At 49.1% G+C, this 57,671-nt stretch carries 44 protein-coding genes and 3 pseudogenes (1 of these 47 only partly in view); 26 read left to right on the plus strand and 21 right to left on the minus strand.

Annotated features, from left to right (window positions below; genetic code table 11):
* On the plus strand, positions 1-2,206 hold the 3' portion of the coding sequence (locus ACM1PF_RS12390; RefSeq protein WP_416674885.1) for a WD40 domain-containing protein. It extends 1,748 nt beyond the left edge of the window; the window shows 2,206 of its 3,954 coding nt (coding positions 1,749-3,954); its start codon lies beyond the left edge, outside the window; its stop codon occupies positions 2,204-2,206.
* A 7-nt stretch (positions 2,207-2,213) separates the two neighbouring features.
* Here the strand turns inward: ACM1PF_RS12390 and ACM1PF_RS12395 are convergent, their stop codons facing one another.
* The 9 genes from ACM1PF_RS12395 to mgtE all read right to left on the minus strand — a co-directional run bounded on the left by ACM1PF_RS12395 (position 2,214) and on the right by mgtE (position 17,958).
* Positions 2,214-4,871, minus strand: coding sequence for a GAF domain-containing protein (locus ACM1PF_RS12395; RefSeq protein WP_416674886.1), 2,658 nt, complete (start codon positions 4,869-4,871; stop codon positions 2,214-2,216).
* Positions 4,872-5,123: 252 nt separating this feature from the next.
* Entirely contained in the window at positions 5,124-5,435 is a 312-nt protein-coding gene (locus tag ACM1PF_RS12400) for a hypothetical protein (RefSeq protein WP_416674888.1), read from the minus strand.
* Positions 5,436-6,186: 751 nt separating this feature from the next.
* Complete coding sequence (locus ACM1PF_RS12405; RefSeq protein ID WP_416674890.1) at positions 6,187-7,365, minus strand: hybrid sensor histidine kinase/response regulator; 1,179 nt, start codon at positions 7,363-7,365, stop codon at positions 6,187-6,189.
* A gap of 34 nt (positions 7,366-7,399) precedes the next feature.
* Complete coding sequence (locus tag ACM1PF_RS12410; protein WP_416674892.1) at positions 7,400-7,780, minus strand: response regulator; 381 nt, start codon at positions 7,778-7,780, stop codon at positions 7,400-7,402.
* A 37-nt stretch (positions 7,781-7,817) separates the two neighbouring features.
* The gene (locus ACM1PF_RS12415; RefSeq protein WP_416674894.1) at positions 7,818-10,667 is read right to left on the minus strand and encodes a response regulator; all 2,850 of its coding nucleotides are present in this window, start codon (positions 10,665-10,667) and stop codon (positions 7,818-7,820) included.
* A gap of 1,103 nt (positions 10,668-11,770) precedes the next feature.
* Entirely contained in the window at positions 11,771-12,823 is a 1,053-nt protein-coding gene (locus ACM1PF_RS12420; protein ID WP_416674896.1) for a sensor histidine kinase, read from the minus strand.
* A complete protein-coding gene (locus ACM1PF_RS12425; RefSeq protein WP_416674897.1) occupies positions 12,820-15,516 on the minus strand; it encodes a PAS domain S-box protein in 2,697 nt (898 codons plus the stop codon). The genes ACM1PF_RS12420 and ACM1PF_RS12425 overlap by 4 nt, the downstream gene beginning before the upstream one ends.
* Positions 15,517-15,608: 92 nt before the next feature.
* A complete protein-coding gene (locus ACM1PF_RS12430) occupies positions 15,609-16,562 on the minus strand; it encodes a cobalamin-binding protein (RefSeq protein ID WP_416674898.1) in 954 nt (317 codons plus the stop codon).
* 37 nt (positions 16,563-16,599) lie between these two features.
* Positions 16,600-17,958, minus strand: coding sequence for a magnesium transporter (mgtE, locus tag ACM1PF_RS12435; protein WP_416676637.1), 1,359 nt, complete (start codon positions 17,956-17,958; stop codon positions 16,600-16,602).
* Between the two features lie 460 nt (positions 17,959-18,418).
* Here mgtE and ACM1PF_RS12440 point away from each other — a divergent pair, with 460 nt between their 5' ends.
* Positions 18,419-19,300, plus strand: coding sequence for a CPBP family intramembrane glutamic endopeptidase (locus ACM1PF_RS12440; protein WP_416674900.1), 882 nt, complete (start codon positions 18,419-18,421; stop codon positions 19,298-19,300).
* Here the strand turns inward: ACM1PF_RS12440 and ACM1PF_RS12445 are convergent.
* Positions 19,290-20,774 carry a carotenoid oxygenase family protein gene (locus tag ACM1PF_RS12445; protein WP_416674901.1) on the minus strand — a complete coding sequence of 495 codons (1,485 nt, stop codon included), beginning with the start codon at positions 20,772-20,774 and terminating at the stop codon, positions 19,290-19,292. The two genes, ACM1PF_RS12440 and ACM1PF_RS12445, sit on opposite strands and share 11 nt — an antisense overlap.
* 477 nt (positions 20,775-21,251) lie before the next feature.
* Positions 21,252-21,497: a hypothetical protein gene (locus tag ACM1PF_RS12450; RefSeq protein WP_416674903.1), complete on the minus strand. Its 246-nt coding sequence runs from the start codon at positions 21,495-21,497 to the stop codon at positions 21,252-21,254.
* 254 nt (positions 21,498-21,751) lie between these two features.
* Here ACM1PF_RS12450 and ACM1PF_RS12455 point away from each other — a divergent pair, with 254 nt between their 5' ends.
* Positions 21,752-21,946: a hypothetical protein gene (locus ACM1PF_RS12455; protein WP_416674905.1), complete on the plus strand. Its 195-nt coding sequence runs from the start codon at positions 21,752-21,754 to the stop codon at positions 21,944-21,946.
* 23 nt (positions 21,947-21,969) lie between these two features.
* Here ACM1PF_RS12455 and ACM1PF_RS12460 read toward each other — a convergent pair.
* The 5 genes and pseudogenes from ACM1PF_RS12460 to ACM1PF_RS12480 all read right to left on the minus strand — a co-directional run.
* Positions 21,970-22,143 (minus strand): annotated as a pseudogene (locus tag ACM1PF_RS12460) (type II toxin-antitoxin system VapC family toxin); the annotation flags it as partial.
* Positions 22,144-22,263: 120 nt separating this feature from the next.
* A complete protein-coding gene (locus ACM1PF_RS12465) occupies positions 22,264-22,533 on the minus strand; it encodes a hypothetical protein (protein ID WP_416674906.1) in 270 nt (89 codons plus the stop codon).
* Positions 22,534-22,731: 198 nt separating this feature from the next.
* Entirely contained in the window at positions 22,732-23,559 is an 828-nt protein-coding gene (locus ACM1PF_RS12470) for an Rpn family recombination-promoting nuclease/putative transposase (RefSeq protein ID WP_416674908.1), read from the minus strand.
* A gap of 69 nt (positions 23,560-23,628) precedes the next feature.
* Positions 23,629-25,416, minus strand: coding sequence for a pyruvate kinase (pyk, locus tag ACM1PF_RS12475; protein ID WP_416674910.1), 1,788 nt, complete (start codon positions 25,414-25,416; stop codon positions 23,629-23,631).
* Between the two features lie 291 nt (positions 25,417-25,707).
* A complete protein-coding gene (locus ACM1PF_RS12480; RefSeq protein WP_416674912.1) occupies positions 25,708-26,412 on the minus strand; it encodes a COP23 domain-containing protein in 705 nt (234 codons plus the stop codon).
* 733 nt (positions 26,413-27,145) lie between these two features.
* Between ACM1PF_RS12480 and ACM1PF_RS12485 the strand changes: the two genes are divergently transcribed.
* Together ACM1PF_RS12485 and fumC are read left to right on the plus strand one after the other, a co-directional pair.
* A complete protein-coding gene (locus tag ACM1PF_RS12485) occupies positions 27,146-27,745 on the plus strand; it encodes a hypothetical protein (RefSeq protein ID WP_416674913.1) in 600 nt (199 codons plus the stop codon).
* Between the two features lie 131 nt (positions 27,746-27,876).
* Entirely contained in the window at positions 27,877-29,274 is a 1,398-nt protein-coding gene (gene fumC, locus ACM1PF_RS12490; RefSeq protein WP_416674915.1) for a class II fumarate hydratase, read from the plus strand.
* A 5-nt stretch (positions 29,275-29,279) separates the two neighbouring features.
* Here fumC and ACM1PF_RS12495 read toward each other — a convergent pair whose 3' ends face one another.
* Both ACM1PF_RS12495 and ACM1PF_RS12500 read right to left on the minus strand, forming a co-directional pair.
* Complete coding sequence (locus ACM1PF_RS12495) at positions 29,280-29,606, minus strand: AzlD domain-containing protein (protein WP_416674917.1); 327 nt, start codon at positions 29,604-29,606, stop codon at positions 29,280-29,282.
* Positions 29,607-29,670: 64 nt separating this feature from the next.
* A complete protein-coding gene (locus ACM1PF_RS12500; RefSeq protein ID WP_416674919.1) occupies positions 29,671-30,390 on the minus strand; it encodes an AzlC family ABC transporter permease in 720 nt (239 codons plus the stop codon).
* A gap of 329 nt (positions 30,391-30,719) precedes the next feature.
* On the opposite strand from ACM1PF_RS12500, the gene ACM1PF_RS12505 reads away from it, so the two are divergent.
* Positions 30,720-31,634: a mechanosensitive ion channel family protein gene (locus ACM1PF_RS12505; protein ID WP_416674921.1), complete on the plus strand. Its 915-nt coding sequence runs from the start codon at positions 30,720-30,722 to the stop codon at positions 31,632-31,634.
* Positions 31,635-31,688: 54 nt separating this feature from the next.
* A pseudogene (locus ACM1PF_RS12510) lies at positions 31,689-32,126 on the plus strand (DUF29 domain-containing protein).
* Between the two features lie 3 nt (positions 32,127-32,129).
* Here the strand turns inward: ACM1PF_RS12510 and ACM1PF_RS12515 are convergent.
* Together ACM1PF_RS12515 and ACM1PF_RS12520 are read right to left on the minus strand one after the other, a co-directional pair.
* Positions 32,130-32,975: an AraC family transcriptional regulator gene (locus tag ACM1PF_RS12515; protein WP_416674922.1), complete on the minus strand. Its 846-nt coding sequence runs from the start codon at positions 32,973-32,975 to the stop codon at positions 32,130-32,132.
* Positions 32,976-33,072: 97 nt separating this feature from the next.
* Positions 33,073-33,306, minus strand: coding sequence for a hypothetical protein (locus ACM1PF_RS12520; RefSeq protein WP_416674924.1), 234 nt, complete (start codon positions 33,304-33,306; stop codon positions 33,073-33,075).
* A gap of 132 nt (positions 33,307-33,438) precedes the next feature.
* On the opposite strand from ACM1PF_RS12520, the gene ACM1PF_RS12525 reads away from it, so the two are divergent.
* From ACM1PF_RS12525 to ACM1PF_RS12590, 14 genes are all read left to right on the plus strand, one after another.
* Positions 33,439-35,490 carry an ATP-binding protein gene (locus ACM1PF_RS12525; RefSeq protein WP_416674925.1) on the plus strand — a complete coding sequence of 684 codons (2,052 nt, stop codon included), beginning with the start codon at positions 33,439-33,441 and terminating at the stop codon, positions 35,488-35,490.
* 1,165 nt (positions 35,491-36,655) lie between these two features.
* Positions 36,656-39,883, plus strand: a complete 3,228-nt coding sequence (locus tag ACM1PF_RS12530) for an ABC transporter transmembrane domain-containing protein (protein ID WP_416674926.1) — start codon at positions 36,656-36,658, stop codon at positions 39,881-39,883.
* A gap of 1,093 nt (positions 39,884-40,976) precedes the next feature.
* Positions 40,977-42,560, plus strand: a complete 1,584-nt coding sequence (locus ACM1PF_RS12535) for an HlyD family efflux transporter periplasmic adaptor subunit (protein ID WP_416674927.1) — start codon at positions 40,977-40,979, stop codon at positions 42,558-42,560.
* Between the two features lie 116 nt (positions 42,561-42,676).
* Positions 42,677-43,051 carry a HetP family heterocyst commitment protein gene (locus tag ACM1PF_RS12540; RefSeq protein ID WP_416674929.1) on the plus strand — a complete coding sequence of 125 codons (375 nt, stop codon included), beginning with the start codon at positions 42,677-42,679 and terminating at the stop codon, positions 43,049-43,051.
* A gap of 41 nt (positions 43,052-43,092) precedes the next feature.
* Positions 43,093-43,470 carry a hypothetical protein gene (locus ACM1PF_RS12545; protein WP_416674930.1) on the plus strand — a complete coding sequence of 126 codons (378 nt, stop codon included), beginning with the start codon at positions 43,093-43,095 and terminating at the stop codon, positions 43,468-43,470.
* Positions 43,471-43,573: 103 nt separating this feature from the next.
* Complete coding sequence (locus ACM1PF_RS12550) at positions 43,574-43,894, plus strand: hypothetical protein (protein WP_416674932.1); 321 nt, start codon at positions 43,574-43,576, stop codon at positions 43,892-43,894.
* Positions 43,895-44,391: 497 nt separating this feature from the next.
* Entirely contained in the window at positions 44,392-44,697 is a 306-nt protein-coding gene (locus ACM1PF_RS12555) for a hypothetical protein (RefSeq protein WP_416674934.1), read from the plus strand.
* Between the two features lie 407 nt (positions 44,698-45,104).
* The gene (locus tag ACM1PF_RS12560; RefSeq protein WP_416674935.1) at positions 45,105-45,392 is read left to right on the plus strand and encodes a hypothetical protein; all 288 of its coding nucleotides are present in this window, start codon (positions 45,105-45,107) and stop codon (positions 45,390-45,392) included.
* A 755-nt stretch (positions 45,393-46,147) separates the two neighbouring features.
* Entirely contained in the window at positions 46,148-46,882 is a 735-nt protein-coding gene (locus ACM1PF_RS12565; RefSeq protein ID WP_416674936.1) for a peptidylprolyl isomerase, read from the plus strand.
* Between the two features lie 78 nt (positions 46,883-46,960).
* Positions 46,961-47,185: a hypothetical protein gene (locus ACM1PF_RS12570; RefSeq protein ID WP_416674937.1), complete on the plus strand. Its 225-nt coding sequence runs from the start codon at positions 46,961-46,963 to the stop codon at positions 47,183-47,185.
* Positions 47,186-47,376: 191 nt separating this feature from the next.
* Entirely contained in the window at positions 47,377-48,183 is an 807-nt protein-coding gene (locus ACM1PF_RS12575; RefSeq protein WP_416674939.1) for a DUF3891 family protein, read from the plus strand.
* Between the two features lie 164 nt (positions 48,184-48,347).
* Complete coding sequence (locus ACM1PF_RS12580; RefSeq protein ID WP_416674940.1) at positions 48,348-49,967, plus strand: alpha-amylase family protein; 1,620 nt, start codon at positions 48,348-48,350, stop codon at positions 49,965-49,967.
* Positions 49,968-50,212: 245 nt separating this feature from the next.
* The gene (locus ACM1PF_RS12585) at positions 50,213-51,214 is read left to right on the plus strand and encodes a TIGR03885 family FMN-dependent LLM class oxidoreductase (RefSeq protein WP_416674942.1); all 1,002 of its coding nucleotides are present in this window, start codon (positions 50,213-50,215) and stop codon (positions 51,212-51,214) included.
* A gap of 130 nt (positions 51,215-51,344) precedes the next feature.
* On the plus strand, positions 51,345-51,698 hold the full coding sequence (locus ACM1PF_RS12590) for a hypothetical protein (RefSeq protein WP_416674944.1): 354 nt from the start codon (positions 51,345-51,347) through the stop codon (positions 51,696-51,698).
* Positions 51,699-52,029: 331 nt separating this feature from the next.
* Here the strand turns inward: ACM1PF_RS12590 and ACM1PF_RS12595 are convergent.
* Positions 52,030-53,057: pseudogene (locus ACM1PF_RS12595) on the minus strand (IS5 family transposase).
* A 422-nt stretch (positions 53,058-53,479) separates the two neighbouring features.
* Between ACM1PF_RS12595 and ACM1PF_RS12600 the strand changes: the two are divergent.
* The 5 genes from ACM1PF_RS12600 (at position 53,480) to ACM1PF_RS12620 (ending at position 57,452) form a co-directional block, all read left to right on the plus strand.
* Positions 53,480-55,765 (plus strand): patatin-like phospholipase family protein, encoded by a 2,286-nt coding sequence (locus ACM1PF_RS12600; protein ID WP_416674946.1) that lies wholly within the window; start codon positions 53,480-53,482, stop codon positions 55,763-55,765.
* Positions 55,766-55,909: 144 nt separating this feature from the next.
* On the plus strand, positions 55,910-56,146 hold the full coding sequence (locus ACM1PF_RS12605) for a hypothetical protein (RefSeq protein ID WP_416674948.1): 237 nt from the start codon (positions 55,910-55,912) through the stop codon (positions 56,144-56,146).
* A 315-nt stretch (positions 56,147-56,461) separates the two neighbouring features.
* Entirely contained in the window at positions 56,462-56,647 is a 186-nt protein-coding gene (locus ACM1PF_RS12610; RefSeq protein WP_416674950.1) for a hypothetical protein, read from the plus strand.
* Positions 56,648-56,707: 60 nt separating this feature from the next.
* The gene (locus ACM1PF_RS12615; RefSeq protein WP_416674951.1) at positions 56,708-57,004 is read left to right on the plus strand and encodes a hypothetical protein; all 297 of its coding nucleotides are present in this window, start codon (positions 56,708-56,710) and stop codon (positions 57,002-57,004) included.
* Positions 57,005-57,017: 13 nt separating this feature from the next.
* Positions 57,018-57,452 (plus strand): pyridoxamine 5'-phosphate oxidase family protein, encoded by a 435-nt coding sequence (locus ACM1PF_RS12620; protein ID WP_416674953.1) that lies wholly within the window; start codon positions 57,018-57,020, stop codon positions 57,450-57,452.
* The last annotated feature ends 219 nt before the right edge of the window (positions 57,453-57,671 follow it).

Here is a 57,671-nt window from a genome sequence, read left to right on the forward strand (position 1 = left end):
TGCGCTCAAGATTGGATATGCTGCTGGAAATGTGATCAACCTGCTACGTCGGCTCAAGCAGGCAACCCCTGATCGAGGGTTCAGTGCTCTGGAGGGCTATAACTTTGCCAATCTCGATTTGCGGCAGGCTTGCTTGCAAAACACCAGTCTGCGCCGAGTCAATTGTCGCAATGCAGAGTTGAGCACTGCTGTATTTACAGAACCGATCGCAGACATCCTATCGGTTTGCTGTGATGCCAAAGCGCAGTGGTTTGCGGTGGGAGATATGGAGGGAAAAATCCACGTCTGGAAGTTTGTTCCCCACTCTAAACTGGTGGTGAAATATCGCAGTTGGCAGGGGCACGATAGCTGGGTGCGTACGGTGGCCTTTGATCCCAAAAGCCAGATGTTGGTGAGCGGCAGTAACGATCGAACTGTAAAGCTCTGGGATGTCCATACCGGGCAATGCCTACGCACCTTATCCAGCAAGGACTGGGTTCGAACTGCGCAGTTTAGCCCGGATGGTCGTTTGTTTGCGATCGGCAGTGATGATTATTCCGTACAGTTATGGAGTGTCTCACTGGATGATCAGCCTTTTACCCTGACGAATGATTCCCATCTGGATCGGGTGCGAACGGTGGCCTTCAGCCCCAATGGAAAACTTCTGGCCAGTAGTGGAGATGATCAGACGATTATTCTCTGGGATGTGGCTCAACGCAGAAGTATTCAGCGATTGGAAGGTCACACGGATCGAGTCCGATCGCTATCCTTCAGTCCGGATAGTCAATGGTTAGCCAGCGGTAGTGATGATCGGACGGTGTTACTTTGGAAGCTTGATCACCTCACGACGGGGCAAATTTCTGAGCCGGAATTTGTATCCGAATCCGAACTAAAGCCGGAACAGAAATATACCGAACATACCGATCGCGTTCGGGCGGTGATCTTTAGTCCCGATGGCAAGCTCCTGGTCAGTGGCGGAGACGATTGCACGATTTGGATCCGCGATCGACAACAAAAATCGACCCTGCGGCTGGGGGGAGATTCTCCTAAGCGAATGGGACGGGTTCAATCCCTTGCCTTCAAGCCCAACAGCCGAATTCTAATTAGCGGTCATGATAACCAGATCTTGAAATTGTGGAATCTCAGTCGCTCTGGTTCAGTTAATGTTCCAGTGAAAAAGTTGCAAGGCTTTACCAATGGCATTCAAGCCTTAAAATTTACTGCTCCCAATCTTTTGATCAGTGGATGTGATGATCATCGGATTCAAATTTGGGACATTAATCAATCCAATCCACCCACCCAACTGGTAGGACATACCGGACGAATTACTACCCTGGCATTGGGACAATACGGCCCCAACCATCTACCTGTTCTGGCCAGCGGCAGTGATGATTGCACCGTGAAACTTTGGGATCTGCGATCGGGTCATTGCCTCCAGACCTTTTCCTATACCACTCACTGGATCCGCACCGTTGCGTTCAACTGGACGGGCAAAATCCTGGCGATCGCCGGAGATGATCAATGCATTCACCTGTGGGACATCGATCGACCCACCATCGCCCCTCGAACGCTGCGCGGACACAAACATTGGATTCGCTCGATCGCTTTTAGCCCCAATCCTGACATTCCTCTGTTGGCCAGTGGTGGAGATGATCAGGTGGTGATGGTATGGAATGCTCATACAGGGGAATGGTTGCGTTCCCTGGATAAGCATCAGCATCGGATTCGATCGGTGGTCTTTAGTCCAGACGGAACCCTGCTAGCGAGTGGCAGTGATGCTGCTGTGATCAAAATTTGGGATGTCCAGCGGGGAGAAGATATTCAAATCCTGCAAACGGACTCCGACGATGGAGACAATGCCTGCGGAATTAAATCGATCGCCTTTAGCCCCGATGGTTCCCTGCTGGCCTGCGGTAATGAGGCTGGCATAGTGCGATTGTGGGATTTGGCGACCTGGGAGTACCAGATCCTAGCCGACGTGAACCTGGGCAACCGATCGCACCAACGGGGGGTGCATGCAGTCACCTTTAGCCCGGATGGACAAACGATCGCCAGCAGCGACCGGGATGGAGAAATCAAACTCTGGCAGGTGGCCACAGGGGCATGGCAAAGAACGCTGAAGACCGATCGACTCTGCACGGATATGGATATTACCGGAGCAAGAGGACTATCGGATGTCCAACGGGCAACCCTACTGGAACTGGGAGCGGTCGATCGAGCACCTTGAGCCCATCTCAATCAACGTGAAACATACCCACGGAGACTTCAAGTTCCCGGGCCACATCAATGGCGTGTTGCAGGGAAGCCGCTACCTTCCGCGAAGCGTTCGCGTTTTGCTCTGTCACCTGGGCAATACCCTGAATCCGGTTGGTCACCGTTTGGGACGTTTGGGTTTGAGAAATGGTGGCTTCAGTGATCGATCGAAGCAGTTCATCAATATGATGGGAAACCGCTGAAATTTGATTCAGGCTGCGCTTGGCATCTTCAACTAAATGGGTTCCCTCCACAACTTTGTGGGTGCTGCGCTCCATGGCGGCCACAACTTCGCTGGTTTCAAGCTGAATCGATCGAATCATGTCTTCAATTTCTCGTGTTGCTGCCGCTGATTGTGCTGCCAGTTTGCCGATCTCCTCTGCGACGGATGCAAATCCCTGTCCCTCTTCCCCCGCCCGGGCCGCTTCAATCCCAGCATTGATAGACAGCAGGTTCGTCTGAAGGGCAATTTGCTCAATCAGCGATACCGCCTTGGAAATTTCCTGCGACGATTCGCCCAACCGTTTCACCTTTTTCGCCGTTTCACCAATCACATCTCGCTGACTCAAGATGTTCTGCACCGCCCGATCGACGGCTGTTTTGCCCACTTCTGAAGTCTTGGAGGCTTGTTCTGCCACCTCTGAAGCGGTCTGGGCACTTTTGGCAACTGAATCGATCGAGGTAATGACCTGCTGAATTGAATCCAGCGTTAGGTGAATTTCCTCAGCCTGCATCAGTGCAGTATCCGACAGTTGACGAATGGACTCCCGGTTATCGCTGATGGAATTGCTGACCTTGAAAACAGAAGCTTTTACATTCACAACAATCTGCTGCAAGCTTTCAACAATGGAATTGAAAAAGTCTGCAACGGTACCCAGATCGGTGCTGGTGACTTCTGCACGTACAGTTAAATCCCCCCGTGCGGCCCCTTCTACATCATCCAAAAGGGCGATCAGTTGGTTTTGCAAGCTTTCCCGCTGCGCTCGCTGCTCCTCCGCCAAAAGTTTGGCCTGCTGAACGGCTAATTTCCGTTGTTCCATCAGATCAGCCCGTTCCAGGGCAAGCCCCACCTGCGCTGCCGCCTGCGAGAAAAAGGAAATTTCCTGAGCTTCCCATTCCCGGACTCCAGAACATTGATGGGCAATCAGCAATCCCAGGAGCCGACTTCCCTGCTTAATGGGGGCAACTAAATTTGCCTGCACGTTAAAGGGTTCAAGTTGTCTGAGGTGACATTCCGTCAGTCCAGCAGCGTAGATGTTAGACGTAGCTTGCACTCGTCCAGCCCGATATTTGTCTACGTAGTTTTCAGCGAAGCAGGGGTCATAAATGGTAGCACCCAGGGCTTTGGGATAGGCTGCTGCGACAGATTCAGCAACGATCGTCCCTTTCCACTCAGCATCAAATTGATAAATTATCACCCGATCGGCTCCCAGGGCGAGTCGGATTTTTGTAACGGGCAGTTTAGCAAAGACAGACTCTAGTGTATCTGCCTGCGCCATTTCCAGGGTGATATCCTTGAGCACCTGCGATTGTCTGGTTTCCTTTTCCCTGGACTGGAGTAGGGAGAGGCGATCGAGAATGGCTCCTAATTGAATTGCCAACTGCTTAAGGATATTAATTTCTGTTGTTTCCCAGGAATGGGTTTGGGTGCAGTCATGGGCAATCAGCAGACCAAACAACTGGCCTTCATTCAAGATGGGAACGACCAGATTGGCCTTAATTTTCAGGCGTTCCATCAGTTCCCGATGCTTGGGATGCAATCCGGCATTCATCACATCTGAGGTGAACCAGACGCGATTGTGCCTGTAGGCTTCTAGTAAATCCTCAGGAATACAGGGATCCTGGATCGCTTCATTCAACGTACGAGGTAGTCCGGCTGCAACCGCTTCGTTGGCGATGTATCCACTCCAGTCTGGTTTGAAGCGATAAACTACAACACGATCGACTCCAAGGATATGACGCACCTGTTCTAATGCTTTTTTAAAGACGATTTTGACATCCTGCTCATCAACAATGCGAGCACTGGTCACTTCTGCAATTAATTGAGTGTATTGAGTAATAATGTCCTGTTCGTTTTGCAATCTTTTATTTTGTCTGCTGAGGGTATTAATGGACTGCACGATCGTATTAATATCGGTAGTATTTGTTTCAGGTAACGTAACCATATCCAGCGTTCCAGATGCTACCTTTTCAGCAATAATTGATAATTCGCGCAGGGGTTCAGCCATGCGACGAGATCGCATCCACGACATCGCCACAGCGGCAGAACCTAAGGACAGCAAGGCTAAAACCGAGAGAAACTGAAAGTGGTTATCTGATTCGTTTGTGCCAGCGGTGGCCAGCGTAACAGGTTGATTGACAGGAGAAAAACCCGTAGACGCACTAGTAAAAAAGGGTTGGGCGATCGGCTCAACCTCGAGAACGGGTTGGATAAAATGGTCTGCGATCGTTTGAGGAGAGGTTTGAGCCGACTGAACCGAAGGTTGATGAGTGTCCAATGCTGGAGGATGGAACGGTTGGGCGGAGGAAGCCTCGGCGGTAAGGGGCAGGAAAAGGGTAGATAAAGCGGCCCACCGCAAGGAATAGGCTGGATCAAGAGAGCAGTGCTGAACCCGATCTCGGTTATTTTCGGAAGTCATACCTGATACCTGACAAAACGACTCAAACACAAATTGCACCAATGACAACTATCTGATGGACAAACCGCATGAACTAAAAGCTATACGAAGGACAGATAATTTAAAAACTTGATTAACGAACGATAAAACATACAAATGATGAACTGGATTGTCACGAGCTTTGCAATCCCACTCTGCACAAGCAACGAACTCTATAAACTACAAACGGTATGAGTAATGAACCGTATAAATTACTAAACAGCGATAATAAATTTATTCTGAAGCCAGGACGCGCCAACAAACCGATCGCGCTGCCTTAGAAGCCTCTCCACAGAGAAGAGACAGTCCAGTAACGCCACCCACCGCTCTGCCTGCAATTGCCAGTTCCGTTGTGACATATTGCACGCAGGCTTCAAAATCCTCTAGAGAATCAGGTCGTGCGTCTGGATGCTCCTCTTTCCAGGTCTGAGCAATGAACAGGGCGAGTTTTTCAAACTCCTGGCTCAGATGAAGGGACTGTAGTGTTCGACTGGGCGATCGATCCGGATTGAGCCGATGGGGATTGGTAGGCTGTGAGTTGTTCAAGACCATACTTAACGAAATAGCGATTTGCAGTTGGAAGTATGAACTGCACCCTATGCGGCAATGCACAACCTGGAGATTAACACTGGAAATGAACAGAAGCTGAGGTGTATCCAATAGAGTCAGCTAGAGCCAGCTAGAGCCAATTAGATCCAATAGGCTGAATTAACTGGCAAAGTTTTTCTTTGAAGCAACTGACTGCTGGAATGGAACGCTCCAAGATGTTCATGGAACCCAACGGAGAGATCCAACACCAGATTGCGCTCTGTCAGGTGATCCAGTTCCTTAGGAACGCAAATTAAATAACTCCGATTTTTTCTGTACGGGCGCACAGCAGTGCGCCCCTTCTGGAGATTAAATTTTCGATTTCATTTGATCCGCGTTCCTTAGGAGAGCAGACTTAACTTGATTTTCGCAGGGTAGAAGCAGGACTATCCTTTATCAGCAAAAGGTATCGTTTCAAACACAGTGTCAGTTAACCAGCAAATGGATAAATACGCATCAGAACCAACGATGCACCCTGGAAATCCTACAAAGCCCAAACAAAACTCCATCAAAATTAGTTTTGCATTGGAGCAGTATGCTTTGGGTATTGATAATACGCTTTCTATAGCTAGGATAAAAACAAACTGTGCAAATCTCGGGTAAAGGTTAAGAAAGGTAAAGTATTAGCTTAGTTTGATCAATACCGTACAGATCAAAGCAACTTGCTGCATCGAATTTTGCTTCATCCTTGACGAAATAGCCCTACCGATCAGTCAACTGGAGGCTGGGAAGCAGCAGCAGGTAGAGATTGAGGGAGTCTGACGGTAAAAGTGGTTCCAGACCCAGGTTCACTGTCCACAAAAATTTCTCCCTGGTGAATCTCAACGCACTTTTTCGCTGCGGCTAGCCCTAACCCTCTGCCCTGAATATCTCCCACGTTGTGGCAACGATAGAACATATCAAACACATGGGGCAGGTTGCTCGCTGGAATACCAATTCCCCGATCGTGTACCTGAAATTGGATCCAGTCTTCCTGCCAATCCAGCACCAGGTCAATTTCTCTGGTAGTGGGGGAATACTTCACCGCATTTGAGAGTAAGTTGGTGAGAATCTGTTGCAGGAGTACGGGATCCACCACAGACTCAGGGGCTTCACTCTGGCAAATCAGTCGGATCGTATGGTGAGTCAAACTGGGTTGCAGGGTTTCGATCAGGTTCTGACAAAAAAGCTTCAGGTCGGTTGGCACAGGTTGGCAGAAGATAGCGTCTGGATCGTGGTTACTCACAAACAGAATCTTATCCAGCAAGTTCAGGAGATGTTCGATCGCTGCATCGATTTTGTTGAAGTATCGATCCTGAGTCACGGCTGAAAGATTTTGATCTTGATCATTGGTGTATCGCAGTAAGTCTGCGAAGCCGCGAATATGGGTCAGGGGAGTACGAAAATCATGGGAGAGAATCGAAATAAACTCGGATTTCAGGCGACTTAGCTCTTTTTCCCGATCCAGTGCCTGCAACGCGCGGGCTTCTGCTGCCTGCAAATTTCGCTTCATGTGCTGTAACTCCAACTGATGCCGAACCCGAATCAGCACTTCTTCCACCTGGAAAGGCTTAGAGACATAGTCTGCCCCCCCTGCCTGAAACGCCTTGACTTTGTCGATCACGCCATCAAATGCACTTAAAAAAATGACGGGAATCTCGCAGGTTTGCTCATTGGCCTTGAGTTGTTCACAAATCTCATAGCCATTGATCTGAGGCATATTAATATCCAGCAGAATTAAGTCTGGTAGTTCAACCTGAATCGTCCTGAGGGCAGCCGTTCCAGTAATGGCCATGCGTACCTCGTGCCCTTCATGGCGTAACATGGCTGAGAGCAATCGTAAGTTGGCAGGGGTATCATCAACGATTAAAATGTTACCTGTGATGACCTGATTTGAGGCTTGTTTCATCCCGCTCATGCTATGCATCCCATTCACTTTGAGTTTAGGAATTTTGCCAGTTTAATGCGGCAAGCAGCTGTCCGGCGAGTTGCTGGGGCTTAAAGGGCTTGGCAATAAACTCTGCTCCTACTTCACCGAACCAGCGGCGATCGTCTGGCTTCACTTTGGCCGTCAGGAAAACTATGGGAATTCGCTGGGTTTTGGGATCCGCACGGAGCATTTGAAAGACCATGATGCCACTCATATCGGGCAACATCATATCCAGCAAAATCGCATCGGGTTGTTTCAGAGCGGCGATCGCCAATCCTTCCCGGCCTGAACCTGCAACCGTCACCGCCATTTCAGGTTGTGATTCTAGACTGACTTTAGCGACTTCACAAATATCTGCGTCATCGTCAATGACCAGGATGTGCTTCGGCATCATGACTTATGCAATAAATAAAAAATAAATAAATAAGGACTCAACCCATAATCAAAGGTATGAATCCGGGGGCAACCCCGACTGTGATTCCACCCCAGGGGGCGAGAACGTCCCCCAAGAGATTCAATAGGATTCCCGGGCAGGGCTGCCGCAAACGCTGCATGACCACAGAAGTAGGACAGGGTACCAGTAGATAATCAAATAATAAGTCAGCCTGATTTTTTTCAACCGTATCCGATTGACTGAGCAGCAAAATAATTCGCATCTGGTGTCGCTGCTTTGTTCCCAACCGTTTAACGAGGTCTCGCCAGGATAAATCGGTGAGGTTATCTGATAGTAAAATCGCGGATGCCTGAAAGGGAGAACGTCTGGCTCGAAAACGTTTGATGGCATCTTTGCCCTGCTTGAACCAGCAAGTGTGGTAGCCTCTGGTGTCCAGGGCCCGCATCAGGGTTTGAGCAAAATTGTCTTCATCTTCAGGGTAAATCAACGCGACATCCACTGTTGAGGCTTCCAGGGAGGGTTGCCAGCGCGTCGAGAAAATGCGATCTCTCCCAGCCACCTTCGCCCGGTAAAGTGCCGTGTCCGCTGCACGATACAGCATTTGAACGGTAATGCCATCCTGGGGGTACTGGGACACCCCCGCACTGAAGCTCGTGGTCAGGACTGTTTCCTGGTTCGATGTCAGGGGAGTCGATCGCCACTCCTCCAGGATTTCGGCTAATCGCTCTGTGCCATCGCCCCAGGTAATGCCGTACATGCCCACGACAAACTCTTCTCCTCCCCACCGGGCCACCACATCCCCCGCCCGAAATTTCTGTTTCAAAAACTGCCCAAACTGGCGCAACACTCGATCGCCCTGCATATGACCGTATTGATCATTCACCCGCTTGAAGTGATCCAGATCCAGCACTGCAAAGCAAACGGGCTGCTGGGAACGTTGGGCAATCCGCAGCAGTTGATTTAACCCCTGAATGGACTGTTGCCGATTGGAGAGATCCGTCAAAGCATCCACCTGGGAGGCACTTCTGAGGAGCCGACTGCGGCGAATCCGGTTCGTCACCTGCACTACAACGGATTCCAGGGGGGTGGTGGCAGTAACATAATCGTCAGCTCCGGCTGCAAAAATGTCATGGAGGATTCCAGGTATGACTGCTTGAATCAGGACAACCACCGGGAGCCAGTTCCAGTACGGATCTTGTCGGATCGCCTGACAGAGTTGGAGTCCGTTAACGTCGGGAACCTGCATTTCCAGCAGCAACAGGTCAGGATGAACCGCCCTGATGGTTTCCCAAATTTGAGTGAAATCATTGAGTTCAGTAATTTGCAGACTGGGGGATAGGGAGGTTCGCATCTGCCGTGTGGTCTTTACCTGCCCTACGACCAGCACCTTGGCCGTTCCCCAATGGAGTTCTTGCCAGATTTGCGTAATCGACTGGAGAATCTGGGGCAGTGGTGTGGTTTTAGATAAAAACAGCTTGGCGTTGATCTGGACTGCCATTAATCGATCGCCATAGTCCTCTTCCCTGGACAGGACAACGATCGGGGTTGAGGGCGCAAAATCCTGGAGATCCGCCATCAGGGGCGATCGGCTGGCAGGGTCTTTCAGAAAATCCAGATCGAGCAAAATGAGATTTGGTTCAGTGTGTTGAAGCTGCGTGCGGAGCTGGGCCAGATCGGCAATATGGATCACTTGAATATTCCAGGAAGCGGCTTCAAGTTCCAACTCGCGGCTGAGAGCTGGATCTCGATCGATGACCAGCAGAATGGGTTGGGGTTGGGCAGAAAGGGTTGGAGCAGCCTGCACTTCTGCCGAGGTTTCCACACGCTGATTGGGTTGCTGCTGAATCACCTGCCGCAGATCGGATACTAACTGTTCCAGCGGTTTGTTGATCGATTGCCGATGCTGGGCTGCACTGGACTCCACCTGAGGCAGGTACGACTCTAACAGCGTTTCAATTTGCCGGGCCAGGTGCGAGCCTTCATCCAGCCCAAAGGTGCCCAGCCCTCCTGCTAGCTTATGGGCATTTTCGATCGCCTTCTGATGCAGCGTGGCATCCAGACTCCGGGTTTTGAGAGCCTGTACCGCTTTGTCCAGCACCGTCAGCCGTTCCAGACAGGCTCCTTTTTTGCGTTCCCAAATTTGGGCAACCGTGGCATCCAGGCGATCGGGGGGCACGTTCGCTGGGGCAGGGGCAGGATTGCTCTTTTCTAAAAAGGATGGATTCAGTCGATATCCCTGACCGTACAGGGTTTCTAGCAAATCCCCTGCTCCAACACGCCGCAGTTCTTTGCGAATATTCTTAATGTGGGACTTGACTGTATCTTCGACGGGAGCTTCCTCATCAAACGACCAGAGATGCTCGACGATCGCCCGCCGACTGAATACTCGATGGGGACTCCGCAAGAAGAGTTCCAGCAGGAGATACTCTTTCCGGCTGAATTGGAGTGATGCGCCGTTGTAGGCGACATTGCGTGTGTTGGGATCAAGCTGTAAACCGCCATACTCCAGCACTGAAGATAGTACCGTACTGCCTCGACGCAGCAAGGCCCGAACGCGCGCAATGAGTTCCTGACTGTTGAACGGCTTGATCACATAATCATCGGCTCCACCGTCTAAACCCATCAACTTATCGGTGGTGGTATCGCGCACTGTTAGCAGCATCACCAGTACGGGATTATTACGTTCTCGTAACCGCCGACAAAAGCTAATGCCATCCAGCCGGGGCAGCATGATATCCAGCAGGATCAAATCATAGGGAAAAGCTTCTACCAGTTCCCATCCCGATTCCCCATCCGTTGCCACATCAACTACATAGTTTTGCCCCACCAGAACAGCCGTCAACAGCTCTACGATGCTCTCATCATCTTCTACTAACAGAATTCTCATAAAAATATATACAGGGAGAGGTGTTTCACCTCCAAGGGCAACACCAAGGATCTAAGGAGTGGACTGAAACAAATACGACTTTGTTCACAGTAGCGAGACTCTCTACACGGCTGGCTACAGGGAGGTAGGCCGAGGAAAACAGGAAAGCAGTCTGGAAAATATTTAGCAAAATTTAGGAGAGGCAGAACAAGCACGCGCATCAAACCTCAGATCGATGGGCAAACTCTTCTGGCCAACCTGGAAACAGCAATAAGCAACAGCTGATTTGGAATATTTGTACTAAAAATATTCGCCCCAGAAAAGCCTGTACTAACATTAGGCGTTCAATGACTTCTATGCTCAAATGCTTGAACATGGATATACAGTCCATAAACCACCTGACTATTGGGGAAGTATTGGAAAATCAAACACCTTAACCAATCCAGTATCCCTACGTTGAAAGTACCGCTCGGAAATCTACCTTAGGGAGTTTAGAAAAGTAGCGTACTTAATAGTACAGAGTAAAAGTGCAAAAGTAGAGGAATGTTCTTGTTTGAACCCAGCAATCGGTCAACCTTAAGTATTAATTACCATATCTAGTATATTTTGGCTCAGGGATTAAACCGTAAATTCACTGAGATTGAATTCGGTCTATTTGGTTAGGGTTGTTTGGTCTCGTTGTTTGCCCCAGTTTCTATCAACCCAGTGAGGTTGTGAGACCGATTTCGGTTTTCAATACTCAACTTTTCCACCTTTTCTGCTTATTTTAAGTAAAGTAACAAATAACAAATAACAGGCAATAGAGTAGCAAATCATTTTGGATTCGTCTGTTTCTTTTTGACTGTCCGGTGTAAAAAGAGTCCCGGAGGATGTGAATATCTTGGCTTCATTGGTAGATAGAGAAATAGAGGTGCTGTTGATTGATGAGGCACTGATTTCACCGTTCAAGTTTTGGCATGATGGTCAGGTTCAGCAGGGAATGCAGTTTCGCATGCGATTGTTTGGCCAGTTTCGCTGTTTCGATCGCCACGATCGCCAGCAGGCATTTGATCTATCTACCCGTTTTGTTGATGCGGGAGTAGACGTAATCATGACCACCACTGGTTCACGATATACGCTGTGGGTCAGTCTGCATGCTTCCCAGTCAGCCAGGCAACGATTTCTTCAAACTGAAATCGATCGACCCACTGAGTTAGAGTTTGGGCGAGCAGGGAGTGGCTGGGAGGAAGTTGCTCGATTAGAGTCAGGCATTGGCTGGAATTGAGGCGAAGGGTCGCCTGATGAAAATCTGCTCGCCATTCCTCAGGCAAGGTTTGGGGCGCGTCCAACGCTATAGATGAGGTCGGTGAGTCCAGGTCTATGAGGGACTGTAAAGCACTACTTGGTGCAGCGGAAAGCGAAGATGCTGGAGGCTGAATGGCCCTGGATTGAAGTGGTTCATGAAGTGGTTCATTCTGATGGGCAGGGTCAAGCGGATGGAGATGGGTTGAATGAAAATGGGGAGATGCAAGATTGAACGGCAGGATGACAGTGAAGCATGAGCCTTGCCCCACCTGGCTTTGAACCATAATATCTCCTCCCATCACCTGCACAAACTGCCGACTGATGGCCAGCCCCAGGCCCGTGCCCTGATGCAGCGATCGCCCTGATTCCGTTTGGGCAAAGGCATCAAACAGACAATCGATTTCGTGGGCAGCAATTCCCATGCCCGTATCTTCAACTTCAATCTGAAGCAAGGAATCAACCCCGGTTTCATCGCGGCTGCAACGGGCCCGCAGGGCAACCCATCCCCCTGGGGTAAATTTGATGGCGTTATCCAACAGATTAATCAAAACCTGGTGTAGTTTATCTTGATCGGTGTGGATGTATTGCGGTAAGTCGATCGCCCAGTCGATGATCAACTCCAGCCCTTTAGACTTGGCTTTGAGCCTGAATAACGCCTCCATGTTTTTGAGAATTTGATGCAAATCAAAGGGGGTTGAATGGCAGTGGAGTTCCCCCGCTTCAATTTTGGACATTTCCAAAACAGAGTTAATCAGGTTGAGCAGATGGGTGCCGCTATAGCGAATGATATTGAGATACTCCTGATGGTCGTCACTCAGGGACGCTTCCTTCGCAATGACTTCAGCAAATCCCAGGATGCTGGTCAGCGGGGTTCGCAGTTCATGGCTCATCATCGACAAAAATCCACTTTTAGTTCGGCTGGCAGCTTCAGCCGCTTCCTTGGCCGGGCCAGTTGTTCCTGCGCTCGTTTACGCTCCGTGATGTCTACCCCTACGGATAGAATCTCGACCAGCTCGCCGCGATCGTTATAAATGGGCTTATCTGACCACTGTACCCAGACCCGTTCTCCATTGCACCGAATGTTCTCGTTTTCTGACAGAGGATAGTTGATCGGATCCTGGCATAACTTTGCAATCAGCAGTCGCAAATTTCGACCTGTCGATTCTATTTTCGGTACGATCGTACCTACAAGATTACGGTTAATAATTTCTGGTTCACTGTATCCGAAGAATTGTTGTCCGTATTCATTCAGGAATGTAATTCGTCCAGACGTATCAAATCTTAAAATGATGGAACTAGCAAGTTCTACTAAATCACGATACTTTCTCTCACTATGTTCCAGTGCTTCGGCTGCTTGCTTGCGTTCAGTAACATCGATCGCCGTTCCCAGTAGCAGTTTGGGTTGACCATCCGGAGTACGTTCAAACACGGTATCCAGACTGCGTAGCCATCGCCATTCCCCATTCTTCCCAAGCATCCGATATTCAAACTCAAACACCTCACCGTCTGCCATTGCCATGATATACGGAATGTTTTGACCAAACCTAGCACTATCATCGGGGTGCATCAGGGTTTCAATCAGCCTGGACTGAATGGCTTGAACCTCCTCAGCGGTATATCCTAAAACCTGCTCAATGCGGCGATTGACGTACACATTACGACTCTGATGAATATCGTACAGGTAGAACAGGTTCGGGCTGGCATCGGTGATGCTTTGAATGAAGCGTTGACTCTCGCGTAACTCTTCTTCAATGCGTTTTCGTTCAGTAATGTCTAATAGAATTCCGATCGCCCCAGTGACTTTTCCTTCTTGATCGCAGAGACTTTGTCCCCGCTCAGTTAACCAGCGCACAGAGCCATCCTGATGCACGATGCGAAAGTCAAATTGAAAATAACACTCTTTGCTGAGCGATCGTTCCACTTCCTGCTGCACTTTCTCCAGATCGTCAGGATGAATGGCGCGTAACCAGTTCTCATAGCTGGGAGCCACCTGGTTTTTGTCATAGCCTAAGAGTTGAAAACACTGATCTGACCATGCGACAGCACCATCTGCCAGGGAGAATTCCCAGGTGCCTGCTTTTGCCGTTTCAAGAGCCAGGGAGAGATGCTGCTGGCTGACGCGCAGTTCTTCTTCAGCTCGTTTGCGATCGGTGATGTCTTCAGAAATGCCGATAAACCGCAGTAGTTCACCGTCTGGAGCATAAATAGGGTCTAAACTGGCTCTGATCCAGCGAATTGATCCATCCGATCGCAGCAGGCGATATTCTCGGACGACGGGTTGTCCCTGAAATTGCTGAGTGAGCGATTGAGTCAGGAGGGGGCGATCGTCTGGGTGAATGGATTCCATCCAGGAGGTGGGATCAGCATACAGACTTTCGCAAGTCCGCTGCCAGATTTGTTCATAGGCCGGACTAACATAAAGGAATGTTCCGGTTTTAGCACAGCGAATTATAAAGACCTGGCTGACCGTTTCCGCAATTTCTCGAAACCGTTCTTCACTTTCCTGGAGGGCAATTTCTACTTGCTTACGTTGGGTAATATCTGTATCAACTGCGGTCAAGATCCAACAGTTTTGTGTTTTCTCATAGTGGGAAGAACCCTGGGAAGCAATCCAGCGCAGGCTGCCATCCTTGTGCCAAAATCGGTATTCGACTTCCACCGATCGCTCTGCAAAAATGTCATCAAACAGAGGCAGAATCACCGATGTTTGATCGTCTGCATGAACACGCGACCACCAGATACCCGTCATCATTTCCTCGGCGGTGTAGCCAAACACGAGTTCGCAACCCGGCGAATAGTAATTGTATTCCCAGGTGCGATTGGCAAACACTCGCACACTCACGATCGAGGGATTGGCACTATTGAGAACGTCACTTAATCTTGACTCAGACGCTCTCAGGGCTAACTCAAGCTGTTTCCGCTCCGTGATGTCTCGAACAATAATTAAAACTTCATCCTCACCACTCACTGTAATTTGGGCTTCCTGATAGTGCAATTCACCATCAAATTCCAATTGATATTCGTAAGTTTGGGTTTGCTGGGTTTGCAATGCCCGTTCCACATAGTGCATTCGCTCCTGCACAAAGTCAGACGGCATGACTTCAAAAATCGTTTTGCCAGGCAAATCCGGCGCGGGGGTAAAACTTTTAAAAGACCTGGCGGGAACGAAATCCAGATAGGTGCCATCTCGCCTTATCCGAATCAGCAAATTCGGGAAAACCTCCCACAGCAGTTGGTTCGATTGTTCCACGCAATGCAGAACCCGTTTTAAGGACAGACGGGCGGAATCGGGCAGGAAGGGAAGATAGGCTGTCTTGGCGTTCAGTTGAGAACTGGGTGGGGGGGAAGGGGCCGATTCGGGTAATTCGATCGCCGGGGGAGACATGACTGCGGCAAGGGTTGTTTCCGTCAAAGACAGACCCTTGGCGATCGTATGGATTAGATGGTGCGCTGTGAACATTCCCACCCAACGCTGCTGATCAACCACGAGGGCAAAGCTAGACTGGGATTGATCCAGTTGAACGATCGCATCCTGCACCGTTGTCTGGGGGGTAAGAATCACTAAAACGGGCTGTACAACTGACATAGCCGATTACGTTAAGCAGTTTCAATATGGCTTCAGATAAAAGTAAACTGAGCCACCTTTAATTTTGGTCTATTTTTTTTGGCTCTACTGTTTTATTTATCCCTTAATGATTGAAGTTTCTGCCATCCCTGCCCCTGATATCCATAGTGAAATCGATCGGGGTGGAAAATTTCCGCCAGGATTTCTAAGGAATCCACCAATCGCGGCCCCGGACGGTTGAAGTAATGATTGCCATCGGTAATATAAACCTGTCCGGTTTTGACGGCTGACAGGCTCGACCATTGCGGCTGTTGCGCCAGTAATTCTAGATCTTCTTGAGTTCGATCGAGGCCAAACCCACAGGGCATCAGGATGATCAGCTCTGGATCTACCGCTACCAACTCTTCCCACTGCAACCAGGGAGAATGCTGGCCGATCGTGCCAAACAAAGATTTGCCTCCAGCCCGTTGGACTAACTCTGGAATCCAGTTTCCTGCCGCCATCAGGGGATCTGCCCATTCAATACAGGCAACCGTGGGGCGATCGGCTACGGGAATTTTCTCCGTGATCTGGGTGCAGCACTCCACGCGCTGCTGTAATCGGGCGATCGGTTCATCCGTTGCCACCCCAAGGGTCTGCCCGACCCGGCGAATATCCTGCCAAACCTCGGCCAGGGTGTTGGGCTGAAGGGAAATAATTTTGGGGTGCGTCTGGGTGAGCTGATCAACCGCCTGTTCCACATCAGACAGACTGACGGCGCAGACTTCGCACTGGGCCTGCGTCAAAATGTGGGTCGGTCGCAGTTGTTCCAGCACATCGGTCTGAATTTGATAAACGCTCAACGCGGTTTGCAGTAGCTCGGTGACGCGATCGTGAATTTCAGCACTGGTTCCCTCTGGATTGAACTTAGGGGCAGTACAAACTGGGAGCGACTGCACCGAAACAGGATAATCACATTCATGGGATCGTCCAACCAGGCGTTCAACCAGCCCCAGACAATCCACAATTTCCGTTGCGCTGGGAATCAAGGACAGAATCCGCAAGTCGGCAGTTTGGTTCTGAGTCATGATGTCTCTCCCGAAGTCCCTATCCCCTCCAGCTTATCTAGATTTGCAGAATGGCGCGGGCCACCATGAAGTAAATGGATACGCCCAAGACATCGACGATCGTAGTAATAAAGGGAGCAGACATTAGAGCCGGGTCGCGCTTTAACCAGCGAAACAGAAAAGGTAAACCGGATCCAGCCAGAGAAGCCAGGAGCGAAATCGCAAAAAGGCTAATCCCCACCACAATGGCAACTTGCAGATCGTCCTGTAGCCAATAGGCCCAGGCAATGGTAATCGCCGCCAGCATTCCCCCTAAAAAGGCTCCTGCAATCAGTTCTCGGCCAATGACTCGCAGGGTTGCTTTCTGGGGAATTTCTTCTGTACTCAGTCCCCGGATTACCACCGTCGAAGATTGCGCGCCAACATTGCCGCCTGTGTCAATCAACAGCGGCACAAAGAAGGCCAGGGCCACGACCGCCTCCAGCACTTCCTCCTGGGTTTGCATAATCGTTCCTGTAAAGGTATTGGCCACCAGCAGCACCAATAGCCAGACAACCCGCCGCCGCGCCACGGTAAACAGGTTCAGGTTGAAATAGTTTTCCTTTCCCGATTGCAGTCCGCCCAGGGTGTAGATATCCTCCGTCGTTTCTGCCTGCAAGACATCTAGGGCATCATCCACGGTGATAATTCCCACCAAACGCTGCTCTTTGTCCACCACGGGCAAAGCCACAAAGTCGTAACGTTGCATAATCCGGGCCACCTCTTCCTGATCGGTTTCAGTGACGACGGAGATCACCTTGGGCTTCATGATTTCTGCGATCGTTTCATGGGGACGCGCACTGACCAACTCCCGCAGGGACAAAATTCCCACCAGATGCCGTTCTGCATCAATCACGTATAGGTAGTAGATGGTTTCACTCACCTCAGCAAAGTCGCGGATTTGCTCCAGGGTTTCTGCCACTGTGTTCGTCTGCTGCAAGGCCACATAGCGAGGAGTCATCAGCCGCCCTGCCGTTTCCGGTGGATAGCCCAACAGCATTGCCGTCGCTTCCCGTTCCTCTGGACTAATTGCTTCAATCAACCGCCGCACCACCGTTGCCGGGAGTTCATCCAGCAGGCGCACCCGATCGTCTGGCGACATTTTGCCAAAAATATCGATCACATCCTGCCGTTTGAACTTTTCCACCAGGGCTTGCTGAGTGCTCCACCGGAAATGTTCGTAAACCTGTAGGGCTTCTTCCTTGGAGAGCAACCGAAAGGCGATCGCTTGCATCTGGGCCGGGAGTCCTTCGATCGCCTCTGCAATGTCCACGGGTTCCACAGGTTCTAGTAGAGCTTTCGCACCGTCCAGATTTTCCTGGGTCAACAGTGTATAAAGCTGTGACTGGACAAGCTGCTGAAGTTCGTATCGCGTCATCTGGCTGGGGGCAGAATTAAACCGGGTGGACACTATCCATCTCCTTGATCAATTAGTTTGATTCGTTTGATTCGTCTGATCTGGCAGGACTGACGCAAATTCGACAGGTTCTACGTTCCACTATCCCTTTCTACCCTGAAGGGCAGCAAACGAAAGTTCCCCAGGATCCGGGAATCGAGGGGAGCAGGGGGTCACTCCTGGAGGTAATTTACATCAAGAAATATTGGTAGGTGAATATTCACAAAGGGAGAAATTTGAAGGGAGTATCCTACTTTTGGAGCAGGCTGAAGCAGAACCCACCCCTGCCCCTCCCAGGAGGGAACCCACCCCTGCCCCTCCCAGGAGGGGATTTTATGGTCATTTAGTGAACAGCGGACTGGAGGAGAAATGGAGGGAACAGTCGGGAATAGTTGGTTGGAAGGCGGAAGTTTAGAGAGAACCGTGAGTCGAGGGAGGCGATATGCACCGCAGTTACCTGGATGTGGCGCGACAGGGTAAAAATCAGTGGTGGCGATATGTGATTGGAATTTTTATTGCCCAGTTTTGCTTTCAGGTATTGAGCATTCTGGTGCTGCTGCTGTTGCTGTATGGATTGTCGATCGCCTTATCTCAGTCCACCTTAGACCGGATTCCTCAGCCGCTGGCCGCCTATGTGTTTGTCAATTTCCCTTTTATCTTTTTTGCCTTGGGAACGGTGTTGACGGTCGCATGGATACATCATCGCCCAGTGCTAACGCTGATCAGCGCAGAGAGGGTGTTCCGGTTTAAGCGATTTTGGGCCGGTTTTGGGGCCTGGTTTTTAATGTTGGCGGGTTCTCAAATGGCCTTTCTGTGGCTCACGCCTGAAACCTACCAGTTTTCCTGGGAACCCTTGCAGTGGCTGTTGTTTCTGCCCTTTGCCCTGATTCTGACCCCCATTCAAACCATGGCTGAAGAACTGTTTTTTCGGGGGTATCTGATGCAGGGGTTGGGGTTAATCAACCGTCATCCGCTGTTTTTGATGGGAGTCACCAGCTTTTTGTTTGTGCTGCCTCATATGGGCAATCCTGAAATTCAGCGGGGCTTTATCTGGGTGGGGTTGAGCTACTGGGTGTGGGGCGTGTTTTTTGCTGCGATTACCCTGAAAGACGATCGCCTGGAACTAGCCATGGGAAGCCATGCCGCCAATAATTTGTTTGCAGCTCTGCTAGTTAACTCGGCTGATTCGGTGCTGCCCTCCCCTGCCGTATGGACAGTAGAACCCGGAGATCCACGGAGTAGTTTGATCTATCAGCTTGGGATCAGTGCAGCGTTCTACTGTCTGTTTTTTGGCTGGGGGAAGTCATCGCGGTCTAAACCTTGAATGAATGGGAGGTGAAGTTACCGTGCAGTCCGTAGGGAATGTGATGCTTGAGTTTGAGCTGGGCTACCTCTTGCAGATCAGAGGCGTTTAGGATCACTAATTTCGATCGCTCCTGCTGGCCATCGAATACCAGGGTCAGCAACCAGCCCTCATCTTCCGCCGTGCTATCCGGACGAGGGACAAAAATCGGTTCGCTGACAAAACCGTGGGGTGCAGCACTCCACAGCAGTCGATCGTCCGTTTGCCAGTCCAGCTTCAAAATCGCTTGCAGCGGAGCATTCCCCGTAGGCGCATGGGCAGCTCCCATGTAGGTATAGCGGTTAGGACGACCGACGCGATCGGGATGGACGACGGGAAACTCACAGCAGCGCGGCTCAACTAACTGGGGATGAACCTGTTGAGTGGTCAGGTCAAATTCAAATCGCCACAATTGACCCGGAGCCAGGCGATCGAACTTCACGGTCAGGTAGTCTTCATTGGGGCCGACGGCGGGTAACTCGGCGTAGCAGATTGAATCGACGCAGAGCTTACCGTCCTGCTCAAAAGCGTTGGCATGGTGAAAGATGAAACCTGCTTCGACTGGAATCGTCTGAACTGGAGCATCGCCATGTCGGGGAATGATGATTGCCTGGGAGGGGCGATCGGTTTGAACGTTCAGGCTTTGTCCAGCCCCTTTCAGTCCCAACAGGTAGGGCAGGGGATTGAAGGAAACGGGAGCCTGGAAGAAGATGCAGTAGTTGGGGGTGATGGCAAAGTCGTGCATGAAGCCAAACCCTGGAACTGCATGGGAATGCTGCCGGACAACTTTCCCTGATACATCCAGCTCATAGATTGTAATGGTGGTGGATAAACCGGGTTTGATGGCAAAATTCACCAGGCAGGCATTGCCATCATCGAGAGCACAGTTCGGATCGACTCGCGGATGGGCTGCAAAGGCGGAACCGGGTTGCAACACACCATCCAGATCGTCTAACCCCAGGGTTTCCAGCGTACTGGGATCAAGGCGATGGGGTTCTGCGGCTTCCCAGAGGGCCAGAAGTTTGTCGCCCCAATAAATTACGTTGGTATTGGCAATATTTTTGAGGCGAAAGTCCAATAGATTCGCCAGCCAGCCCCCTAGCTTCTGAGTGCCAAACACTCCCCGATACAGAATCTTGCCAGCTTCCTGCTCCTCTAAGTACCCCTGAGTTTGGACAAAACGATTGCGGAAATGGGCCCGCCCATCCTGGAAGGTAAAGGCACAGATCATGCCATCTCCGTCAAAAGGATGATGAATTCGCTGGCCATTGACATCCAACAATCCTGGCCCATTGCGAAATAGGGTTCCCTGCAATTCAGCCGGAATTTGTCCTTCGATTTCGTCAATCCAATACTCATGCTCATCCTGGAGCGATCGATATCCTTTGCGCCATTCGTCCAGGCTGTAGGAGAGGGAGGTGGAAGAAGTCTGGTTGAGTTGAGTTGGGGTCTGCATGAATAGAGAGAAGCTGTTAAAGGTGATTCAAATTTACGAAACTTAACATCTTCCAGGGTAAATCGGTTTCCTGATTTAAGCCAACTTCAAAAGGTAGAACTTTGTGGTTTGGTCAGTTCTATGCGGGAGCATCTCATACCAATTTGATTGGCAGACATTGCACATCCTACGCAAGGACGCACTGCTGTGCGCCCCTACAGGCAATCTATCTACCGTGCAAACGATTTGAATCGGTATCACTTGTGTAATAGGGTGAAGCTAACCCACCCCTAACCCCTCCCAGGAAGGGAAACTGAGAACCCACCCCTAACCCCTCCCAGGCGGGGAAACTCTGGAGACCCTTAACCAGGAGAATGTCCATAAAATCCCCTTTGGGGAGGGGCAGGGGTGAGTTCCAATGTCTGATTCCACCAGACCTTTATACGGTGCAGGCAAGATGCCTACCCCACAAGAGTAAATAGTTGATCTACAGGAGTTTTAGCTGCTTCTGCGACGATAGTGGGTGTTGATTTTCATCACCTCGTTGGGGTTGGGAGTGGGCAGGAAGCGACTCCAGGTGGTGGCATCGCGGAAGTTGAGGACGTGCAGGTGGTGGATGATTTCGTTCACGCCTTCCGGGGAACCGATCGCAATCAGCTTGATCGATTCCCGATTGGGCAACTCCTGATGGGGCAACGAGTCGGATTCGCTGCCAGAGTTGAATATGCAGTTTTCGCCTGTCATGAAAAGAATTCCTTTGAGTATTGGAGGGAAGAAACTCAGGAACCCAGTTTTCCCCACCAAACCAGAATCGCTCCTAGCCTTGGACGAACCTCAGCTAAAATAGACCCCAGCCTGTACAGACTCGTTGTCAGCTTGTCTGTCGGGTTAGTGGCTGAGTGGTGTTTCTCTCACCGCTCGGTCACGCCAGATTCCTGAGAGCCAGGCGACGTTTTTTACCACACCAGGGGATTTCATCGCCTTAATCGAATAGCGTAGTGAATTCTGAGGGTTCCGTCAATCTCTTTACCCAAGATTTTTTAGGATTGCTTGACCTGCACCCGGAACCGATCGCCCTTTCTGGAGTCTGGACGGATTGGGCGATCGCGTTCACCCTGTTCCTTCCCAATCCTCCAAACGTAAGCCTACTATGGTTAAATTCATTCGTATTGTGTGTCACTAAAGTTAGCTGATGGGCTTGAGCAATTGATGCAATCAACACATCATGCGGGCCGATCGGCGTTCCAGTAGAAGACAATTGAGCGCGAATTTCCCCTGCAAGAACGGCTGCGGCATCATCAAAGGGAAGAGAAATAAATACTCGTAAAAATCGCTGCTGCTTGGCGAGAGCTTCGGACGGATTGCGGCTCTTCAGTGCACCATAAAATATCTGCTTTCACGACTGAGCAAACAGCAATGTCCTCAGCATTAGTGCTGCGAATGCGGTTTTGAACTGCCACCGATCGACCGTTCAAATACCGTATACAGACATTTGTATCCAGCAAGTACTTCACAACAGGACTTCCCGTTCCTCGTAGTTGCCTTCATCCTCAACGGTCAATGGTTCATCCTTAAAACAACCAAATGTTTCTTCAAAAAAATTAGGGGGGTATCCCTTCCCCTTTGACTGTGCCGATGGTGCGGTGCAATCATCATCTGGTTCATTGATCAACAGAATAATCTTTACGGTTTGCTGCTCACCCAGGTGAGAACGGACTTGTTCAGGCAGTTTAACGTTTCCATCTGCCGTAATTTGAGCCGGAAATTCATATGCTTTCATATCCAGACCAGTAAATTAAGCCTTCTAGAAAATTTTTACCAAACCTGAACGGGTGAATCGTTCAAAGGCCCGTTCTTTCCTTCATTGTAGAACCTCGGTTCAGTCATTCTTTCCGCGTCAACCGATCGCCCTTTCTGGAGTCTGATAGACTGGGCGATCGCTAATCCGGAGCGAGATTAAACCATGACCTTAACGAGTTTAAAGAGCCTCCAACCAACGCAGCAAGTCCTCGATCGTGGCAAAATCCAGCAATGCTTCCCCCAACGCTTCGAGCTGAGGAATTCCTAGATGCCGAATTTGCTCCTGCACCTCCACCGGAATTTCTCCTACCCGACGGTTCAGCAACCGCAGAATGATTGCAACCTCGCCTTGTTGTCGCCCTTCTTCCCGCCCTTCCTGCAAAATTTCCTGATAAACTATCGATTCCCGCATCGATCGACTCCTGAAGATTTGCTGAATCTGCTGTTGGCTAAACTTTAATCCTGCTAAGACCTGCGTACAGGCATACACTTCCTGCCGCAGTTCCTCTGCTTCTATCTTACTGACCTCTTGAACGACGCGACGAAGTAACTGTTCTGGGCGATCGGCTGCTGCCAGACAAGCCAACGGCATTAGGGCTGGTTCTTGTAGCAATCCCTCCGGCGATTCTTCCCACAGTCGCATCACTTGGTATTCGTGGCGAGTTCGTTCCACCTGAAAGCAGGTTTCAATCTGGCGATCGTCGCTGGGGGGTTTCAGCAAGATCACCACCTGAGTAATGGGCGATCGATAACGGCGATAGAGCCGCACCCAATAATCCAACATGCGCAGGGAGAGGGGTGGTTCTGTGGTTAATTTGACCTGAAACTCCAGATGCAAAATCCGATCGCGGGTTGCTAAAAAGGTGACGGAATCTGCCCGAATCGGTTCAATGCTTAACTCGGTTTTGAGCACACGAACGGAGTCTGGAGTTTCACCCAGGAGCCAGGCCGCAAAGCGATCGGGGTACTTCTCAGAGAGGAATTTGCAGAGGTTGTCATAGGCCATGACTGGGAACGGTTAGGGTCTATGTCACTCGATCGCCCAGTGTCAGATCACCAGTTCGATCGCCCAGTGTCAGATCACCAGTGAAGGATCGGCTTGAACCGTGTTGAGCATTCCAGAATACACCAGGCCGCGATGGACATCCAGCGTCAGGATTGCCCCGTCCCGAATCAGTTCCGTGGCATTTTTGACCCCAACAATCACCGGAACCCCCAGGCGCAAACCGATGACCGCTGCATGACTGGTCAGGCTTTCCTCCTCAGTGACAATTCCAGAGGCCTTGCGGATCGCTTCGACATGATTGGCATTTGTTTTCGACACCACCAGAATTTCACCGTGATTGAACGTGCCCAGATCGATGCTGTTGTGGGCGACCCTGGCCCGACCGCTGACGGAACCTTGCCCAATGCCGATGCCTCGTCCCAAAACGGCCGTCACGACATCCACTTTGATCAAATCCGTGGAGCCAGACACCCCCTGAAGGGTTCCAGCCGTCATCACGACCAGATCCCCCTGATAGAGTAATTCTTTTTCCTGGGCTACATTGATTGCTGCCTGGAAGGTTTGCCCGGTGGAGGGTAAATCCAGCACCAACAGTGGTTTGACTCCCCAAACGAGCTGCAACTGTCGAGCCACATCCACGTGGGGAGTCACGGCCAGAATTGGCTTGCGGGGACGAAACTTGGAAACATTACGAGCCGTTGCCCCGGTTTTGGTCAGGGTCATGATGGCAGCCGCTTGCAGTTGTTCAGCAATTTGCCCAACGGCCTGGCTGATGGCATTGGGGATCGTTCGCCCCGGCACATCTTCCAGATTACGGTTGAGGGACATTTCCTGCTCAATCCGGCAGGCAATCCGCGACATGGTTTCGACGGCCTGCACCGGATATTTACCCACCGCCGTTTCGTTGGACAGCATCACCGCATCGGTTCCATCCAGAATCGCGTTCGCCACGTCGGAAATTTCAGCCCGGGTAGCGCGGGGATTGTTCACCATACTATCGAGCATTTGCGTCGCCGTAATCACCGGAATGCCCAGTCGATTGGCGGTACGAATCAGCCGCTTTTGCAGCATAGGCACATCTTCTGCGGGCAGTTCTACCCCCAGATCACCCCGAGCCACCATCACGCCATCGCAGATGGACAGGACTGCCTCCATTTGCTCGATCGCCTCGTGTTTCTCAATCTTGGCGATCACAGGCACATCTTTCCCGGCACTGGAGATCAGTTCCTTAATTTCCAGAACATCCTGGGGATTACGGACAAAGCTAAGGGCAACCCAGTCTACGCCCTGATCTAAGCCGAACATTAAGTCCTGCTTGTCCTTATCCGTCAGGGCCCGAATGGAGAGGTAAACCCCTGGAAAGTTGACCCCCTTGTTGTTGGACAAGACTCCATCCACCACCACGCGGCAGAAGAGGGCTTTTTTGTCGAGATCAACTTTTTCCACAAACATTTCAACCCGACCATCATCCAGCAGGATGGTCGCGCCTTCTGGCACTTCTTCCGCCAGGGTTGCGTAGGTGACGGAACTCATTTCCTGCGTTCCCACCATCGGATGGCTGGTCAGAATGTAGGGATCGCCCTTCTTTAAGGTAATGGAGCCGTTTTCAAATTTACCCAGGCGAATTTTTGGCCCCTGGAGGTCTTGCAGAATCCCGACGGGTTGATTTAGCTCAAAGGAAACCTGACGAATCGTGCGAATGTTGCGCTGATGGTCATCGTAGGTGCCATGCGAGAAATTCAGGCGGAGGGTCGTTGCTCCAGCCTCAATGAGCGATCGCAGGACATCTGGACTGCTGGTAGCAGGGCCGATCGTGGCAACGATTTTTGTGCGCCGAAGAAAGTGTTGTGGGTGCATGGACGTATTAAGTCTGAAGAAGAGGCTTGCGAAACTCCTACCAGCTTGCGAAGCGGCAAAACGGATAGTATCACGTTTAGCAAATCTAAACACATAAAATCCCCATTCCAAGAGGCAGGATGGGGAAATTTACAAGATTTATACGGGGATCATCACTTTGTAAAGGATGAGCAATATATTGAGAATCATAAATTAAATAACCTGTCAATCATCCTACCTGTTTGACTGGGCGGGCAAGATGCCTACCCACAAGAATTTCAGGTTATTCAATTTGGATTCCTGAGGGGCGGACTACCACAACCGCTCACCTGTGCCCCCATCGGCTGGATCCAGGAATGGGCGCAGGTTGATATTGGCAGGAGATGCACTGCTAGGACTGGGGTTGGGGCTGTTGCGACGACCGCCCACGAGAGAGGATAAATCTACGCCGACCGCATCGCCAATCTGACCTAAGATATCGCGTCCACCATTGCCCCGGAAGGTGGTCACTCCCTGGGTTTGTTGCCCACTGTCAGCCGTGACTAAGTTACCAAAGACACGATCGCGGGTGGCGATGGGATCTTGTCCGGGGGGAACCGTCAGCACAATCCGACAGCCCGGCACCGCTTCCGTTGTCACGCAGAGGATATTCAGCCCATTTTCGACGCTGGTTCGCAGTTCTAGCAAACCATCGGGACGATAAAACTCCAAGCGACGACTAATTTCGTTACAGCGACGGTCTTCTGTCCAACCGCCTCCAAGCTGCGTTGGGGTTGCCCAGGCATAGGCCTCTCCCGGTTGGCTAATGGGTCGATACATGACGGTATAGCGACCATTTTCGATTTCACAGGTAAATCGGGCATCGCTGGGGGGAGCCGTAGTGGGAATGGCATCTGGATTATTCACCTGCGCTTGAACCGATCGCCCACTGTTCAGAACGATGCTGCCACTGGCAATTAAGGCAGACATTCCCGCTAACCAGCCCACGCGCTTCAACGTTTGCAGTTTGAATGACATACACGGAACCTCTATGCTGATATTGCTTCAAATCGGTCTTTACTGCGTCCTCGACGGTCGATCGCCTCTCAACTCGGCTATTATGAGCAATTTTGAGGTTTTTCGAGCCATTCGAGCCATTCAAGTCAATCAACGATACTCGTTTTCAAGCACCCTGGAACACTGAATAATCCCAGAGGTTGATGCTACTTCAAAGACGAGTTGTTTGTGAAAGAAGTGCCTGAATGGGCAAAATTCGATCGGATGCGAGGAAAATCAGCCATCGATCGAGGGAAAAAATGAAGATTTATGAAAAAATGTTTGTGTATGTTGTTACAATGGCTTTCTGGAATTAGAACTCATTACAGTGTGGTTGACTTTGATAACCACCTGAACCATGCTGGCGATTTGGGAACGCGCAGCCTGGGGATTTCTTCCAACTGAGAAACGACGAAAATTTTATCAACTGCGAGCTGGCTTAAATTGGCCAGCTTTTTTGTTGCCCTGGCTTGCACCAATTTGCATCAAACCAATTTGCATCAATTTGCATCGATAGTATGGTTCTGATTTGTTGTCCCAAATTTACTGTCCCGATCGGCTATTTGCCCTCATGGAGACGGGTGCTGTCTGTAATGTAACAACCCTTTTGAGAATGCGCCAGTTTTAGAATGTGCCAGCGGTCGCATCTGGTTTTACTCTAGATAAGGTTGGTTTGCATAAGTAGAGGGGTGGTCGATGCCCTGAACCGAGTCCTATGACTAGAGAATTTGATCGTTCTAGATTTTGGCAACGCTGGTTTTTTGCTGGACTACTGGCAGGAATGTTTGCCGGACTGATTCTTTTCGTGATTCTGCCCATTTTGATCCTGGCTACGGTTCAAGGTGGGGTCGGTATTGGGTTTGAGTCTCTGTTCTACCTGCTGTTGCCCATTTTGATCTTAATGGTGTTAGGTGGAATCTACGGCATCGGGCAGGGAGCTGCTCACTATTTTTCCTTGAATCCGCATATTCCCCGTATGGGACGATCGCTGCGGGCGAATTTCATCGGTACGCTGGTGGGTGTAGTCGTAACGGGTGTGTTGCTGCTGGGGCTGATTATGGCGGGCTTTGGTGACTTTTTACAGAGTTTAGGCCTATCCTTTGGATTGAGCTTGATTATTCAAGTGTTCATCGTTGGTGGGTTTGGTGGAATTGCCCAGGCGATCGCCGAGCGATCGATTTTAGGATCAACGACCGAGGCAGGCTACTTTCGCTGGATCGTTCCGCTGGCATTACTAGGTCATGTTAGCGGCGGGTTAGTCGGCATCGTAGGATCACTGATCGTCAGTCCATTTTTGAACCAACTGACGGGATAGGAGAACTTAATCTTTATCATTTTTCTGGGGTAGACATCTTGCCCGCCCAGCCATAATTCTTGTGGGGTAAGCATCTTGCCTGCCCAGTTATATCCGTTCAATCACCATTCAGGTCAGGTAGGAGCAAAGGCATGCAGACGGGGGGTTCAAACACGCGCATTGAGTCAGACAGCATGGGAACCATCGAAGTGCCAGCCGATCGCTACTGGGGGGCGCAAACCCAGCGATCGTTGCAGTACTTTGCCATTGGGCAGGACACCATGCCCAGGGAAATGATCCGGGCGATCGGCATTTTGAAACGGGCAGCGGCTTCGGTGAATCGAGATTTGGGGAAGTTACCGGAAGAAAAAGCGGCTTTGATCCTGCAAGCGGCGGATGAGGTGATTGCCGGGACGTTGGATGATCACTTTCCCCTGCGAATCTGGCAGACGGGAAGCGGGACGCAGACCAATATGAACGCCAATGAGGTGATTGCCAATCGGGCGATCGAATTGGCAGGGGGAACGCTGGGCAGTAAAACCCCCGTCCATCCCAATGATCACGTCAATATGTCTCAGTCGTCTAATGATACGTTCCCCACAGCGATGCACCTTGCCGCAGTGGAGCAAATCACCAATCGACTCTTACCCATGCTCACGAAGCTTCGGGATGCGTTGGCGGACAAAACAACTGAGTTTCAGTCGATGATCAAAATTGGTCGAACCCACCTGATGGATGCCGTTCCCCTGACGCTGGGGCAGGAGTTTTCCGGCTATGTTTCTCAACTGGAAAAAGATCTAGACCGGATTCAGTCCACTTTACCTGACCTGTACGAACTGGCGATCGGCGGTACGGCTGTGGGAACTGGATTAAATACCCATCCTGAATTTGCCGATCGGGTTGCCCAGGAAATTGCTACTTTAACTGGCTTACCCTTTGTCTCGGCTCCCAACAAGTTTGCGGCACTGGCAGGACACGATGCGATCGTCCAAACGAGCGGCAGTCTAAAAACCCTAGCTGCTTCATTAATGAAAATTGCCAATGATATTCGCTGGTTGGGGTCTGGCCCACGCTGCGGATTGGGTGAGTTAATCCTGCCAGCCAATGAGCCTGGGTCTTCCATCATGCCCGGCAAGGTGAATCCTACCCAGTGTGAGGCAATGACGATGGTATGTGTGCAGGTGATGGGGAATGATGCCGCGATCGGGTTTGCGGGAAGCCAGGGCAACTTTGAGCTAAATGTGTTCAAGCCGATGATGATTTTCAACTTGCTGAACTCTATCCGGCTATTGGCAGATGCCTGTTCTAGCTTTACTGATTATCTTGTAGTCGGAATTCAGCCCAACCAGTCGCAGATTCAGCACTTTCTGACCCACTCCCTGATGCTGGTGACAGCCCTGAATCCCCACATTGGTTATGACAACGCCGCAAAGGTGGCCAAAAAAGCCTATACCGAAAACACCACCTTACGAGCAGCCTGCATTGAGTTGGGATTGCTGACCGGGGAAGAATTCGATCGCCTGGTGCGTCCAGAGGAGATGGTGGGATAGGAACACTACAGCCAGGTTAGTACCCATTGCCAGACAAAGAATGCAGCCATGCCCACTCCGATCGTCAATAGCAGATTTTTGCGCCAGAAGCCAACCAGAATCGCTGCGATCGCGCCAATCAACCGAGCATTAGTGTAATCCACTAAAATTTGATCGCCACTTGGGATCAAAACAGCCGGAACCACGATCGCGGTGAGTACAGCAGGAGGAACATAGCTGAGAACTTGCAGAAATTGGGGCGAAAGCTTGATGCGTCCACTCATGCCGATGATCGGATAACGGATCAGGAAGGTGACTAAAGCCATGCCGGAGATCAGGAGAAATTCGTTCATTGAAGAGTAGGGAGTAGGGAGTAGGGTAGGGGCGAATTGCTATTCGCCCATATCAGGTATAGCGTTACGTTCGTGTGATAAAACGTTCAGATAATGTTCCGACTAAGATTCCAGTCAGGGTAGATAAGATCAGTCCGAGTTGATGGGGAAAGTGATGGGTCAACAGTGCCATAATTCCTGCTGCTAGGACTGATAAGATCATGGGTTGATTTTTGAGGTAGGGAATGATCATGCCAATAAACGTGGCAGCCATCGCAAAATCAAGTCCCCATTCTGCTGCATTGGTCATACGATGGCCGATCGTCAAACCAATAAACGTGCATAGTAACCAGTTCAAATACATCAAGATTGATGCACCCATCTGATACCAGTGCTTGTCAGGAGAAGAGTCAGTCTGATTGTATCGATCGATTGCAACTACAAATGCCTCATCCGTTAGCCAGAATCCGAGCAGCAGTTTCCAGAACTGAGATAAATGATGGACATGGGGAACGATACTGACTGAGTAGAGTAAATGGCGCAGGTTGACGAAAAAAGTGGTCAGAATAATCAAGGGCACGGCGGTACCAGAGGCGAGTAAGCCGATCGCAATAAATTGGGAAGAACCCGCAAATACCGCAGCCGACATAGCCAGCGTGCCGACAAATGATAAACCACTTGCCGCAGCCAGCGTGCCGTAGATAATGCCGAAGGGAATGGCACCCACCACTAAGGGGAAGATGCCTCGACAACCCGATAAAAACTCAGAACGGGGCGAAGCGGAGAGGGGGTGACTGGAATTCATAAATGGCATAGGATCAGGCGGATTTATACCCCAAGGATGATGCTGGGATTTTCTATTAATGTCAGGAAATCTCTCGTAAGGGGTGTTTTCAGTTTAAAAAAAACTGCTACGGTCAGTCTTGTACATTTTTTCAGGAGTTCCCTTTTTTGGGGGTTTATATTGAGAGGGTTCCTGGATCGTTCATACCTGAGCCATCCTAAGGATCGTGAATCCAATAACCTGTAAATTGTTCTACTTCGTTGACTGGGCGGGCAAGATGCCCACCCCACAAGAACTCAGTTTATTTAATTCGCATTCCTAAGTCGTTCTAAGTCGTTCTAAGTCATTCAATGGAAACACTGATTCAAAGTATTCAAACGAGCATTGGCACATTACTGGGGCAAAGTGTCGGCGTGGTCATCGCTGCGATTATTGCCCTGATTGTGCTGTTCCTGACCAGCTATGTGGCGGGATGGGTACGGCGCGTGGTGGCCCTGGCCGTGGGACGTACCATCAACAGTCCATCGCTGCGATCGCTGGCGGTGCAGACGAGTTACGTAGCCGCCTGGGTCGTGGGGGTTCTGGTTGCTTGCGTCATCGCGTTTCCCGATCTGCGACTTGGAGATTTAATTGGCTTCCTGGGCTTGGGGTCAGTGGCGATCGGTTTTGCATTTCAGGATATTTTCAAAAACTTCCTGGCGGGCATTTTGCTCTTGCTCCAGGAACCGTTTCAGATTGGTGATCAAATTCGGGTGGGTGAGTGCGAGGGAACGGTCGAAGAAATTGCGATTCGCTCCACCCAAATTCGCACCTATCTGGGAGAACGACTGGTCGTACCCAATGCCATTATTTTCACCAGCGAGATTCAGGTGAGAACGGCCATGCGCTGCCGTCGTACAGATTTACCCCTGGGCGTGGACTATAATACGCCGCTCCCCCTGGCGGTTGAAGTCTTGCAAGAAGCTGCAATGAGCGTGGATGGAGTGTTTGACAATCCCCCTCCCGTGGTGGAATTTGAGGAGTTTGGGGATAGTTCAATTAATTTGAAAGTACGATACTGGACAGAACCGACCCAGGCGGAGGTGCTCCACGTCAAAAACCGCATGGTGATTGCCCTGAAGCAAGCCTGCGATCGCGCCAATATCAACATTCCCTATCCCATCCGCACGGTGTACTGGTACGACCAGGAAAAATTTGATGATGCAGACATGGCTATGGCGGCCGACAACGGCAGCGATCGGCGGTTCTCAGGAGATAATAGGTAGAAGACTGGATCTCAACCTGGATCAATCTGGATTAATAATGCTGCCCTTCGCCCTATGACTGCTTTTTCTCTCTACGAAACTGATTTTTATGCCTGGACGCAGAAGCAAGTTGGCTTACTCAAGTCCCAGCAGTGGGAGCAGTTGGATGCGGTCAACTTAATTGAAGAAGTGGAAGCGTTGGGTCGAAAAGAACGTCAGGAGTTGCGAAATCGTTTGGGTCTATTGCTGGGGCATCTGTTGAAGTGGCAGTTTCAACCTGAACACCGCAGTAATAGCTAGCTGGGAACGATTCGTGAACAACGAATTCAAATCAAGCTGCTTCTGGAAGACAGCCCCAGCCTGAAGCCTTACCTGGACGAGGTATTTCTGGCGACCTATGAATTGGGTCTGGCCCTGGCTATTCGTGAGACGCAACTGGGGGAGGTGATTTTTCCTGAGTCCTGTCCCTATACGCCTGATCAGATCATGCGATCGGATTTTTTGCCCGACTGAAAATCAGCTTTTCCGCTCCCGTAACCATCCTGCCGCATACTGTCCCGGTGTTATCCCCGTCAATCGCTTAAAGTGACGATTCAGATGGCTCTGGTCAGTGAAGCCTGTATCAATGGCAACCTGAGCGATCGGTTCTCCCAATCTCAGTAGCCGTTTGGCATGGGTCAGCCGCACTTGCACCAGAAAAGCGTGGGGCGGGAGTCCGACTTCTCGCTGAAAGACGCGCAGGAGACGTAATGGCTTGAGGTGAGTGATCTGGGCCAGCTGATTCAGGGAGATTGCTTCAGCATAGTGCCGTTCAATATAGTCTCTGGCAGTCTGCACTGCGGCGTGTTCCTGACTGATTGGTGGGATAATGGGACGATCGTCGGCATGGCGAACGATGAGCTGGGCCAGCGTCCAGAGGAACCGGGATTCTCGCTCCAGGGACAGATCTGAAGCTTCGATCGCCTGATGCATTCGCCGCAGTTGTTCCGCCAACCACCGATCCTGAATCACGGGTTGGGGAAAAAACGGCAGGTGATGGGCCGCTGGATTGACCTCTGCGGCAGCCCGTTGAATCAGGGAAGCATCCGGATAGAGCATGCGGTAGGCCCACCCTTCCGGAATGCCTGCGTACCCTGTATGGACTTCGCCCGGATGAATGATCACGACACTTCCGGCTGGAGCCTGATAGGTTGCCCCCCGATAGGTAAACGCCTCTACCCCCGACTCAATCACCCCGATCGCATAGCCGTCATGGGTATGGCGCGAAAAGGCGTGGGTGATATACCTGGCATGGAGCATCTCCGTGTTGTCTAGCCCTGGATCACGCCAAAATTTAACTGCTTCCGTCGCTTGCCGACTCAAACCCTCCCTCCAATTAATTTCTATCCTGTCTTAACCTGAATAAAGAACGCTGTCTCTTACCAGCAATCCGATCGGGAGCATGTCACTTTTGTCACCCTCACCCTAAATCCCTCTCCCAAAGGGCGAGGGACTTCGATCCGGCTCCCCTTCTCCCACAGGGAGAAGGTTGGGGGATGAGGGTCAGACTTGCAACCGTGACATACTCCCAGCCCGATCGGGCTACCCGATGAGCATACAGCTTACTCACCCGCTTTGGCTTGGATGTTTTTTCAGTTTGCGTGGGGAAATGGGAAATGGGAAATTGGGAAACAGCAAGATCCAGTTCAAACATTCTCTGAACCCCTTATCGACGAATCTAATTGTTAAGGGCATCAATCGATTCAGAAATTTGCTTATCAGACGATGTATTAATAAAGTTGTGGTACTGATTTTGACCGTCATCCCTCCATTTGACCCTTAACCCATGCCCCTGCCGCGTCACCTACTGACTAAAGTTTCTGGTCGGGTTCCCCTGCGAGCCGTCCTGATTGTGCCGTTTGTGTTGCAAATTGTGATTGCGGTTGGGTTGACGGGGTATTTGTCTCTGCGGAATGGGCAAAGGGCGGTCAATCAGGTGGCTGATGATCTGAGGCGGGAGATTGCCAGTCGCATTGAAGAAAAGTTAACCAGCTACCTCGCCTTACCCCACCAGATTAACCAACTCAATGCCGATGCGATCGAACAGGGGATTGTGGATGTTTCTGACCTGAGCGAACTCGATGCTTACTTAGCCCAACAAATTAGACAGTTAGAGCAGTTGACGGCAATTGTGATCGCCACCAATGCCCCTGATTATGTGGAAGCGATTACCTTTGATCATCAAGCGGTCACGATCAACATCTGGAACCCGGAAGAGGGCGGCATTTTGCAGTGGACGATCGATGCCCAGGGCAATCAAAGCCAGAGTACCGCCACGCCGGATTATGACCATCGGCAGCGCGGCTGGTATCGGAACACCTTGATTCAGGGTCGCCCCAACTGGACAGAACCCTTTGCTACTATTACACCTCAACGCCTGATTATTTCCGCCAATCAACCCATTCATGATGAATCAGGCAATGCGATCGGAGTTACAGGTTCAGATCTGTCCTTGCTAGAAATCCGTGATTTTTTAAATTCACTGCAAATTGGCAAAACGGGTGAAACCTTCATCGTGGAGCGAGATGGTAACTTGATCGCCAGTTCGACCAACGAGCTACCCTTTCAGTCGATCGGAGTGGATGAGGCGGAACGGTTGATGGCGGTGAACAGCGCCGATCCATTGATTCGGGCGACCGCTCAGTATTTGATGGATGAGTTTGGCAGCTTTGATGGACTGAACACAGCGGCCCTGCAATTTACCACCGCAGAAGGCGATCGGCAGTTCCTTCAGATTATGCCCTATGCCGACGATCGCGGCATTGACTGGCTCGTGGTGGTGGTGATTCCTGAAGCTGACTTTATGGAGCAAATTCACGCCAACACGCGCCTGACGATTCTGCTGTGCGGTATTGCCCTGGGGTTAGCCATTCTGGGCGGAATTATCACCGCTCGCTGGATCACCAAGCCGATTATGCAACTGAGCCAGGCTGCCGAGGGCATGGCGGAAGGAGATTGGAATCAAAAAGTGATTGTGCAGCGATCGGGAGAGTTGGGGGTATTAGCCCATGCCTTTAACCATATGCGGGATGAACTGCGGCAATCTCATCAGCAGTTGGAGGAATATTCGCGGGGATTGGAACAGAAAAATGAACAGTTACAAACCCTGGAAGCAGAACTGCGAAAACAACTCAATTTATTTCTTCATGCTGTCTCGCACGATCTAAGAAATCCCGTCATTGGCACGTCGATCGTCTTAAATAGTTTGAGCAATCAACCGGGAGATGAATTAAAACTACCGCGCCGCATTCTGGAGCGCATGATTGAAGGCAACACACGGCAGCTTGAACTGATTAATTCTCTAATTGACAGCCATGCTGCTGAAACCTGGGGAATTGTGATTCACCCCCAACCGCTCCAGCTCCACGATCTAGTCGAAGGTGCCCTGACTGACCTCCAACCCATTCTGGAACGGGACAATGCAACCCTGATTAACCAAATTCCGGCTGACCTGCCGCCGATCGAAGGCGATCCCTTACAGTTAACTCGCGTCTACCAAAACCTGGTGGCCAACGCTCTGAAGCATAATCCCCCTGGACTTTCTCTAACTCTAGGAGCAAAGCAGGACGAGCAATTCATTCATTGCATTGTGGCAGACAACGGTATTGGCATTTCCTCGGAACAGCGAGACAAACTGTTTGATCCTTACTTTCGAGGCAGTCAAAAGCCAAAGTCGGTTGGATTAGGATTAGGGCTGTATTTGTGTCGGCAAGTGATTGAAGCACATGGGGGGGCGATCGGCGTTGAAAGCCAGGTTGGGGAAGGCACGACATTTTGGTTTACGTTGCCAGTTGTGGATGCAGACGTTATGACAGCGATCAGCAGCCGAGCATCTTAGGATCGTGAATTGAATTATCCATCCAACGAGTTGCTTTGCTGACTGGGCAGGCAAGACTTCAGCTTGAGCCCTTCGGCTTGAGTTCAGGAGTTCGGCGAGGCTCACTCGAGCCGTCGAAAGCTCAGTCGAAACGCTGCCCACCCCACAAGAATCCCAGATGATTAAATTTGCATTCCCCGGCGAAAATTGTTAAGTTCAATACCAAAGAAGGTTAAGTGGGCTTGACTATTTCTAAATAGTTACATAATCTGAAAGGCAGAGTCCCGGAATTGACGATTTGTAGTTTAGTCAGTGAACCGATCGATTGAAGCGGTAAAAACTTGCTTCTATCCTGTGTTGCTGAAAGCCTGTACCGAAAGCTTGTGCGCTCGCTGTATTAATCACACAATACAAGGAGCTAGTTAATATGATTTATTTTGATTAAGTGCCTCTCTGAAAGCCTGTCAGTGAGCGATTTTTCATGCAAAGGCTGGGATATACCCTGGTGAAATGCTGGCTGCTTTATTAGCTGCTTTAAATGAACTTCGCGTATTGGTTGGATGCATGTTTAAGTTTCAGAGAAATGCACAAACCCTGGCTAAAGGTATACGCAAAATTTACTCATTTGTGTTCATCTGTGCTGAATTGTGTTGTCGATCACATAGGTGGAATATATCTACCAAAGGTGCAGATCAGTGGTTTGTGATGATCAACACTCGCGATTTAAAGGAAGCTGTGATAGGTTGATGCTGCACATCATGATTTCATGATCTTGATGTCGTCTTCCTGGAAAGGAAATTTGTTGAACACTTTATAAATCCTCCGTTGATTGAGATTGTTCAACGTGCTAAATTGCAGCAAACGTAAGTTCGCTTTAAGTGCGAAAAGATCGAAATTGACACTGCAAAACTTGAAATTGCAAAACTTATAAACTGCAAACCTGATCAGTTCCCAAACTGACCACAAGCAGACAGCAATGTGAACTCAGCTCGCAATGAGGAGAATTTTTGCTGCTCCCAAATCTGCCGCAAGGGGTTCATAGTTAACTTAAAAATGCTTCTGCGGTAGCCATTAAGCTCTTTTCATTCAGAGCCAGGGTTTTTATCGCGCAGGAAGAGTAATTCCCCATAGCCCGCTTGTCGGTTGGTTGCAGATTTTCCGCCACTACCCCCAAGAGGCAAGTTCGATGAACGTCAATATTGGTACTCTCCAGAGTCTGCCAGACTCCAGTACAAACAGTGAAATCATTATTCAAAATGCATTTCTGGAACTGCTCACAACAGCTCAGATTAGAGCCGGAGAAGACTCCCTTGACCTGGCTCAACTGGATGTCCGGAGCTTTCGGCTGGGAGATGAGATTTCCCTCAGTAGCCCAGATCTTGCTTCTGATAATGAATTATTGACGGCGGAAGCAGAAAGTTCCGTTCAATATAAACATATTCAGCCTGATTTTTATTTGGTTTGTCAGGGCAGAGTCCGGTTGCTGTGTCGAGATCAGGAACAGGATCGAGATGTAACAGCGGCATTGCTTGAAGTAGGAGATACCTTTGGAGCAGATGAGATCCTGAATCCAGCCTCCCTACCCTATCGTGCTGTTGCAGCCAGCCCAGTCCAGGTTGCCCACTTTTCAATCGAGCGCCTGACCGCCTTACTCGAAAAACTACCCGCCCTGCGATCGCATTTGACCCATCAGGCCCAACTGCGGGAGCGACTGATTTTTTTCAAATCCTGCACTGCCTGGAAAGTCCTTTCCAGCCATCAACTGCAATACTTCATTCCTGACCTGGTGGAAGCTACGATCGCACCCAATCCAGCAGGTACAAACAACAACTCCGATAACAACTCTGATATTTCTGGTCAAACCGACCATTTCTGGCTGCGGCAGGGCACCCTCCAGCATGAGTCTCGTTCGATCGCCATTGGAGATGACTGGGGGTATCCAGAGGAACTGTTGACGAATTGGACATCTGAAACGGAGTTGCGGGTCTACAAGCTGGCGGCTAAACGCTGGGAAATGGTGCAATCCCTGCTCCCCTCGGATGATGGGGAGCAATCGTCAAACGCGGACACAGCATCGCTGAATGGACAGAATCCCGTTGCTCGACCCCGATCGCGAGGACAAATCATCTATCAACCCGTTTCTCCCCCCAGCAAGACTCAGGCTAAGCCGCTTCAGCTCGTTTCAGAACCCTCCAACCGCTCTTTAACGGAAGCTGAATCGAATCCGATCGTTTTTCCCAAACCCGTTCGTCGTCACCTGCTGGATGCCTTTAGCCGCTATCCCTGGATAGAGCAGCAAAGCTCGTCCGACTGTGGGGCGGCCTGTTTGGCCATGATTACCCGCTATTGGGGGAAACAGATTCCACTACACATTCTGCGGGAACATGCGAATGTTGGCCGGATGGGGGCATCCCTCAAAAGTTTGGCAAAAGCGGCTGAATTGCTGGGGTATCAGGCCCGTCCAGTCCGGGCCAGTTTGAATCGCATGGCCGAACAGACGAACCCCTGGATTGCCCATTGGGATGGAACCCACTATGTGGTGGTTTACAAAGTGAGTCCTCAACGGGTGATGATCAGCGATCCTGCTCTGGGACGACAATCCCTTTCAAGGGAAGAGTTTCAATCCCACTGGACGGGCTACGCGCTATTGCTTGACCCAACCACGCGGCTACAAAACACGGAAGTCAAACAAACGTCCCTGACTCGCTACATGGGAGCTTTGCTACCCTACCGATCGATCATCTGGCAGATTTTGGTGTTCTCGATTCTGATTCAGATGTTTGGGTTGGTGACACCGCTATTCACGCAGATTATTCTCGATCGCGTTGTCGTGCAGCGCAGCCTGGATACCCTGAATATATTTGCGTTGGGGTTACTGCTATTTGGACTGTGGAATATTGGGCTGGGTGCGGTTCGCCAGTACCTTTTAAGTTACTTTTCAAATCGGCTGGATTTAACCCTGATTAGCAGTTTCATCAACCACACTCTGAAATTGCCCTTAAAGTTTTTTGAATCGCGTCGGGTGGGAGACATCATTACGCGAGTCCAGGAAAACCAGAAAATTCAGCGGTTTTTGATTCAGCAAGTTGTGTTGGCCTGGTTGAGCTTCGTGACTGGATTTGTGTACCTGGGGCTAATGCTCTACTACAACTGGCAATTAACCCTGCTGGTGCTATTGCTGATTCCGCCGATCGTGATTTTGACCCTGGCGGCGACTCCCTTCCTGCGACGGATTTCGCGGCAGATTTTCAAAGAAGTTGCCGATCAAAATTCAGTGCTGGTGGAAATGCTGACGGGAATTGCGACGGTTAAATCGGCGGCGGCTGAACATGAACTGCGCTGGCGGTGGGAAGATCACCTGACGCGCCAGTTAAATATGCAGTTTAAGGGGCAGAAATTTGCCATTGGACTGCAATCTGCCAGTGGCTTAATTAACTCGATCGGCGGTACGCTGCTGCTCTGGTACGGGGCAACATTGGTGATTCAAGAACAGCTCACCATTGGGCAGTTTGTGGCTTTTAACATGATGGTCGGCTACGTCATCAGCCCGGTAGTTGCCCTGGTCGATTTGTGGGACAACCTTCAGGAAGTTCTAATTTCTGTTGAACGGCTAAATGATGTCTTTGAAGCCAAGCCCGAAGAAACCGCCCAGGAAAACCGCTTATCCCTACCCGCGATCGTCGGTCGGGTGGAATTTGAAGATGTCACCTTCCGCTATGGCGATGACGTTGAGCAGAACACCCTACAAAACATCTCCTTTAAGGTAGAACCGGGACAAACGATCGCCATTGTGGGTCGCAGTGGCTCAGGTAAAAGTACCCTGGTAAAACTAATTGAGGGACTCTACCATCCGACTCAGGGGCGTATTTTAGTGGATGGGCATGATATTCGTCATGTTTCTCCCCAATCCCTGCGATCGCAGCTTGGCGTGGTGCCCCAGGAGTGTTTTCTGTTTTCTGGAACCATTACTGAAAACATTACGCTGTATCGTCCAGATTTTACCCTGGAAGAAGTGATCGAAGCGGCCAAGCTGGCCGAAGCCCATGCATTCGTTCAGGCAATGCCCCTGGGATACAACACAAAGGTTGGGGAGCATGGTTCTTCCCTGTCAGGTGGACAACGGCAGCGAGTCGCCATCGCCCGCGCCCTATTGGGTAGTCCCCGCATTCTAGTTTTGGATGAAGCGACGAGTTCCCTGGACACCGAATCTGAACGACGCTTTCAGCACAACTTAGCTCAGATTAGCCGCGATCGAACTACCTTTGTGATTGCCCATCGCCTTTCTACCGTTCGCAATGCAGATTCTATTTTAGTCATCGATCGAGGAATTTTGGTTGAACAGGGGAATCATCAAACGTTAATGGAGCAAAAAGGACTCTATTACTACCTGGCTCAACAGCAGCTCAACCTTTAGGAGGATGAGAGCAAGAGAGATGGGGAGGTAGTGAGTCATGGGTAATAAACAGGTAATAGGTAATAGGTGATGGGTAATGGGTAATGGGTGATTATTGGTGGTACGTTCTATCCTGAGCCAATAAAAACAACAATTCAGAATCTATCCAAATAGGCAAGCTTGAAAAAATATCGGAGTAGCTATAGAAACAAACAGTTTCCAGGACGGGAAAACCATGTTTTGAAAGCCACCAATAGATAGATCTTTATAAGGCATATGTCCCAAATTCTATAGAGTTTTCATTCAGATAAACGCTGGTCAATTTGATGCTGACCGATGCCAGTCGTTCTAGATTCCGCTACTCCTTGTATGCCGATCGCCTTGATGTATATAGCTCAGACAGCTTTTCTTCAGCAAGATAGACCACAAAGGTAAAACCAGAATTCCCTGTTTAACTTGATTTAGATATTTGATAAAGTTTTCATAAAGATGCAAAATACTGCACACAAGGAAGGGGGTTTTACGTTTTTATTGAAAATGAGGAAATCCAAAACAAATTCAGTTTATTTTGAATTTAGATTGATGAATTGGATTAATTCATTGTTCTTTGAGTTTTGTTACCAAAAAGTTGATAAAGCAGTCAAAAAATTGCCAATCTGGCAGAGTCAATGGAGCGATGGAAATTAATATGGACGGAGGTGTACCTGGCTTTATTTTAGAGATTCTTACCCAACGTCCTCATTGAACGGACGGAGGTTATATCTGTACAATTCTCGGTCTTTTCAAACAAAAAATTGGAAATACTCTATTAAGTTGGTAAAAAAGAACCTTTGAGTTGATTGATTTAAGTTGATTGATTGAATTCAAAGGGCTATCTGAATTCAAGAACTATCTGACCGTTTGCTATCTGTTCAAGCATCATCTAACTATTGATGTTGCATCTACCCCGCTCTTTAGGATCTATGTCTATAACCGTACCAGCCAAGCCCCCTGCTGATATGACCTGCAATTTTCCTCAAGCGCTTAGATCTTTGGATTGCCTGGATCTTCTGTCCGTCTAGATCAAATTGCTGGCTTCGTGTCTTTGGATGAACGTTTACTGGTGACTGTTCCTATGCAACTAAGATTCGCTCCCACACAACGACCTGATGAAGCTAAATCAGCTTTTAATCGTTCTCATAATTGTTCTCATAACTCGTCTGGTGTAATTATTTTTGATGTAATTATTTCAGACGCTCAGTTCCATTCATCTGAATCGAATTCAACATCGAATTCAACGCTGAATTCCCTTTCCGATTTAGAAGCATCCCTGATTCAGGGAGGGAGTGTTGCTCCAGTCGATCGCCCCTCTCGTCCCCATGCTGATGCTCAACCTGTCGATGCTCAGCCTGCGAAACGAAGCACTCAATCATCGGAACACTTTCCGGGTTGGAGTCCAGCTCTCCAGAACGTGCTAGATCAGCCTCCATCTACCTTACCCCTGCGGGTGATGCTGGCAGGTATTGCTTTCTGCGGTGCCTTTGGGGCATGGGCCTGGTTTGGTCAGGTTCAAGAGGTGAGCCAGGCTCAAGGGAGTCTTGTACCGGAAGGAGAGGTTTATCAGGTGCAGCCGGTGGCTCAGGGCGAAGTGATCCGGCTAGCGGTGGAGGAAGGACAGTATGTGGAAGCAGGACAGGTGATTGCAACGTTGGATGATCGTCTGGCAGAAACTGAGGTGAATCGATTACAGCAAAGCCTGGTTTCCTATCAGTTTCAGATGCTCCAAACGCAGGGATTGGTCGATCGCATTCGTTCAGAATTGGATACCCGCAGAGCGATTACCGCAGCCGAGGTACGAGCACAAGAGGCCGCGATCGCTCAAGCCCAAACTGTGATTAGCACCAATCATCAAACCCTCTCCCAACGAGCAGGAGAAATGGCAGCCTATGAGGCTCGTCTGGAGCGGTTACAACCTCTGGTGGCAGAAGGTGTAATTGCCCAGGAACAGTTGTTTGAAGTGGAGCAAGCCCTTCGGGAGCATCAGCGAATTAATGTGCAAAGTCGGGGTGAATTACAGCAATCGGTTGAAGAAGGCGATCGACTTCAGGCAGAATTGATGCGGCGGCAGGCGGAAGGACAACGCAGCGAATTAGAAACCCAGCAGCGATTGCAGCAATTGGAAGTAGAGCTGGCGCAGATTCAGTCCAACATCACAGAAACTGAAAGCCTGTTGCAGGCAGCCCAAACTCAACTGTCACAAATGCACATTCACGCTCCGGTCAGTGGCATTGTTTCCACTTTGAACATTCGCAACACGGGTGAAGTGGCTCAACCCGGACAAACGATCGCTGAAATCGCGCCTGATGGGGTTCCTCTCGTGTTGTCTGCTATGCTGCCCAGTCGGGAAGCGGGTTTTGTTCAGGAAGGCATGCCGGTGCAGGTGAAATTTGATGCTTTCCCCTATCAAGACTTCGGAGTCATTTCGGGCCGTGTTGAGTCCATTTCTCCCGATGCCAGAATGCATGAGCAAATGGGAGCGGTTTATCAAATAGAGGTCGCCCTGGATCAGCATGCAGTGAACGGGGGAGATGCAGGTGAAGCGATCGAATTTCGGGCGGGTCAAACGGCCAGTGCGGAAATTGTAACTCGCAGAAGACGCATTATGGATGTCATCCTGGAACCGATGAAGAGACTCCAGGAATCTGGAATCAATCTTTAAGAATAGTTTCGATCGGTTTAGTAATCGATCTAGTGGTTGATTCAGTAATCGATCCGTAATCGATTTAGTAAAAGCTGCTGCTTTAAAAATTTGTTGTTTTATCAGAGGTAATTGCTGTGTATTCACGTCAACCTTCCAAGTTGGACAAGGCAATGACAACTGAGCAATTTAATCAAGTTGTAGATGCAATTCTAGCAGGCAAATATTCCTGGGCATGTGTTTTAATTTTGCGCTTTGCTGGATATAATCCCCTTCACTATATCCCTTATCGCACCTATAATCGCCTCATGAAAGAGCATGGTTCAACCCGTAAAAAGCAAAAACGTGAAGATCAACACTTTGATACTTATTCAGAATCATCCGATCGCAGATCATCTAGCCGGATTGCTGACTTGAACCATTTAGAAACGCTAGAAGATCAACCTTGTAAAGTACGAGGAGGCGATCGAATGATTCCAGTCTTCTCATGGTTTAGCTGGGGAAGCAATTAGCCAATCAATTAATTCAAACTTAAGCAGGAGATTTGAACGCTATGTTGAGTATTTTTGATCTTGAGCATCTAGAATCTGTTTCTGAATCCAGTACTGAACAGTCCAACATTTCAGGGGGTAGAGCGACTTCAGCCATCTTTGCAACTGCCTTCGCTTCAGGTGACACTGCATCTGCCTCAACGACTACTCGATCGCACAGCCTTTTGCTACCGCTTAATGGTGCTCTTTCAATTTCACAAGGTCGAGCTTCTGCGACGGGAACAGGTTCTGATAGTGATGCGTTTGCAGATGTGGATGGCTATGCAGATGGATTAATCACCCAAGAAATCACTGTGTCTAATGCAAATAATCGCGGCAATCGATCTAGAGCACAGGCGATCGGCAAGATGATAGCGATTACCCCTCCTTCTCGATTTTGAGCGGATTTAATTTGTCCTGAATGAGTTCATTAAAATGCCAAACTGGCATACCTTTAGTACTTTGATTGTTTAAGCTAGCTGAATCACTCAGGAGAAAATCAACATGCTAATTTCTGATCTAGATCAGTTAGAAATTCTTTCTGAATCTCATTCTGTTGCAGGTGGCATGTCCCCTCGATCGCTTTCATTGAGGTTAGCCGATCGACGGATTGCTCTCAATCTCAATCAGCAGCAGCTACTTAACGAAACTTTGGCGAGTGGGGTGCCCATCACCTCTGCTTTTACAGAGGATGAAATCTCTGGTTTGTTAACCGCCAGCTATGCCGAAGAGAATGGTCAAACTTCTAGAAGGGTGTCCTTAACGGGAGCAACGGATACGAGTCAGTTTAACTTCGTATTCACTAGCCTTAGCAGCCTGATGTAAAAATGGTTAGCTTTTCCGAACCAAAAGACAAAATTCGATCGATTTCTCGCCATATTGGCAGCATTTATTCCCTTGTTGCAGTTATCTTAACTACAGCGGAATCGGTGTAAAAGCAAGGAAAAGCTTTTCCATTTTATTCTGAAATAATCCGAATTAAGCGGAGAGAAATTAATGAGAATCAGTGATTTAGAACATCTAAGTTCAGTGAAACAATCTGAATGGATCGAAGGTGGTGCATTTGCATATGCATCCTCAAGTTCAACAGCAACCATAGGATACGCTAGTTCTGAATTTGAAGCCCTTGCATCGGGCAGATCCTTCACCAGCACCTCCGTTAATGCTAGCGTGCGTGTCTTTTCCAGACCCACCCGTTCCCACAGTTCGTCTTCAACCTCGACCTCTGCATATGCACGAGATTGAATATTGAGTTAATGGCTCGAATCAGGATTGCTTAAACTGACCATCATCAATTGACAACTCGTTAGCAGGGAATAGTAATGTTAGTTACTGACCTCGAATATTTCCAGGTTGTACGCCAATCAAACTGCATTGAAGGCGGTGCTTCTACCTACGCCGAAGCAGATGCAGTTGCTTCTCATGGATTTGCAGCAGCAGATGCTCGTGCAGCGGCTGAAGGCGATCGTACAAGGGTAAGAACAAAGTCTTCAGCTAAAGTTTCATCATACAGAGTCATAGACTATAGCCTTGCCCGATCTAGTTCTGTAGCAACTGCCAGGACAGGGCAAACGTATTCCTTTTCTGTAGATTATGCAGTGGATTTTGACGTTTCTCGTAATTATTGAACCCTCAGAATTCCGAGAACCGATGAAGCGATCGGGTCTTTAGGGACTGCGATCAAGTGACATCTTAACCTTTTCACCTGCAACAGGGCTGTAGTGTTAACGCTACAGCTTTTTTGTCTTTCAAACAGTTTTTCCCGTAGCGCAGGCATCTTGCCTGCCGGTGAATGTTTTCTCATACAGATACAAAACTGGATTGGACATATTCCAGCTCAATCGATCAGTAAATGCCATACTTTTGAAAATCCATACAAGCTTTTTATCAACTGATTTTCAGCGATCGAATTCAGTGTTTAACCAGAACAATATTAGTAAAACTGCCAGAATGGCAACACCATATTTTTAGATAGTTTATCTTATAGATAACAGGAAAATACCTGTTGCTGAAACCAAACTTTGGAGAAGGTTCAATGATTATTTCTGATCTGTCTTACTTGAATGAAGTTGAAGAGAATATTTCCGGTGGACGTGGTCGCGGTGCTGACTTTGATTTCAAAAAGCGGCTTGATGTTGAAGTAGATGTCGATGTCAAGCAACGAATTGATGCGAAAGGTGCTTTCAACGAACTGACTTTCGATCTGCTTGCGGACGGTAAGTATGGCTCTGGAACTGAAGTTGTAGTTGAGCAAGCTGCTGTGTCTGACCGTTATGGTTCTCTCTCGTACCAGGGTGGAACCGTTCTAAGCTACGCCAACTAAGCTCTGAATCACGCAAGCTGATTAAGCAAGCTAGTATTAGATTAGCCACAGGTCAAAATAACCTGTGGCTAATTTCTTATTCAGTAAAAGTCAGTTAACTCAGATCTTTCACCGGATTATCTCACCCACCCTGCAATGAATTGCGGGCTAATGACTCAAACCCATTGAAATGGGTTGAAAGCCTTCTTTGTTAGGAGTTTTAGTCCGTTTAAACGGACTTCAGCGATTAGCCGCGAATTCATTCGAGGGCGGGGAACTGGGAAAGCTACAGAATGTGAGTTAAGAAACTTTCTGATGCTGCTATTTAAAAGTAGAAATTTTGTTGATAAATTAACGATTTAAGGTTTAAATCTCAGACAAATTCTGGTAAAATAACGGCATTAACATACTGGTTGTCCTAGTAAAACTAACGAGCGTTCACTATCGTCAGTATGAAATCTTTAGCCTTAGAGCTTAAAAATCCTGATCGACTGTTAAACCTTTTTTTGAGTTGGGTTTTGTGTACGTTTCCATAGTATTTTTACAGCATTCTGTAAGCTGAATGGTACTGAATCAAGCTGGGTAAAGTAACCTAACCTGCGGGAAATAAAAACTTTCATTGATTTGCAGTTGCTTGCGTTAGTGCCACTCGCCTTTGAGCTTTATTGTCAACTCCCTTTATTCTTTAGACGTGAGAACTTAATCTATAAATATATGAGTCAAAGAACGAAGCTGAGAGATTTTAAGAGTTAGGGCTGATGACGTGTTCAAAGACAATGGTTAATTTCGCAAATTTACCAATTTCACCTGAACGAATTGTTGACTTCTTGAAGCAGGAAGTTCAGGTCAGGGAGATTTCCCAAAGGATTATATGGCAACAAATTATTTCCGAAGCTGCCCAGGAGCATAATATCGTTGTGTCCTCAGATGAGATTCAAGCCGATGCCGATCGTCAGCGTTACAAGATGCAGTTGGAAAGTGCTGCTGCTACTTTTGCCTGGTTAGAAGATCAGTTGATTACTCCAGAAGAATGGGAGTCCGGCATCCATCAAAGGTTACTGGCACAAAAGTTATCAGAAACTCTATTTGCAGGTGAAGTAGAACAATACTTTGCTGAACATCGATTGGATTTTGAGCAGGTTTCGCTATATCGAATTACCGTTCCTTACGAGCAACTCTCTCAGGAGTTATTTTATCAAATCGAAGAAAACGAAATCAGCTTTTATGAAGCAGCGCACTTATACGACATTGATGAGCAACGTCGATTGCAGTGTGGCTATGAAGGACGTTTCTATCGTTGGGGCTTGAAGCCCGAACTGGCCGCAGCGATTTTTGGAAGTGGATTGGGGACGCTGATTGGGCCCATGAAAAATGAACATGGATATGACCTGTTTCTAGTTGAAGAATTTATCTCAGCAGAATTAACTCCTGCGGTTCGACAGGAAATTATCGATCGTCTCTTCAAAGAGTGGCTTTCCCGTGAATTGAATTATTTCATTCATAACCAGTAATATTTGCCCAACAGCCAAGTTCAAACCCCCTAAAGGCATTTTTATCAAACAGAATTTCTGAATCTGAAGTAGAAAACGATGTTTCGTAAAAAAGTGATTCAAAAAGAGATTCGATCGCCTGATGGCAAAACAATCGCCCATGCCAAAAGCATTATCATCACCTCAGACGATCACCCCAACTCAGATTCCCAAGACGACTCCAGCAGCAGTGCCTACCAAACCGTAACGGTTCACGTTTCCACCAGCAGTTCCCACAGCAGTAGTCATTCTACCTCCAGCAGTTCCACTACAAGTTCTCATTAAACTCTTGTGGGATGGGCATCTTGCCCGTCCAGTCCACCCAATCTATGTGGCGACATACAGGATATGCCTGATCAATCCCAGTGTATCCAGATCCTTCTTTACCTAAACGTTAAGAAACCTATCCTCACGATCAGGATTGCGTAAGCTAGAAAGTAGAGCTTGCTACAAATTTTGCTCAACCTAGCCACGCCATGATGTACCGACACACCCCCCAGGGACTTGTATGTATTACCCAACCCGCCCATGCCTGGGTTTCCGGTCAGCTTGCCCGATCCTGGGGAAACGATCGCTTTGGCACGTTTGCACCCTGGGAAGCGGTTTGCCTGGGAGCAGAGCAGCACGACATTGGCTGGCTTCAGTGGGAAGCGATGCCTACCTTCAATCCTGAAACGGGACACCCCCACAGCTTTATAGAAATGGAAACCGAATCCCATATTGCCCTGTGGTCGTCCGCCAGCCGTTTAGCGATGCCCTATGGTCGGTATGTGTCTCTTCTGGTGTCCTTACACGGGACGAGCCTATATGAACACCATACCCGCTGGCAGCAATCCCCCAAACTACGGCCGATCGTGCAGCGATTCCTCCAGCAGGAGCGCGATTTCCAAACTGAATTAATTGCTACATTACAAAAAGATACATATTATCAAAACTATGCAAATCCTGAAACGATCGCCCTTAACCAAAAGTTGGTCGCCATTTGGGATAGCTTTTCACTCCTGCTCTGCATGGGATTAAATCAGCCTAAAACGATCGAGCAGGTTCCTACATTCACGAGTGAAACTGATCTCACATTAACCCCCATCCATACTGATATCCATACTGGCGCAACTCAAATTACTGTTGATCCCTGGTGTTTTCAAACCGAGCAGGTTCAGTTGGCGATCGAAGGACGACTACTCCAGGAAATGGCTAAGGATGAGCAGTCCATGCGACATCAGCTTAAAACAGCCCCTTGGACGACCATTAGCATCAAACTGGAGCCAAAGCCATCCCGTTGAGCGGGACTGCTCTACTCAGTGATCCGCCTAAAGAGTGAGTCTATCTACCACCATTGGATAGACGCAGAAATAACCGTATCGTGGCAAGGTTTGGATGAGGGTAACCCATCTATACTCGATCGCCCCCTCCTGCGCCATGCTGATAACGGTTAGAGGCAATATTCATGCGAGAACTTTGGTATAAAAACGCTGTATTTTATTCCCTGGATGTGGAAACGTTTATGGATTCCAACGGGGATGGAATCGGAGATTTCCGGGGGTTAACCCACTGTCTAGATTATTTAACTGCGCTAGGAGTTAACTGCCTCTGGCTGTTGCCATTTTACCCATCGCCCAACCGGGATAATGGATATGATGTGATGGATTACTACAACGTTGATCCGCGTCTGGGAACGCTGGGTGATTTTGTGGAATTCATGCATGCCGCCCATGAACGCGGGATTCGGGTTTTAATCGACTTAGTGGTCAACCATACCTCCGAGCAGCATCCCTGGTTTCAGGAAGCGCGATCGAATAAGGATTCTAAGTACAGAGATTATTATATTTGGGCTGACGAAGCTCCTCCAGATGAAGAGGTCAAAACTATCTTTCCCGATGTGGAAAGTAATATGTGGCACTATGACGAAAAGGCGGGAGCATATTACCTGCATCGGTTTTATCGGGAACAGCCGGACTTGAATTCTGCGAATCCAGAAGTCCGCGAAGAAATCCTCAAAATCATGGGTTTCTGGCTGGAATTGGGGGTTTCTGGATTTCGGATTGATGCAGCTCCCTATTTGCTAGAGCCGATCGGCGTAGATGCCGATCTGGAGGAGTTGAAGCATTTTATGACCGAGATGCAGGAATTTATGGCTTCTCGTCGGACGGATGCAGTCCTGTTGGCTGAAGCGAATGTCTCTGCGGATGAGCTTTCACCCTATTTTGGGAATGGCGATCGAATGCATTTGCTGTTCAACTTTTTATTGAACCAGTACAAGTTTATCGCCTTTGCCCGACAGGATCAGGAACCATTACTGGAAGTTCTTAAACTCTTACCAGAGATTCCCTACAACTGTCAGTGGCTCAACTTTGTGCGCCATCATGATGAACTCACCTTGGATTGTATTGAAGATGAGCAACGGGAAGAAATTTTCCGGGCATTTGCACCTGAGGAGAATATGCAAATCTATGGGCGTGGGGTACGAAGACGGTTGCCCCCAATGGTAGGCGGCGATCGTCGGCAGCTCGAAATGATTTACAGTCTCTCCTTTTGCCTACCGGGTGCGCCCCTGTTGCGATACGGTGAGGAAATTGGCATGGGAGATGATTTATCCCTGGAGGGAAGAGACAGCGTTCGGACTCCGATGCAGTGGTCAGATTCTCCCAATGGCGGCTTCTCCTCGGCTCCAGCAGAGAAGCTACCTCATCCGGTGATTGATGATGATAAGTATGGTTATCACAAGATAAACGTGACTGTTCAGCAACGCGACCCCAACTCGCTCCTGAACTGGATGGAACGTCTGATTCGTACCCGTCGCCAATGTCCAGAGTTAGGGGCTGGTCAATATACAGTCCTCCAAACCGATGAACCCGCTGTATTTGCCCATCGCTTTGACTGGGGCGATCGAGCTGTCCTGCTCATGCACAATTTAGCTAACAAACCCTGCTCCGTCACACTCAAATCGGAAACCAATGAACATCTAACCGATCTATTCAGCGATCGTTCCTACGAACCGATTAATGGTCACACCAAAACAATCCCCCTGGAAGCGTTCGGTTATCGCTGGTTCCGCGTTAATCAGTAGTGGACTGGGTAGACAAGATGCCGACCCCTCAAGAGTTCCTTCTGTCTGGGCAGGCAAGATGTCTACTCCTCAAGCAGCAAGGTAACCCGCTCCCTCGGATGTATCCCACTTTTGCATTTGGATGACGAATCGTTCACTGGCAGGCAAGATGCCTGCGCTACGGAAATCGAACTCTTTGCATCAATGGGATGCTCCCTCACCTTCCGATCCCCCACTCCCTACTCCCTATTCCCCACTCCCGACCTATGGTAAAGATTGGCTACCACTCCTCCCACGAACAATTCAAGCCCAGCGAACTGCTCAAGTACGTCCAACTCGCAGAACGGGCTGGATTCACCCATGCCCTTTCCTCCGATCACTTTCATCCCTGGAGTGAAACGCAGGCTCAAAGCGGGTTTTCCTGGGCCTGGCTCGGTGCAGCAATGCAGGCGACTCCTTCCCTGTCTTACCGAATTGTCTGTGCCCCCGGTCAACGCTATCATCCGGCGATCGTGGCTCAGGCTGCGGCAACGCTGGCGGAAATGTTTCCCGATCGGTTTTGGATCACTGTAGGCAGTGGGCAGGCACTGAATGAAGCCATTACAGGCGACAAGTGGCCCCACAAAGCCGATCGCAATGCTCGTTTGAAGGAATGTGTTGATGTGATGCGGGCCCTCTGGCGAGGAGAAACCGTCACCCATCACGGATTAGTGCGGGTGGAAGATGCAACCCTCTATACGCGCCCCCCAAAAGCTCCCCTAATCATTGGAGCGGCCATTACCGCCAAGACGGCTGAATGGTTGGGTGGATGGGCAGATGGACTGATTACGACTTCACGTCCCCCAGAGGCTCTCAAAGAAGTGGTAGATGCCTTCCGACGGGGTGGCGGTGAAGGGAAACCAATGCTCCTGAAGGTGCAGCTCTCCTACGATCGGACAGATGATCTGGCGCGTCAAGGGGCCCATGAGCAGTGGCGCACGAATGTCTTTGAAAGTCATTTGTTGTCCGACCTCCGTACGCCTCAGCAGTTCGATACGGCAGCGCAATATGTTATGCCTGACCAGTTGGATCAACATATCCGAATTTCCTCGAATGTGCAGCAGCATATTGAATGGCTACAAAAGGACATTGAACTGGGGTTTGATGAATTGCTCCTGCATAACGTTAACCGCGAACAGGAACAGTTCATTGAAACCTTTGGCGAGAAGGTAATTCCTGTACTGGCAGAGAAACAGCCCGCGCTCTCAGCTTTCTCAGCAAACCGATAATCTATTCTCAGTTTTTAGTCAGGAAGCGTTCAGGCGATCGTTGCATCCTGGTAAGTATCGAAGGAAATGAATCAAACCCACTCAAAATCTGATTCATCACCGAGTATACCCATTCAAGGAGCAACAAACCATGCAAGGCACACTGTACCGTTTGGCTGTCGTCACGTTATCTGCCTTACCGATTCTAACCCTCACGACTCCGGCTCTAGCTTTGAACGAGCGATTTCAAGAGTCCCGTGATGGCATTATCAATAAGTTGAACGATCGATTTGAGGAAGCCCACAAGGAAAATCTGAATTCCCTTAGCCCCCGTTTTCAGGAGTCCCGTGATCAACGCCTGAACGCTCTGAATCCTCGATTCCAGGAATCCCGCGACCAAAGATTAAATGCGCTTAGCCCTCGGTTCCAGGATGCCAGAGAGGAACGGCTGAATGCCCTGACTCCGCAATTTGAAGATGCTTTCCGCCGTAATCTCAATAGCTAGATGAAGCCTGGATAGCTCAGTGCTGCAAGCTGAGTCAGTGCTAAAAATGATCTCTGGGCAGACGAACCCAGCTTCCAGGAACCAGACGTGGCTTCACTTCTCAAACTTAAATAACTGGAACATAATCACTCGCACCCACTGCCCCGATATGAAACACGATCGGGGTGGTTTGCGATCATTTTTTAGGGAACCTCGATTAATTCATTTTGAGGTAAGATTGGGTCTCAAATGAGACAAAGAACAACGTTGTGCTGATAGTCATGCAATCAATTCTTCATTCCATGCAGCCAACAGAACACTCCAATGCACCCCTACGCTTCAATTTTCTGCCTCAGCAAGGACATTGAGTCTGTAAAAACGTGTAGCGTACAAAGTTGTAGGTCAAGTTTTTCAACCCTAGCGTTGCCTTCGCTCTCACTAGACCAATCGAACGGATGAGCTTGCCTCCCATCTGCATCGTCCACCGACCAAACACATGCTCGACTCTGGCACGAGTTTTGGATTTGTCACGATTGGATTGCTTTTGCGCCTCACTGAGGGGACGATTGCGATAAGCCCGTTCATGAATTTGGCTCTCAAAGCCCATTAGTTCTAAAGTCTCCTCAATGGCAGCACTGCGATAAGCACTGTCTGCCCAAATTTCATCACTCTGGTTGTCTTCATCGAGTAATGCTCCTAACACTTGAGAGTCATGCACTGAGGCATCTGTAACCGCATAACGACGAATCAAACCGTACGCTGCATCGATGCCAATGTGGTCTTTATAGCCGAAGTAACTCTTATCCCCCTTTTCGTCCAGCGCGCATCGGTGTCTTTTTGAGCGCGGCGATGCGGTTGATCTTGCCACTGTTGGGGGGTCTTGCCCTGCTTGATCTGCTCGTTTTCTTTGTCGCTGTTGTGTTGTTTGGGGACGGGAATCAGCGTCGCATCGACGATTTGTCCACCTTTAGCTGCATAGCCTTGCTCAACGAGATAGCCATCAAACTGCTCAAACACTGCTTCAATCAATCCTTGTTCACTCAGTTGTTTGCGAAACAGCCATACCGTTGTGGCATCGGGAACTTCATCGGCTAAGCCAAAGCCCATGAATTGCATGAACGATAGTCGGTCGCTCACCTGATACTCTAATTCTTCGTCGCTAATGTTGTACAACTGTTGCAGCACCAACAACTTAAACATGACGACGACATCCATTGCTTTACGACCCGCGTTGCTCTTGCGAGGTTTATTATGAATTTTCTCTAGAGTCGGGCGGAACTCCTGCCAGGGAATAATTTGATCGAGCCTCATCAGTAAATCTTTTTTCTGGTTCAATTTGCTCTGACGTTTTTCCCACTCCCAAACTCCAGTTTGGCTCATTGTTCCCTGCTCCGTTCTAACCTAATGTTATGATCTCATAGTAGTCTCAATTTAAGACGCTCCTGAAACAATTTTTCGAGGTTCCCTTTACTTTGATCACCCAGTTCGGACAGAAACCCGGCGGGTTCCTGCAAGAGTACCCTCAAGGGGAATCTCAAGCGAAGGTTCATTCTGGTAGTCTCAAATGGACAAGTCAGTATTGACTTAAATAGCGATTTAGGTATTGACTGAGGGATGGGAAAGCGATCGTGTCCCCTATTCCGGGAGCATGTCACTTTTGTAGCCCTCACCCTAAATCCCTCTCCCTTTGGGAGAGGGACTTCCGATCCCCTTCTCCCTGGGGAGAAGGGGCTAGGGGATGAGGGTAAACTTTCAAAGGCGATCGTGTTCCCCATTCCTCCATCCTTCATTAAGGCAAAAAGATGAAAACATGGTCTTTAAGTGATTTGACTGTTGAATTGTCTAAATGGATAGAAAACTACATTGAGCCACCTGTGCAGTTTCTCATCCGCTCAAGGGTGCAGACGGCGATCGTCTTAGCTGCATTTTTAGTTTTCACCCAGGCAGGGCAAACGATAGAAATTTATCGAGCCATTGCTTTAGATTACAACCTATATCAAGCGATCGTAGCGACAATCTTCGTGTTTGTATTAACCCTGTTTGTCTGGTACACGGCTCGTTTTTTAGTATTAGAACAATTTACGCCTAAAGATAATCAATATAAAAACGCCCTGGCCCAGTGGGGCACCAGATTTTTAGGAATTATTCCATTACTTGGATTAAGTTTAGGTATTTTTTCAGCCTGGAAGCAAACGATTGATGAAGCCTCTCAGGCTTTCCTGATCACCTGGATGATCGGCAGTCTGGGTGCTTTGATTTTCGCCCTAATTCTATTTATTGGTCGGACTGCTGTATTGAATGAAGACCGTGCTTTAGGTGCTAAATCGCAAGGGAAAGGTCTCTTTAGCCCAGAGGTTGAAATTGGACTTGCCAACATTGCCTACCTGATCTTTGGTGCTTTTTCTTTGCCCCTGGTGATTGCTGCCACGGATTCAAAGTTCTCGCTGGGAACCATCGCTATCTTTGTTTTATCACCGCTCATTAACCTGATTCTCTATTCCTGGTATTCAGAAAGGGAAGCAAACCTAAGCCGGAAAATCACGAGATGGTTTATTCCTTGCCTGTTGGGGTCTGCAATTTTTGGGTTTACTCTGCCTCCTACTGCCGTTCCTGGTGCAGTTGGGGCAATTGGTGTCGTAGCGATCGCCTTTACAATTCTCGTTGTTATTTTCTCGATCATTTATAATTGGGCACTTGAAAACAATATTCCAGCCTTAGCTTTTCTGGTGAGTTTTGCGATTTTTTTCAGTTTCTTAAACTGGAATGATAACCATCAGTTTAGACACAGCACAAAACCGCAGGATCTGCCCCTTCCCGCGTTGGAAGACAGTTTTGAGTCCTGGTTAGCCAGCCGACCCGATCGCGATCAATACGCAGGAAAACCCTATCCGGTTTATCTGGTTTCTGCTCAGGGGGGCGGGATTTATGCGGCTTACCATGCAGCCACTGCCCTGACAAAATTAACTGAATCAATGCCCAATTTTCCCCAGCATGTTTTTGCCATCAGTGGTGTTTCAGGTGGTAGCTTGGGAGCCTCCACCTTTACCAGTTTGATCAAGGAAAGTCAGAGTATCAATCAACCTCTCACCACAGCCGTCAGCAGGATTTTTGATCAAGATTTACTCTCTCCCTTACTCACCCTGGGTTTGTTTCCTGATCTGATTCAGCGGTTTATTCCTTTCCCGATTGATGAATGGGATCGAGCCAGTGGTTTGGAAGTTGCTTTTGAAAATGCCTGGAATCGTTTACCTGGACAGGAAGAGCGGGAAAATCCCTTTAAGCGATCGTTTTATCAGCATTGGCAACCCGAAGGAATCGCGCCTGCCCTGGTGCTCAATACGACCGTTGTGGAGAATGGCAAACGTCTGGTCATTAGTCCTTTTAAAATTGAGTTGCCAACTCAGGAAAATATTGTGCTGGATGAACGAAGCCTAGATTTAAAGTTGAGTACGGCGGCTGGATTGAGTGCCCGGTTTCCTTTTGTGACTCCAGTGGGTTGGTATCAACGCAGCAATGATGGCAGTAAATCACGCTTGGCGGATGGGGGATATTTTGATAATTCGGGGATTCCAACCACCATCGATATCGGTCGAACTTTGCAGAAGCTAGATGGGTACGGGGAATCCTTTAAGCTGGTGTATCTGGCAATCGTGGATCAGCAGGATAGTTCTATTGAGCCACCCAAATCGTCTGGGTTAAATGAGGTGTTGTCGCCTGTTCGTACCCTGTTTGGTGCCCGCGTTGCCCGTAGCCTCAGTGCGATCGAGTTATCTTCCTACACCCTGAACGACGGTGTCACTGATCCCTTTCAGTTGAATTTCAGAACGCTGGTGCTCCAAAAAGTCGATCCGCAAATGCAGATCAATCTTCCTCTGGGCTGGCAACTTTCCACAACCTCCAAAGCGTTCATCGCTGAACAAACACCTGAGCCGAGTCAGTGTCATGTAGACGATTTCAAGCAAGCCTTCAGCAGCAATGTTTCCAGCACAGATGCTAAAAACCACAACAGTTGTGTTGCCAAATCTATTGAACTTGAGTTGAGCGAGTACTTGATGGCAGCATACGCTAACGAATCCGATCGCGGATGACCAGAAAGACAAAGACGGCGATCGACAGTGCCAATAAGAGTTGGTGTTTTCAGGCAGCAATGCTGGACGAGCCGATCGCATCATGCCTGTTTCTGAACTGATGGCAGAATTAGTCACAGCAGGGGTTAATACGGTCTAGAACAAATGATCCTTCGGCACCTGCAAAAACAAATTCTCATTCTGGTTCTCACCTGTCTTGTTGCTATCACCGTCTTCCCATCAGGGGCACAAGTTGGAGAAGCCGTTCTGGATGTCTACTTTTTCCACAGCGAAACCTGTCCTCATTGCGCTCGCCATATGCCGTTGATGGAAAGCATTGAGCAGTACAACGAAGAGGTAGACGTACATTTTATTGAGGTGCATCGCGATCTCCAAACCTGACCTGGACAGCACTTTATGCCATAGTTTATGTTGTGCCTTTGTAGTTGATCTTATTGAATTTTATCTATTCATTTCAGTCCTCTCGATTTACAGAAACTCAAGGCAGAAGACTTAAACTGTTAGGAGGCACGTTCATGCTCATGTTTGGTTTAGTGATGGTCTTCCAACCCAACTTATTAATTCTACATTAATGGTTAGCCTAACCATATCAATTGTTATGAACTAATTTCATTGCCTTCGATCAACTGACTTAGGATCAAGGTGAGAGTTCGTTTCCTTTCTCAAGCGATACCCCTATTCAAGGAGGTATTTAAGATGAAAGCTTTACAACCCCTCTTCATATTCCTGGGCATGATTCTTTTGTTTCCACTGTTGTTTGGTCTAGCCTACTTACTTTGGAATGTAAACTACACGCTTGCTTTAATCGTTTTGTTTGTGGGTCTGTCTGCTGATGTTCTAGGAGGATTTAAGCTTCTCAATCGCGCCCTGGGTCAAACCTAAATATCATTTCAATTCCTGACACTTTACCTTGTCTTTATTTAATAAGGGAGGAATAAGGAGATGAATCTGAAACATCAATACTTAGGTATTGTAGAGGCTGGAAGATTCAAACTTCTGATGCCCAATTCTGTGGCAGGCGGCTACCGTCGGCTCACTACAATGAAGATGCAGGGAACCCAGCCCCCTGAACTCAATGAAATTCATTTGGATGAGCATGATGGGCAAGCAATCTTAGTCAGTGGGTCTGCAAATGAGGTTTGGATCTGGTCGGCTGAGGTGGTTGAAGTGGCCAGTGCTATTCTGACTATTTTAATTAAGCAAATGCTGGAGAACACCCAGACAGAAGTACCACATTAACAAGGAGGTTCTGATGCTAGACCTCTATGAAATGAGTTCACAAGAAATAAAAGACCTTTTGCAACAGGTGGAATATGGGCATCTCGGTTGTGCCTGTGAAGGGCATCCCTACGTCGTGCCTATGAAATATTATCCGACAGACTCAGATATCTACCTATTTACGACCGAAGGTCTGAAAACCCAGTGCATGGATGCAAATCCAGAAGTCTGCTTACAGGTTGAAGATGTGCATGATCTGCAACACTGGCGTAGCGTGATTGCAACGGGTCGCGTTGAGCGTCTTGTAGAACCGCAAGATATCGATCGGGTGATGAAACTTGTTCAAGAGCATAATCCAACCCTTTCCCCCGCTATGAGTAGAACCTGGATTGATGCCTGGGGGCGTGCAAATATCCGTGCGATCTATCGGATGCAGCCCAACGAAATGAGTGGACGTAAGACGGCTTGAAGCCTGAGAAAGGTAATCTCAGCAATTTCCCATCACCTTCACTAGGAGGAAGGTTGAATGAAGCAAATTTTTACATTCATTGTTGTCGTGTTCTTGTTGTTGTCTCTTACTACAAGCAACTCTCAACACCGTGAACAAAGACAGCAGGATCATTGAAATACCTGGAAACCTGCCGCCATCTATCTGCTAATCCGTTTACCTTGTCAATCCGTTTATGTT

The sequence above is a fragment of the Egbenema bharatensis FJBBOT/2019 genome (assembly GCF_048077055.1).
Classification (GTDB): domain Bacteria; phylum Cyanobacteriota; class Cyanobacteriia; order Elainellales; family Elainellaceae; genus Egbenema; species Egbenema bharatensis.

Excerpts from the sequence above, each read along its gene's own strand:
- ACM1PF_RS12395 (WP_416674886.1), bottom strand. The coding sequence starts at position 4,871 with ATGACTTCCGAAAATAACCGAGATCGGGTTCAGCACTGCTCTCTTGAT.
- ACM1PF_RS12405 (WP_416674890.1), bottom strand. The coding sequence starts at position 7,365 with ATGAAACAAGCCTCAAATCAGGTCATCACAGGTAACATTTTAATCGTT.
- ACM1PF_RS12410 (WP_416674892.1), bottom strand. The coding sequence starts at position 7,780 with ATGATGCCGAAGCACATCCTGGTCATTGACGATGACGCAGATATTTGT.
- ACM1PF_RS12415 (WP_416674894.1), bottom strand. The coding sequence starts at position 10,667 with ATGAGAATTCTGTTAGTAGAAGATGATGAGAGCATCGTAGAGCTGTTG.
- ACM1PF_RS12420 (WP_416674896.1), bottom strand. The coding sequence starts at position 12,823 with ATGATGAGCCATGAACTGCGAACCCCGCTGACCAGCATCCTGGGATTT.
- ACM1PF_RS12425 (WP_416674897.1), bottom strand. The coding sequence starts at position 15,516 with ATGTCAGTTGTACAGCCCGTTTTAGTGATTCTTACCCCCCAGACAACG.
- ACM1PF_RS12430 (WP_416674898.1), bottom strand. The coding sequence starts at position 16,562 with ATGACTCAGAACCAAACTGCCGACTTGCGGATTCTGTCCTTGATTCCC.
- mgtE (WP_416676637.1), bottom strand. The coding sequence starts at position 17,958 with ATGACGCGATACGAACTTCAGCAGCTTGTCCAGTCACAGCTTTATACA.
- ACM1PF_RS12440 (WP_416674900.1), top strand. The coding sequence starts at position 18,419 with ATGCACCGCAGTTACCTGGATGTGGCGCGACAGGGTAAAAATCAGTGG.
- ACM1PF_RS12445 (WP_416674901.1), bottom strand. The coding sequence starts at position 20,774 with ATGCAGACCCCAACTCAACTCAACCAGACTTCTTCCACCTCCCTCTCC.
- ACM1PF_RS12450 (WP_416674903.1), bottom strand. The coding sequence starts at position 21,497 with ATGACAGGCGAAAACTGCATATTCAACTCTGGCAGCGAATCCGACTCG.
- ACM1PF_RS12465 (WP_416674906.1), bottom strand. The coding sequence starts at position 22,533 with ATGAAAGCATATGAATTTCCGGCTCAAATTACGGCAGATGGAAACGTT.
- ACM1PF_RS12470 (WP_416674908.1), bottom strand. The coding sequence starts at position 23,559 with ATGGCCTATGACAACCTCTGCAAATTCCTCTCTGAGAAGTACCCCGAT.
- pyk (WP_416674910.1), bottom strand. The coding sequence starts at position 25,416 with ATGCACCCACAACACTTTCTTCGGCGCACAAAAATCGTTGCCACGATC.
- ACM1PF_RS12480 (WP_416674912.1), bottom strand. The coding sequence starts at position 26,412 with ATGTCATTCAAACTGCAAACGTTGAAGCGCGTGGGCTGGTTAGCGGGA.
- ACM1PF_RS12485 (WP_416674913.1), top strand. The coding sequence starts at position 27,146 with ATGACTAGAGAATTTGATCGTTCTAGATTTTGGCAACGCTGGTTTTTT.
- fumC (WP_416674915.1), top strand. The coding sequence starts at position 27,877 with ATGCAGACGGGGGGTTCAAACACGCGCATTGAGTCAGACAGCATGGGA.
- ACM1PF_RS12495 (WP_416674917.1), bottom strand. The coding sequence starts at position 29,606 with ATGAACGAATTTCTCCTGATCTCCGGCATGGCTTTAGTCACCTTCCTG.
- ACM1PF_RS12500 (WP_416674919.1), bottom strand. The coding sequence starts at position 30,390 with ATGAATTCCAGTCACCCCCTCTCCGCTTCGCCCCGTTCTGAGTTTTTA.
- ACM1PF_RS12505 (WP_416674921.1), top strand. The coding sequence starts at position 30,720 with ATGGAAACACTGATTCAAAGTATTCAAACGAGCATTGGCACATTACTG.
- ACM1PF_RS12520 (WP_416674924.1), bottom strand. The coding sequence starts at position 33,306 with ATGTTTGAACTGGATCTTGCTGTTTCCCAATTTCCCATTTCCCATTTC.
- ACM1PF_RS12525 (WP_416674925.1), top strand. The coding sequence starts at position 33,439 with ATGCCCCTGCCGCGTCACCTACTGACTAAAGTTTCTGGTCGGGTTCCC.
- ACM1PF_RS12530 (WP_416674926.1), top strand. The coding sequence starts at position 36,656 with ATGAACGTCAATATTGGTACTCTCCAGAGTCTGCCAGACTCCAGTACA.
- ACM1PF_RS12535 (WP_416674927.1), top strand. The coding sequence starts at position 40,977 with ATGCAACTAAGATTCGCTCCCACACAACGACCTGATGAAGCTAAATCA.
- ACM1PF_RS12545 (WP_416674930.1), top strand. The coding sequence starts at position 43,093 with ATGTTGAGTATTTTTGATCTTGAGCATCTAGAATCTGTTTCTGAATCC.
- ACM1PF_RS12550 (WP_416674932.1), top strand. The coding sequence starts at position 43,574 with ATGCTAATTTCTGATCTAGATCAGTTAGAAATTCTTTCTGAATCTCAT.
- ACM1PF_RS12555 (WP_416674934.1), top strand. The coding sequence starts at position 44,392 with ATGTTAGTTACTGACCTCGAATATTTCCAGGTTGTACGCCAATCAAAC.
- ACM1PF_RS12560 (WP_416674935.1), top strand. The coding sequence starts at position 45,105 with ATGATTATTTCTGATCTGTCTTACTTGAATGAAGTTGAAGAGAATATT.
- ACM1PF_RS12565 (WP_416674936.1), top strand. The coding sequence starts at position 46,148 with ATGGTTAATTTCGCAAATTTACCAATTTCACCTGAACGAATTGTTGAC.
- ACM1PF_RS12570 (WP_416674937.1), top strand. The coding sequence starts at position 46,961 with ATGTTTCGTAAAAAAGTGATTCAAAAAGAGATTCGATCGCCTGATGGC.
- ACM1PF_RS12575 (WP_416674939.1), top strand. The coding sequence starts at position 47,377 with ATGATGTACCGACACACCCCCCAGGGACTTGTATGTATTACCCAACCC.
- ACM1PF_RS12580 (WP_416674940.1), top strand. The coding sequence starts at position 48,348 with ATGCGAGAACTTTGGTATAAAAACGCTGTATTTTATTCCCTGGATGTG.
- ACM1PF_RS12585 (WP_416674942.1), top strand. The coding sequence starts at position 50,213 with ATGGTAAAGATTGGCTACCACTCCTCCCACGAACAATTCAAGCCCAGC.
- ACM1PF_RS12590 (WP_416674944.1), top strand. The coding sequence starts at position 51,345 with ATGCAAGGCACACTGTACCGTTTGGCTGTCGTCACGTTATCTGCCTTA.
- ACM1PF_RS12600 (WP_416674946.1), top strand. The coding sequence starts at position 53,480 with ATGAAAACATGGTCTTTAAGTGATTTGACTGTTGAATTGTCTAAATGG.
- ACM1PF_RS12605 (WP_416674948.1), top strand. The coding sequence starts at position 55,910 with ATGATCCTTCGGCACCTGCAAAAACAAATTCTCATTCTGGTTCTCACC.
- ACM1PF_RS12610 (WP_416674950.1), top strand. The coding sequence starts at position 56,462 with ATGAAAGCTTTACAACCCCTCTTCATATTCCTGGGCATGATTCTTTTG.
- ACM1PF_RS12615 (WP_416674951.1), top strand. The coding sequence starts at position 56,708 with ATGAATCTGAAACATCAATACTTAGGTATTGTAGAGGCTGGAAGATTC.
- ACM1PF_RS12620 (WP_416674953.1), top strand. The coding sequence starts at position 57,018 with ATGCTAGACCTCTATGAAATGAGTTCACAAGAAATAAAAGACCTTTTG.